General features: G+C 62.0%; 63 protein-coding genes, 1 tRNA gene and 1 pseudogene (2 of these 65 only partly in view). 42 read left to right on the top strand and 23 right to left on the bottom strand.

The features are described 5' to 3' along the window. From BDK61_RS13535 to BDK61_RS13525, 3 genes are all read left to right on the top strand, one after another. Positions 1-83, top strand: the 3' portion of a protein-coding gene (locus tag BDK61_RS13535) for a cold-shock protein (protein WP_004517065.1). 112 nt of this gene lie to the left of the window's left edge; only the last 83 of its 195 coding nucleotides appear in the window; its start codon lies beyond the left edge, outside the window; it ends in the stop codon at positions 81-83. A gap of 2 nt (positions 84-85) precedes the next feature. Next, a complete protein-coding gene (locus BDK61_RS13530; protein WP_004957702.1) occupies positions 86-280 on the top strand; it encodes a cold-shock protein in 195 nt (64 codons plus the stop codon). A 173-nt stretch (positions 281-453) separates the two neighbouring features. Continuing rightward, entirely contained in the window at positions 454-864 is a 411-nt protein-coding gene (locus tag BDK61_RS13525; protein ID WP_121303485.1) for a DUF5778 family protein, read from the top strand. Between the two features lie 5 nt (positions 865-869). Here BDK61_RS13525 and BDK61_RS13520 read toward each other — a convergent pair whose 3' ends face one another. Then, positions 870-1,160 carry a DUF7577 domain-containing protein gene (locus BDK61_RS13520; protein WP_121303484.1) on the bottom strand — a complete coding sequence of 97 codons (291 nt, stop codon included), beginning with the start codon at positions 1,158-1,160 and terminating at the stop codon, positions 870-872. Between the two features lie 111 nt (positions 1,161-1,271). Between BDK61_RS13520 and ahbB the strand changes: the two genes are divergently transcribed. The 6 genes and pseudogenes from ahbB to BDK61_RS13490 all read left to right on the top strand — a co-directional run bounded on the left by ahbB (position 1,272) and on the right by BDK61_RS13490 (position 5,869). Continuing rightward, entirely contained in the window at positions 1,272-2,327 is a 1,056-nt protein-coding gene (gene ahbB, locus BDK61_RS13515) for a siroheme decarboxylase subunit beta (RefSeq protein WP_011223801.1), read from the top strand. A 46-nt stretch (positions 2,328-2,373) separates the two neighbouring features. Continuing rightward, a complete protein-coding gene (locus BDK61_RS13510) occupies positions 2,374-3,021 on the top strand; it encodes a precorrin-2 dehydrogenase/sirohydrochlorin ferrochelatase family protein (RefSeq protein WP_011223800.1) in 648 nt (215 codons plus the stop codon). Continuing rightward, positions 3,018-4,364 (top strand): glutamyl-tRNA reductase, encoded by a 1,347-nt coding sequence (gene hemA, locus BDK61_RS13505; RefSeq protein ID WP_004957688.1) that lies wholly within the window; start codon positions 3,018-3,020, stop codon positions 4,362-4,364. Before BDK61_RS13510 ends, hemA begins: the two co-directional genes overlap by 4 nt. Positions 4,365-4,405: 41 nt before the next feature. After that, positions 4,406-4,684, top strand: coding sequence for a 4a-hydroxytetrahydrobiopterin dehydratase (locus BDK61_RS13500; RefSeq protein ID WP_121303483.1), 279 nt, complete (start codon positions 4,406-4,408; stop codon positions 4,682-4,684). A gap of 10 nt (positions 4,685-4,694) precedes the next feature. Further along, positions 4,695-5,114: pseudogene (gene lwrS / locus BDK61_RS13495) on the top strand (LWR-salt protein). Positions 5,115-5,221: 107 nt separating this feature from the next. Next, entirely contained in the window at positions 5,222-5,869 is a 648-nt protein-coding gene (locus BDK61_RS13490) for an HAD family hydrolase (protein ID WP_004957679.1), read from the top strand. Here the strand turns inward: BDK61_RS13490 and BDK61_RS13485 are convergent. Continuing rightward, complete coding sequence (locus BDK61_RS13485) at positions 5,857-6,786, bottom strand: molybdopterin-binding protein (RefSeq protein ID WP_004957676.1); 930 nt, start codon at positions 6,784-6,786, stop codon at positions 5,857-5,859. The two genes, BDK61_RS13490 and BDK61_RS13485, sit on opposite strands and share 13 nt — an antisense overlap. 200 nt (positions 6,787-6,986) lie before the next feature. Here BDK61_RS13485 and BDK61_RS13480 point away from each other — a divergent pair, with 200 nt between their 5' ends. From BDK61_RS13480 to BDK61_RS13470, 3 genes are read left to right on the top strand one after another with little or no spacing between them, the layout of a single operon-like run. Continuing rightward, positions 6,987-7,763 carry a GIDE domain-containing protein gene (locus tag BDK61_RS13480; protein WP_121303482.1) on the top strand — a complete coding sequence of 259 codons (777 nt, stop codon included), beginning with the start codon at positions 6,987-6,989 and terminating at the stop codon, positions 7,761-7,763. Between the two features lie 47 nt (positions 7,764-7,810). Next, complete coding sequence (locus tag BDK61_RS13475) at positions 7,811-8,167, top strand: Hsp20/alpha crystallin family protein (RefSeq protein WP_004957670.1); 357 nt, start codon at positions 7,811-7,813, stop codon at positions 8,165-8,167. Positions 8,168-8,185: 18 nt separating this feature from the next. Next, positions 8,186-9,904, top strand: a complete 1,719-nt coding sequence (locus BDK61_RS13470) for an ABC1 kinase family protein (protein ID WP_121303481.1) — start codon at positions 8,186-8,188, stop codon at positions 9,902-9,904. Between the two features lie 21 nt (positions 9,905-9,925). Here BDK61_RS13470 and BDK61_RS13465 read toward each other — a convergent pair whose 3' ends face one another. After that, complete coding sequence (locus BDK61_RS13465; protein WP_007187704.1) at positions 9,926-10,453, bottom strand: GNAT family N-acetyltransferase; 528 nt, start codon at positions 10,451-10,453, stop codon at positions 9,926-9,928. Between the two features lie 220 nt (positions 10,454-10,673). Between BDK61_RS13465 and BDK61_RS13460 the strand changes: the two genes are divergently transcribed. Both BDK61_RS13460 and BDK61_RS13455 read left to right on the top strand, forming a co-directional pair. Beyond that, positions 10,674-12,092 (top strand): sulfatase-like hydrolase/transferase, encoded by a 1,419-nt coding sequence (locus tag BDK61_RS13460; protein WP_121303480.1) that lies wholly within the window; start codon positions 10,674-10,676, stop codon positions 12,090-12,092. Between the two features lie 6 nt (positions 12,093-12,098). After that, positions 12,099-12,509 (top strand): GtrA family protein, encoded by a 411-nt coding sequence (locus BDK61_RS13455; protein WP_007187702.1) that lies wholly within the window; start codon positions 12,099-12,101, stop codon positions 12,507-12,509. On the opposite strand, the gene BDK61_RS13450 is transcribed toward BDK61_RS13455, so the two are convergent. Next, a complete protein-coding gene (locus BDK61_RS13450; protein WP_004957659.1) occupies positions 12,506-13,453 on the bottom strand; it encodes an AAA family ATPase in 948 nt (315 codons plus the stop codon). The two genes, BDK61_RS13455 and BDK61_RS13450, sit on opposite strands and share 4 nt — an antisense overlap. An 85-nt stretch (positions 13,454-13,538) precedes the next feature. Between BDK61_RS13450 and BDK61_RS13445 the strand changes: the two genes are divergently transcribed. Continuing rightward, positions 13,539-13,623, top strand: a tRNA-Ser gene (locus tag BDK61_RS13445). A 70-nt stretch (positions 13,624-13,693) separates the two neighbouring features. Here BDK61_RS13445 and BDK61_RS13440 read toward each other — a convergent pair. The 4 genes from BDK61_RS13440 to BDK61_RS13425 form a co-directional block, all read right to left on the bottom strand. Continuing rightward, positions 13,694-15,550 (bottom strand): DUF2070 family protein, encoded by a 1,857-nt coding sequence (locus BDK61_RS13440; RefSeq protein WP_121303479.1) that lies wholly within the window; start codon positions 15,548-15,550, stop codon positions 13,694-13,696. A 55-nt stretch (positions 15,551-15,605) separates the two neighbouring features. Next, complete coding sequence (locus tag BDK61_RS13435; RefSeq protein WP_004957654.1) at positions 15,606-16,175, bottom strand: GMP synthase subunit A; 570 nt, start codon at positions 16,173-16,175, stop codon at positions 15,606-15,608. A gap of 69 nt (positions 16,176-16,244) precedes the next feature. Then, complete coding sequence (locus tag BDK61_RS13430) at positions 16,245-17,342, bottom strand: ATP-binding protein (RefSeq protein WP_121303478.1); 1,098 nt, start codon at positions 17,340-17,342, stop codon at positions 16,245-16,247. Positions 17,343-17,409: 67 nt separating this feature from the next. Beyond that, positions 17,410-17,961, bottom strand: coding sequence for a DUF7097 family protein (locus tag BDK61_RS13425; protein ID WP_007187699.1), 552 nt, complete (start codon positions 17,959-17,961; stop codon positions 17,410-17,412). Positions 17,962-18,043: 82 nt separating this feature from the next. On the opposite strand from BDK61_RS13425, the gene BDK61_RS13420 reads away from it, so the two are divergent. Together BDK61_RS13420 and BDK61_RS13415 are read left to right on the top strand one after the other, a co-directional pair. Further along, positions 18,044-18,391, top strand: coding sequence for a DUF192 domain-containing protein (locus BDK61_RS13420; RefSeq protein WP_121303477.1), 348 nt, complete (start codon positions 18,044-18,046; stop codon positions 18,389-18,391). Between the two features lie 193 nt (positions 18,392-18,584). Continuing rightward, positions 18,585-20,093 carry a (R)-citramalate synthase gene (locus BDK61_RS13415; protein ID WP_011223790.1) on the top strand — a complete coding sequence of 503 codons (1,509 nt, stop codon included), beginning with the start codon at positions 18,585-18,587 and terminating at the stop codon, positions 20,091-20,093. Positions 20,094-20,165: 72 nt separating this feature from the next. Here the strand turns inward: BDK61_RS13415 and BDK61_RS13410 are convergent, their stop codons facing one another. The 5 genes from BDK61_RS13410 to BDK61_RS13390 all read right to left on the bottom strand — a co-directional run bounded on the left by BDK61_RS13410 (position 20,166) and on the right by BDK61_RS13390 (position 25,684). Then, positions 20,166-21,134: a terpene synthase family protein gene (locus BDK61_RS13410; protein WP_011223789.1), complete on the bottom strand. Its 969-nt coding sequence runs from the start codon at positions 21,132-21,134 to the stop codon at positions 20,166-20,168. A gap of 427 nt (positions 21,135-21,561) precedes the next feature. Further along, the gene (locus tag BDK61_RS13405; protein WP_011223788.1) at positions 21,562-21,861 is read right to left on the bottom strand and encodes a HalOD1 output domain-containing protein; all 300 of its coding nucleotides are present in this window, start codon (positions 21,859-21,861) and stop codon (positions 21,562-21,564) included. Positions 21,862-21,960: 99 nt separating this feature from the next. Next, positions 21,961-24,414, bottom strand: a complete 2,454-nt coding sequence (locus tag BDK61_RS13400) for a PAS domain S-box protein (RefSeq protein ID WP_121303476.1) — start codon at positions 24,412-24,414, stop codon at positions 21,961-21,963. A gap of 90 nt (positions 24,415-24,504) precedes the next feature. After that, entirely contained in the window at positions 24,505-25,179 is a 675-nt protein-coding gene (locus BDK61_RS13395; protein ID WP_007187695.1) for an HAD family hydrolase, read from the bottom strand. Between the two features lie 43 nt (positions 25,180-25,222). Continuing rightward, positions 25,223-25,684: a bifunctional nuclease family protein gene (locus tag BDK61_RS13390; protein WP_007187694.1), complete on the bottom strand. Its 462-nt coding sequence runs from the start codon at positions 25,682-25,684 to the stop codon at positions 25,223-25,225. A 317-nt stretch (positions 25,685-26,001) separates the two neighbouring features. Here BDK61_RS13390 and BDK61_RS13385 point away from each other — a divergent pair, with 317 nt between their 5' ends. Together BDK61_RS13385 and BDK61_RS13380 are read left to right on the top strand one after the other, a co-directional pair. Further along, positions 26,002-26,565, top strand: a complete 564-nt coding sequence (locus tag BDK61_RS13385; protein WP_007187693.1) for a hypothetical protein — start codon at positions 26,002-26,004, stop codon at positions 26,563-26,565. Between the two features lie 78 nt (positions 26,566-26,643). After that, positions 26,644-26,970, top strand: a complete 327-nt coding sequence (locus BDK61_RS13380; RefSeq protein ID WP_049944509.1) for a hypothetical protein — start codon at positions 26,644-26,646, stop codon at positions 26,968-26,970. A gap of 53 nt (positions 26,971-27,023) precedes the next feature. On the opposite strand, the gene BDK61_RS13375 is transcribed toward BDK61_RS13380, so the two are convergent. Both BDK61_RS13375 and BDK61_RS13370 read right to left on the bottom strand, forming a co-directional pair. Next, entirely contained in the window at positions 27,024-27,260 is a 237-nt protein-coding gene (locus BDK61_RS13375; RefSeq protein ID WP_004957622.1) for a hypothetical protein, read from the bottom strand. A 4-nt stretch (positions 27,261-27,264) separates the two neighbouring features. Then, on the bottom strand, positions 27,265-27,654 hold the full coding sequence (locus BDK61_RS13370) for a prefoldin subunit beta (protein WP_004591484.1): 390 nt from the start codon (positions 27,652-27,654) through the stop codon (positions 27,265-27,267). Positions 27,655-27,858: 204 nt separating this feature from the next. On the opposite strand from BDK61_RS13370, the gene BDK61_RS13365 reads away from it, so the two are divergent. Further along, positions 27,859-28,161: a hypothetical protein gene (locus BDK61_RS13365; protein ID WP_004957619.1), complete on the top strand. Its 303-nt coding sequence runs from the start codon at positions 27,859-27,861 to the stop codon at positions 28,159-28,161. Positions 28,162-28,174: 13 nt separating this feature from the next. Here the strand turns inward: BDK61_RS13365 and BDK61_RS13360 are convergent, their stop codons facing one another. Further along, on the bottom strand, positions 28,175-28,492 hold the full coding sequence (locus BDK61_RS13360; protein ID WP_049938908.1) for a hypothetical protein: 318 nt from the start codon (positions 28,490-28,492) through the stop codon (positions 28,175-28,177). Between the two features lie 437 nt (positions 28,493-28,929). Between BDK61_RS13360 and BDK61_RS13355 the strand changes: the two genes are divergently transcribed. Continuing rightward, positions 28,930-30,279, top strand: coding sequence for an RNA-guided endonuclease InsQ/TnpB family protein (locus tag BDK61_RS13355; RefSeq protein ID WP_121303475.1), 1,350 nt, complete (start codon positions 28,930-28,932; stop codon positions 30,277-30,279). 47 nt (positions 30,280-30,326) lie between these two features. On the opposite strand, the gene BDK61_RS13350 is transcribed toward BDK61_RS13355, so the two are convergent. Next, on the bottom strand, positions 30,327-30,836 hold the full coding sequence (locus BDK61_RS13350) for a hypothetical protein (protein WP_121303474.1): 510 nt from the start codon (positions 30,834-30,836) through the stop codon (positions 30,327-30,329). Then, positions 30,833-31,135, bottom strand: coding sequence for a UPF0175 family protein (locus BDK61_RS13345; protein ID WP_004957605.1), 303 nt, complete (start codon positions 31,133-31,135; stop codon positions 30,833-30,835). Before BDK61_RS13345 ends, BDK61_RS13350 begins: the two co-directional genes overlap by 4 nt. A 158-nt stretch (positions 31,136-31,293) precedes the next feature. Between BDK61_RS13345 and BDK61_RS13340 the strand changes: the two genes are divergently transcribed. Together BDK61_RS13340 and BDK61_RS13335 are read left to right on the top strand one after the other, a co-directional pair. Beyond that, positions 31,294-32,130, top strand: coding sequence for a pantoate kinase (locus BDK61_RS13340; protein ID WP_011223780.1), 837 nt, complete (start codon positions 31,294-31,296; stop codon positions 32,128-32,130). A gap of 61 nt (positions 32,131-32,191) precedes the next feature. Further along, positions 32,192-32,920, top strand: a complete 729-nt coding sequence (locus BDK61_RS13335; RefSeq protein WP_007187688.1) for a DUF2103 domain-containing protein — start codon at positions 32,192-32,194, stop codon at positions 32,918-32,920. A 21-nt stretch (positions 32,921-32,941) separates the two neighbouring features. Here BDK61_RS13335 and BDK61_RS13330 read toward each other — a convergent pair whose 3' ends face one another. Continuing rightward, positions 32,942-33,586, bottom strand: coding sequence for a hypothetical protein (locus tag BDK61_RS13330; RefSeq protein ID WP_011223778.1), 645 nt, complete (start codon positions 33,584-33,586; stop codon positions 32,942-32,944). Between the two features lie 75 nt (positions 33,587-33,661). Here BDK61_RS13330 and BDK61_RS13325 point away from each other — a divergent pair, with 75 nt between their 5' ends. The 3 genes from BDK61_RS13325 (at position 33,662) to BDK61_RS13315 (ending at position 34,490) form a co-directional block, all read left to right on the top strand. Further along, on the top strand, positions 33,662-33,970 hold the full coding sequence (locus BDK61_RS13325) for a 50S ribosomal protein L37ae (protein ID WP_004591489.1): 309 nt from the start codon (positions 33,662-33,664) through the stop codon (positions 33,968-33,970). Between the two features lie 26 nt (positions 33,971-33,996). After that, positions 33,997-34,131: a DNA-directed RNA polymerase subunit P gene (locus BDK61_RS13320; RefSeq protein ID WP_004517024.1), complete on the top strand. Its 135-nt coding sequence runs from the start codon at positions 33,997-33,999 to the stop codon at positions 34,129-34,131. A gap of 107 nt (positions 34,132-34,238) precedes the next feature. Further along, positions 34,239-34,490, top strand: a complete 252-nt coding sequence (locus BDK61_RS13315) for a KEOPS complex subunit Pcc1 (RefSeq protein WP_004957592.1) — start codon at positions 34,239-34,241, stop codon at positions 34,488-34,490. Positions 34,491-34,534: 44 nt separating this feature from the next. Here the strand turns inward: BDK61_RS13315 and BDK61_RS13310 are convergent, their stop codons facing one another. Next, positions 34,535-35,137: a metal-dependent hydrolase gene (locus BDK61_RS13310; RefSeq protein ID WP_004957591.1), complete on the bottom strand. Its 603-nt coding sequence runs from the start codon at positions 35,135-35,137 to the stop codon at positions 34,535-34,537. A gap of 75 nt (positions 35,138-35,212) precedes the next feature. Between BDK61_RS13310 and BDK61_RS13305 the strand changes: the two genes are divergently transcribed. From BDK61_RS13305 to BDK61_RS13275, 7 genes are all read left to right on the top strand, one after another. Next, positions 35,213-35,854, top strand: coding sequence for a hypothetical protein (locus BDK61_RS13305; RefSeq protein WP_007187685.1), 642 nt, complete (start codon positions 35,213-35,215; stop codon positions 35,852-35,854). A gap of 17 nt (positions 35,855-35,871) precedes the next feature. Continuing rightward, positions 35,872-36,477 (top strand): hypothetical protein, encoded by a 606-nt coding sequence (locus tag BDK61_RS13300; protein WP_007187684.1) that lies wholly within the window; start codon positions 35,872-35,874, stop codon positions 36,475-36,477. Positions 36,478-36,650: 173 nt separating this feature from the next. Beyond that, positions 36,651-39,413: a PAS domain S-box protein gene (locus tag BDK61_RS13295; RefSeq protein ID WP_121303473.1), complete on the top strand. Its 2,763-nt coding sequence runs from the start codon at positions 36,651-36,653 to the stop codon at positions 39,411-39,413. A 158-nt stretch (positions 39,414-39,571) separates the two neighbouring features. After that, the gene (locus tag BDK61_RS13290) at positions 39,572-39,931 is read left to right on the top strand and encodes a DUF7344 domain-containing protein (protein WP_049919056.1); all 360 of its coding nucleotides are present in this window, start codon (positions 39,572-39,574) and stop codon (positions 39,929-39,931) included. 79 nt (positions 39,932-40,010) lie between these two features. Then, positions 40,011-40,772 (top strand): aldo/keto reductase, encoded by a 762-nt coding sequence (locus tag BDK61_RS13285; protein WP_121303472.1) that lies wholly within the window; start codon positions 40,011-40,013, stop codon positions 40,770-40,772. A 168-nt stretch (positions 40,773-40,940) separates the two neighbouring features. After that, positions 40,941-41,771, top strand: a complete 831-nt coding sequence (hop, locus tag BDK61_RS13280) for a halorhodopsin (protein WP_121303471.1) — start codon at positions 40,941-40,943, stop codon at positions 41,769-41,771. A 132-nt stretch (positions 41,772-41,903) separates the two neighbouring features. Further along, entirely contained in the window at positions 41,904-42,086 is a 183-nt protein-coding gene (locus tag BDK61_RS13275) for a hypothetical protein (RefSeq protein WP_004957574.1), read from the top strand. A 473-nt stretch (positions 42,087-42,559) separates the two neighbouring features. On the opposite strand, the gene aspS is transcribed toward BDK61_RS13275, so the two are convergent. Further along, entirely contained in the window at positions 42,560-43,864 is a 1,305-nt protein-coding gene (gene aspS / locus BDK61_RS13270) for an aspartate--tRNA(Asn) ligase (protein ID WP_121303470.1), read from the bottom strand. Between the two features lie 192 nt (positions 43,865-44,056). Here aspS and BDK61_RS13265 point away from each other — a divergent pair, with 192 nt between their 5' ends. The 6 genes from BDK61_RS13265 to BDK61_RS13240 all read left to right on the top strand — a co-directional run bounded on the left by BDK61_RS13265 (position 44,057) and on the right by BDK61_RS13240 (position 49,711). Further along, positions 44,057-44,956 carry an ABC transporter permease gene (locus tag BDK61_RS13265; RefSeq protein ID WP_004957568.1) on the top strand — a complete coding sequence of 300 codons (900 nt, stop codon included), beginning with the start codon at positions 44,057-44,059 and terminating at the stop codon, positions 44,954-44,956. After that, positions 44,953-45,702 (top strand): ABC transporter ATP-binding protein, encoded by a 750-nt coding sequence (locus tag BDK61_RS13260; protein ID WP_121303469.1) that lies wholly within the window; start codon positions 44,953-44,955, stop codon positions 45,700-45,702. Before BDK61_RS13265 ends, BDK61_RS13260 begins: the two co-directional genes overlap by 4 nt. Further along, positions 45,699-46,271, top strand: a complete 573-nt coding sequence (locus tag BDK61_RS13255; protein ID WP_121303468.1) for a hypothetical protein — start codon at positions 45,699-45,701, stop codon at positions 46,269-46,271. Before BDK61_RS13260 ends, BDK61_RS13255 begins: the two co-directional genes overlap by 4 nt. 149 nt (positions 46,272-46,420) lie before the next feature. Further along, positions 46,421-46,912, top strand: a complete 492-nt coding sequence (locus BDK61_RS13250; protein ID WP_004957559.1) for an Lrp/AsnC family transcriptional regulator — start codon at positions 46,421-46,423, stop codon at positions 46,910-46,912. Between the two features lie 127 nt (positions 46,913-47,039). Further along, the gene (locus BDK61_RS13245) at positions 47,040-47,504 is read left to right on the top strand and encodes an NAD-binding protein (RefSeq protein ID WP_004957556.1); all 465 of its coding nucleotides are present in this window, start codon (positions 47,040-47,042) and stop codon (positions 47,502-47,504) included. A 2-nt stretch (positions 47,505-47,506) separates the two neighbouring features. Then, positions 47,507-49,711, top strand: a complete 2,205-nt coding sequence (locus BDK61_RS13240) for an APC family permease (RefSeq protein WP_121303467.1) — start codon at positions 47,507-47,509, stop codon at positions 49,709-49,711. Here BDK61_RS13240 and BDK61_RS13235 read toward each other — a convergent pair whose 3' ends face one another. After that, positions 49,712-50,425 (bottom strand): phosphoglycerol geranylgeranyltransferase, encoded by a 714-nt coding sequence (locus BDK61_RS13235; protein WP_121303466.1) that lies wholly within the window; start codon positions 50,423-50,425, stop codon positions 49,712-49,714. 145 nt (positions 50,426-50,570) lie between these two features. Here BDK61_RS13235 and BDK61_RS13230 point away from each other — a divergent pair, with 145 nt between their 5' ends. From BDK61_RS13230 to BDK61_RS13220, 3 genes are read left to right on the top strand one after another with little or no spacing between them, the layout of a single operon-like run. Beyond that, positions 50,571-51,047, top strand: a complete 477-nt coding sequence (locus tag BDK61_RS13230; RefSeq protein WP_004957546.1) for a hypothetical protein — start codon at positions 50,571-50,573, stop codon at positions 51,045-51,047. Between the two features lie 58 nt (positions 51,048-51,105). Next, positions 51,106-51,507, top strand: coding sequence for a Rieske (2Fe-2S) protein (locus BDK61_RS13225; RefSeq protein ID WP_121303465.1), 402 nt, complete (start codon positions 51,106-51,108; stop codon positions 51,505-51,507). After that, positions 51,504-51,695 carry a hypothetical protein gene (locus tag BDK61_RS13220; protein WP_121303464.1) on the top strand — a complete coding sequence of 64 codons (192 nt, stop codon included), beginning with the start codon at positions 51,504-51,506 and terminating at the stop codon, positions 51,693-51,695. The genes BDK61_RS13225 and BDK61_RS13220 overlap by 4 nt, the downstream gene beginning before the upstream one ends. 12 nt (positions 51,696-51,707) lie before the next feature. Here the strand turns inward: BDK61_RS13220 and BDK61_RS13215 are convergent, their stop codons facing one another. Further along, positions 51,708-54,099 carry the 3' portion of a DNA topoisomerase I gene (locus BDK61_RS13215; protein WP_121303463.1) on the bottom strand. It continues 1,703 nt past the right edge of the window, so only the last 2,392 of its 4,095 coding nucleotides appear in the window; its start codon lies beyond the right edge, outside the window — the gene reads right to left on this strand; its stop codon occupies positions 51,708-51,710.

Raw genomic sequence — 54,099 nt, 5'->3', positions numbered from 1 at the left:
ACCTCGAGGAGGGGCAAGAAGTGGAATTCGAGATTGAGCAGGCCGACAAAGGCCCGCGCGCGAAAAACCTCACGCGGCTGTAACCATGGCGACAGGCACTGTAGACTTCTTCAACGATACGGGTGGCTACGGTTTCATCGAAACCGACGATGCCGACGAAGACGTGTTCTTCCACATGGAAGACGTCGGCGGCCCGGACTTAGAAGAAGGGCAAGAAGTCGAATTCGACATCGAACAGGCAGACAAAGGCCCGCGGGCGAAGAACCTCGAGCGACTGTAAGCGAGGGCGGCTCGCTTTTCAACGGGTTCGGGACCGACTGAGCGGTGCGACTCGACAGCGTGTGGGTTCCCACCACTGTCGCTGCACCGCCTCTCGAACCGAATATCTTCGGGTAGACCTATCAGCACTCTGAATCCGAAGTGCCTTAGGGACAGCAACACCGACCGCATGGTATGAGCGAGGCCGACACACTCGACGATGACCTTTACCGCCGGACCAAACAACTACTTGAGCCGGGCGAGATTCAGCTCAACGGCGCTGTCGTCCACACGGAGTACGACGGTAGCGACGAGATAGAGATGATGCAGGCCACCATCGAGGTCGGTGAGTTCATTGCCGAGGGCGCCGGTCTGGACCCGACGGATACGTTCGTCTACTCCGGCAGCGACGACCCCGAGTTCGCGTCGAACCAGCATCAGGGCCTCACGCTGGACGACGAGGAGTTCGTCTGGGAGTGTCAGCAGCTCCTTCGCAACGGTTCCTTCGATCTAGTGTTCTACTACGAGGCGAGCGCCGACCACGACGGGATTCTCGAAGCGGTCGAGAACGCTGGCTACGCAGTCACCGGCGTCGAAGGTGAGTAAGCCCGTCAATCGCCGGTCGACAGCCGCTCTTGGCAATTGTGACAGTACGTGTAGTCGGGGCCGTTCGCTGCGCCACAGATACGACAGCTCCTTGCGTCGACTGCAGCCTGTTCGAAGTAGGCGTTGAGCTGGCCGGTGTCGCGACCGTTGCGTTGGCCGCTGAACTGCTCGACCAGCGTATCATGTGCGGCGTAATCCATGAGCCGGAACATGAGGACAAACCACAGCGGCACCCCTATCAGGACGAACAGGTAGACCAGCAGCCGGACTGTCAGTTCGGCTGTCGAGATTGCCACACGTGAACTAGGGGCGCAAAGGGGTAAAACGCTCCGGCAACCCGGATATGCGGGCCGCGTTCGCTCGCCTGTCCCGGGCTATTTTTATTCGCAGAACTCCCAGCTTTCGGTATGAGCGAAGACCTCGGGACGGTAGACCGGGCGGTGTTGAACGCCTTCCAGGGCGGCTTCCCGGTCGTCGAACGGCCGTTCGAACCGGCCGCGGCGGCCCTCGCCGACCACGGCGTCGACATCGACGCGGACGAGCTGCTAGCGCGCGTACAGGACCTCGACGACGCGGGCGTGCTCACGCGGTTCGGGGCACTCATCAATGCTGAAGCGATCGGTGGCACCGCCACGCTTGTCGCAACTCACGCCCCCGAGGACAGCTACGACGAGCACGCCGAGATAATAAACGCGTACCCGGAGGTCGCGCACAATTACGAGCGCGAACATCCCCATCTAAATATGTGGTTCGTGGTCTCGGTGGCCGAGGAAAGTCGAGTCAAGGAGGTACTAGCCGAAATCGAGGCCGAAACCGGTGAGGAGACGTACAACCTCCCGAAACAGCAGGAGTTCCACGTCGGCGCGAAGTTCCCCGTCGAGGGGCCACAGACCCAGGACATCGACTGTTCGGCTCTGGGGCCGGACGTGACCCCGACCGACAGCCAGTCTCTGACCGCCGACGAACTGGACCTCGTGCTGGAAATTCAGGACGGGCTCCCGGTCACTGCCACGCCGTACGCTGACGTGGCTGCTGAAATTGACGCCGACGTTGATTGGGTACTGGAGACAATACAGCGGTTCAACATGGAAGGAAAGGTCCGCCGGGTCGGCGTTATCCCGAACCACTACGCGCTTGGCTACAGCGAGAACGGGATGACTGTCTGGGACGTGCCCGACGAGGTCATCGACGAGGTTGGCCCGGCTATCGCCGAGTTCGACTTCGTGACACACTGCTACGAGCGGCCTCGCCACGACGGCGTCTGGCCGTACAACTTCTTCGCGATGACTCACGGGCGAAGCGAGGCGGAGAGTCAGGAGCGCATCCAGCAGGTCCGCGACCGGATGGCTGAACACTGGGACGTGTCCGAGGACGACTGGGACACGCTGTTCTCGACGCGCATTCTGAAAAAGACGGGTATCAGGCTGGACGAACGAGCGCGACAGAACACAGAAACGGCGTGACCGTGCGTATGCAGGACCGTAGTGCTGAATCAGGGTGTTCCAACCGATGATTCCACTCATGCACGACTTCGAGGGCGAGACGGTGCTCGTCGTCGGCGGCGGTTCAGTCGGCGCGCGCAAGGCTCGCACATTCGCTACGGAGGCGAGCGTCGTCGTCCTCAGCCCTGAGTTCGGCGACCGGACGTTCGCTGACGCCGAAAAAGTCCGAGCCGCACCGACCCCAGAGGACGCCACAGACTGGGTCGAGCGGACCGACCCGGCGCTGGTCGTTGCCGCGACAGACGACTCGGACCTGAACGGCGCTTTTAGCACAGCTGCCGCGGAACACGGCGCGCTTGTCAACCGCACCGACGACCATGGCGACCAGTCGTTCGGCAACATTGTCGTGCCTGCCACGGTACGAGACGACCCCGTGACGCTGGCGATTGCGACCGGCGGACGCGCGCCAGCGCTGTCGAAGCACCTTCGCGAGCGGTTCGAAGACGAGTTCGGAAACGCTGGCCTGATGGCGGACCTTGTTGGCGACCTCCGTGAGGACCTGCGCGACCGGGGGGTCCCGCCGGCCAAACGGCGTGACGCCGTTAGGTTCGTTGTCAGGTCACGGGAAGTTTGGAAGGCTTTAGATAGTGGCAGGTCCAAGGGAGAGCAAGTAGCTAGAGACGTGATCGGAGAGTTACCTGGTGATCAAACGTGAGAGGGGACACTGGTGCAATTGTTGGGGTCTGTATCTCCCATGAGCGCGCAAGCGTCGACCAATTAGAAACCGCTGCGGCGGACAGCGAGCGCCACGCCGTCGAATCCTTGCTCGCGAACCCCGCGGTCGAAGAAGCGATTGCACTGCAGACGTGTAACCGTACAGAGGGGTACGTTGTCGTCTCTGATCACGAGGACGGGCTCGAGGCCCTCGAACTGTTTACCCGAGCCGTGCCCGACGATGTCGTCGTCGAGATGGGTCACGAGGAGAGCCTCCGTCACTTGCTCCGGGTGGCCGCCGGCCTCGAATCGATTGTGCTGGGCGAAGACCAGATCCTCGGCCAGCTTCGGACCGCCTACGAGACCGCCCGCGGCGTTGGCGGCATCGGGCCAATGCTTGAAGACGGCGTCACGAAAGCGATCCACGTCGGCGAGCGCGCCCGCACGGAGACGAAAATCAACGAAGGAGTCGTCTCGATTGCCTCCGCCGCGGTTCGCTTGCTCAAACAGGAGAGTTCGCTGACTGACGGGACAGCGCTCGTTGTTGGGGCTGGCGAGATGGGCCAACTCGCTGCGGAGGCGCTTAGCGAGGAGGTAGACCGACTGCTCGTGGCTAACCGGACGGTCCCACACGCGGAACACATCGCTGAATCGGTCGATATCGACGCCAGCGCGCTCGCGCTCGACGGTATCGAAGCGGCTGTCTCCGAGGCCAGTGCCGTCATTTCGGCAACGGGAAGCGGCGATCAGGTGTTCGATATCGGGACCTTCAGCGATTCCGGCGACGTATCCATTGTCGATATTGCCCAGCCGCGTGATGTCCCGGCGGGTGCGGACCGCCTCCCGTCGGTGACAGTGTATGACCTTGACGCGCTGGAGTCGGTGACTGCCGAAACACGGAACAAGCGGCAGCGAGCCGCCGAAGCGGTCGAGCGTATCGTCGACGAGGAGTTCGACCGCCTGCTCACGCAGTACAAGCGCAAACGCGCCGACAGGGTCATCTCGACGATGTACGAAAGCGCCGAACAGGTCAAGGCAGCAGAAATAAACAGTGCGCTTTCGGCGGCTGACTTCGATGATGAACAGGCTGAAGTCGTTGAAGCAATGGCCGACGCTATCGTCTCGCAGATCCTCGCCGCACCGACCAAGAGCCTGCGCGACGCCGCGGAGGAGGATGACTGGTCGACGATTCATACGGCGCTCCAGCTGTTCGACCCGGACTTCGGCGGCCCCGACCAGGCTACCCCGCCCGAGTTCACCAAGGGCATGTCGGTCGAGGACATCCCTGACGGTATGCGCGACGAGATCCCGAACGCGATGCTTGACCGACTCTCCGACGACTGACCACGCCCACCTTTTTGCCTACGCCGTCCGACGTATCCGATATGGCAGACCTGCTCTCTGATGCAGAGATTAGCGACCGGCTACCCGAGGAATGGACCCGCGAAGGCGACGAAATCGTTCGTGTCTTTGAGTTCGACGGCTATCTGGACGCGTCGGGGTTTCTGAGCGCCGCGGCCGGCCTCGCCGAGGACGCGTGGCATCACCCGGAGATGACCATCCGCTGGGGTGAGGTCGAAGTCCGACTCACGACCCACGACGCCGGCGGCATCACGGAAAACGACATTGACCTTGCCGAGCGGCTGAACGGCATCCACGACTGACGGTGTGACAGTGGATACGACAGGCGGACTCACGTCGCTCCAGCCGACTGATCCAGACGGCGCGACCGCCCGGTACGTGTTCCGTGTGGAAATCGAGCTTGAACCGGCCGCTGATGGGCTATGGACCGACCCCGACCGGTTCGAGACGACGCTGTATCGGGCAGCTGACGACCCGGGGGAACGCGGTTAGCTGTTCTTCCGGGACACGCTCTGGCGGGGCAAACTCGCTGACGAACCGCATTTCCGTCGGCTCGTCGAAGACGAACTCGGCTGTCCAGTTGTTTCGGGGTCGTTCAGTGAACTCAGGACCGACGAGGCGTATTTCGACGCGCTGAAGAGCGAAATCGCGGACGACCTATCCCTGTTCAATGCCGGGTCGGTCAGCGAAGTCGTCACCAAGTACCTCGGTAGCTCGATTCGGGTGGGGTGAAACGAGACGCGACTGTGTAGTCAGTGGCTACAGAGAGGTTATACACAGCAAAACCGGTCGTAGGGCCCGAAAGACTTTATCAGAGAATCGCTAAATAATCTATCCCCATGACCACCGACTACGACTTCTGGCTGTTTGATCTCGACGGGACGCTCGTCGATATCGAGCCAGCGTACCCCCGGAAAGTGATGGGTGCCGTCGGCGACCGCCTCGGCGTCGAGTTCACGGACCGGGAGCGGGATGCACTCTGGTACGGCTTCGGTGGGACACGGTCACGGACGCTTGCGGAGCGCAACGTCGACCAGCAGGAGTTCTGGCGGCTGTTCCACGAGGAGGAAGACCCTATTGCGCGGGCCGAGGCGACGTATCTCTACGACGATGCCGAGCAGTTCCTCGCGACCCTCGATACACCGGTCGGACTGGTCACGCACTGCCAGCAGTACCTCACCGAACCAGTGCTTGACCATCTGGACATCACCGACTGGTTCGAAACGGTCGTCTGCTGTGACGATGACATCGGCTGGAAGCCCGACCCGAAGCCGGTGGAACTGGCGATGCGGGAGATGGATGTCTGGTACAACGGCCACCACGGTGTGCTGGCTGGAGACAATCCGTCAGACATCGGTGCGGCGTGGAACGCGGGCCTCGACGGCGTTCACGTTGGTCGTCGGTCCCCCACGGAGACGGGCCGGTGCGTGCGCGGCGATAGACGGGTCGCCTCGCTGCTGGACCTGTCGTCGTCTCAGGGAAGATAGTCCCAGTTTTCAACAGTGACGGTCGTTCCGGTATCGATACCAGCCTCGGCGGCGGGCACGGACACCCAGCCATCGGCCCGGGTCGCCGTCGCGAGGTCAACGCCGGGCAACGGCGTCGCTGTGCCGTCGCTCACAGCGACCGGAGTAAACGTCCTGACACCGTTTTGACTGTCGACGTGCGCTGTCAGCGTCGCTCGTGTCTCTGGATGGGCGGGCAGTGGGGCGTGGGCGAACGTCTTCAGGAGTGGACGAACGAGCTGGACAGCGCCGACGCGGGCCGCGCCTGTCGACTCCGGCAGGAGCACTACCGGCCGGTTCTGGACGATTGCGAGCCCGGTCTGTCGGCCGGGGTCGATAGCCACGGTGTCTGTGAGTATCTCGCCGAGGTCCGCCACCACGTCCCGGAGCGCGTCACCCGGTTCCGTCCCGGTAATGACGATCAGTTCCCGGGTGAGGTCACGCTGGACCGCCATCCGGAGTGCCGGCGCGTCGTCGGCGACTGGGTCCCGGTACGTTACCTTGCCGCCCCAGCGGTCGACGTACTGTGCCAGCGTGAACCCCGCCGTCTCGACCTGCTGGCTCTCGCCCGCGTCCCGCTGGGCCAGTTCATCGCCAGTCGGTAGAATACCCACCTGCGGTCGCTGGCGGACGAGGAGTTCGGAAACTCCAGCGGCTCTCAGCAGTCCCACGTCGCCGGGTCGTATCTGATGGCCTTGCTCGAAAACGGCGTCCCCGACGCTGATTTCGGCTCCCTCGATAGGGTCATTCGCCGTCGCAGGTGTCGCCAGAACACGTCCGACGGCGACGGAGAGCGGAATCCTGTCTGTTCGGTCGATGGGCGCAGCGACGCTGCCGATTCGTCGGCGTGCGGTTTCCAGCGGGAGCGACTCAGCGTCCGACGGCGAGGGGCCAGCCATACCCGTACTAGCGGCCGCTGTAGCAAAAGTACCCTGCGTGGCGGCAGTGTCTCCGCGTATCGCTGTCTTCAGCCATCCGGTGACGTTGCTTTCAGCCATCTGCCGCGTGCGGGGACGCTGCTCTGATCCACCCGCCGCGTCCCGGCTGTGGAACGGCGTAACTGGGAATATTTTTTCTCGGTCGGGTCCGGCATCGACGTATGGTCCTCCCGCAACTGGTCGGCATCGTGTTCCTGACTATCGGCGGTTTCGTCCTCCTCCGCGGCGGCCGGGAACTCAAAACGGTGTTCCACATCCTCCGGAACGATCCGGTTCCGGTGCGCTCACTCGACGGGCACACTGGTCCTGTCGAAATCACTGGCACAGCTGTCGCCAACGAGGGTGCCGGGACCGTCACGGCCCCCTTTACCGGTAGCGAGTGTCTGGTATACTCCTACGAAGTCGAGGAGTACCGCTCGTCAGGCAAACACTCAAACTGGGAGACGCTAGACGAGGGGCAGGACGGCGTCGACTTCATCGTGGACGACGGCAACGCGCGCGTTCGCGTAAACCCAGACGGAGCGGACGTACGGTTCGAATCCCAGTCGGTGACAGTCTCTCCCGGAACTGAACTCCCTGAGCGCTTGGCTGCGTACGTCGAGCGAACGGAGGGCGTCGAGGCACAGGATGGGTCCGTGAACCTGCTCGTGACAGAAATCAGCATGGGGAACAAACAGCGCTTTACCGAGCGTCGGCTGGACGTTGGCGAGGATGTGTACGTCTACGGCCAGGCGATGCGCGGCCCCGCAACAGCGTGGGGCAGCAATCTGGTCGATGCTATTGTCGGGGACGGCAACGCGACGCCGGTGTTCGTCATTTCCGACACCAGCGAGCGTGGCACCGCACGACGGATTGTTCGGGGCGCTATCGCTGAAACTGTGTTCGGTTTCGTCGCTGTTATCGTCGGCAGCGTCGCCCTTTTCTCCACACTCCTGTAGTAGCGGAGACCGTCGGGTTTACCACAGCGTACCACCTAGACGGGCGTATGTCTGCCCTGCGTGAAGCGCTTCGGGACCTTCCCGACGCCGTGTTCGCGGACGTGCTCGAATCCGAGGACGAATATCTGCTCGTGCTCGACCTGCCGGGCGTGACCGCGGAGACAATCGACGTGACCGTTGAAGGGGGCCGCCTTCGTATCGACGGGCAACGGACCAAGGACGTGCCCGGGGAGTTTACGTTCGTCCGCGAGGACCGTTCCGTGTTCCTTGACGCTGAGCTTCCGCTCCCGCCGGACACGACCGGGCAGGGCGGGGAGGGGACCGTGGAAAACGGCGTCCTCGAACTCCGACTGCCGAAGGCGACAGCCGCACCGAGCACCACAATCCCGATCGACGGGGACTGATTCAGAGGTGGCAAGCCGGTGAATCTTCGCGCGTACTGGCGGTTCCTCGTCGTTGCACGCCACTTCCTGCCCCTGTTGGTCGCGTACGCACGAGACCGAAAGCGGTTCTTCGTGATCGGCTCATCGCGCCGCGTCACGCCTGAACAGCGTCGCAAACGTGCACAGCAGCTGCTCGACTCGTTGCTAACGCTCGGCCCGACGTTCATCAAACTCGGACAGATCCTCTCGACGCGACCGGACGTCCTGCCGCCGGAGTACATCGAGGAGTTCTCCAAGCTCCAGGACCGCGTGCCACCGGCGGACTGGGACGAGGCACGGGTTGTCATCGAGGACGAACTGGGGTCTGTCGATGACCGCTTCGATGAATTCGAGAGAGAGGCGATAAGCGGCGCGTCGCTCGGTCAGGTGTATCTGGCGGAGGTCGACGGTGAAAAGGTCGCCGTCAAGATCCGCCGGCCCGGTATCGAGACGCTCGTCGAGGCCGACCTGCGGGTCGTCCGCTGGTCGCTCCCGCTGTTGATGTATTTCATCGACGACTCTCGGTCGTTCTCGCTGGAGACACTCGCCGACGAGTTCTCGAAGACCATCCGCGAGGAGATGGACTACCAGCGAGAGGGGCGGATGCTCACCGAAATTCGGGAGAACTTCAGGGACAACGACCGCATCTGCATCCCCGAAGTCAAGGAGTCTCACTCCACCCGGCGCGTCCTGACGATGGAGTACGTCCCCGGCACGAAGATCAACGACATCGACAGCCTCGACGCGGGCGGTATCAACCGGACGGAGCTGGCCGAGACGCTCCAGCGGGCGTACCTGCAGATGATTATCGACGATGGCGTGTTCCACGCCGACCCACATCCCGGGAACCTCGCCGTGCAAGACGACGGGACGCTCGTCTTCTACGACTTCGGGATGTCCGGTCGAGTCGACCCGTTCGTGCAGGACAAGATCATCGACTTCTACGCCGCCGTCGCCGATCAGGACATCGGCGCCATCCTCGATGCCCTCATCGAGATGGGGACGCTCTCGCCGGAGGCCGACCGGCAGGTGATGGGCGACGTGATGGAACTGGCCATCGCCGACGCCCGTGGCGAGGACATCGAGCAGTACCGCGTCCAGCAGATCATCCAGCAAGTCGAAGACACCATCTACGAGTTCCCGCTTCGCCTGCCGGCGAATCTGGCGCTCGTGTTGCGTGTCGCCACGGTCGTCGAAGGCGTCTGTGTCACCCTCGACGAGGACTTCGACTTCATCGGCGTCGCGACAGACTATCTCCGCGAGGAGGGGTATCTCGCCGAGGGCGTTCGGAACTTCGTCGAGGACCGAGCGACCGAAGTGTCCGACGCCGCTCGGTCGGCCGTCCGTATCCCGCCGAAACTGGAGTCCGCCCTCGACAGAGTCGAGCGGGAGGACTTCCGCGTACAGGCCGACATTGAGGACTCCGATGGCTTGCTCGCGACGATGACCAAGCGGCTCATCCTCGGGATGTTGCTCGCGAGCACGCTGTTTTCGACAGCGTTCCTGTACACGCAGGCGTCGCTGCCGGCCACTGGTGTCGGTATCGCTGGAACTGTCGGCCTGTCACTGGCGCTGTGGTGGTCGTTCCGCTCGAAAAAGGCCGTCCGCGCCAAGCCGCAGTTCACGCGACAGAGTATGCGTGAGCAAGACAGGGAGAGCCCGGGCGGGCTCAACACCTCCTTCGGCGAGGACACCGACGACGCCTACAGCGGTGACTGAACGCCGCGTCCGATTGTTGGGTCAGAGCCGTTTCTCGAAGTGGACGAGTTCGTACTCGCCCTGTGTTGACTGGTCTACCTCCTGGTATCCTTCGTCGCGGTAGAACGCGACCGCGGCGGGCTGGCTCTGTGATGTCGTCGCAAGCAGGACCTCGTATCCCTGCTCGACCACTTGCTGTTCGAGTTTGTGGAGGAGGCTCCGACCGTAGCCACGTCGTTGCCGGGACGGAGCCACCCGCATCCGGTGGAGTTCGGCCGCGCCGGGGACGGTTCGCTCGTCCGCGTGCCCGACTTCATTCGGGAGGAACCCGCCCATCGCGGCCAGGCCACCGTCGAACGTCTCCGGGAGTTCGTCGTCGACGGCGGGCACGACGCCGACGAGAAACGCGCCGCCGGTGTCGAAATACCGGGTCTCGATGTTTTTCAGGTCCGACGTTCCGGGGATGTCGCTGGGGTCGTTGCCGGTCGCTCGCATCGCCCACTCGTGGAGGCGCCAGACGGCGTCGGCATCCCGGCTGTCGTAGGCTCGAAACTGAATCCGGTCGGTCATCGAATATGTTCTGAAGCGCACATTATCGCAGAAGGGGTTTAATTCTACCTTATTAGCGTATGGTTCTATTATACTGCTCTGAATTTATCCGGAACGTTCAGTATTCAGTGTCTGGTATAGGGGGTATGAGAAAATACGGTGGCACGCATTGGGTGCAACCCCCGGTCTGTGGACGCGATACGTCGGTAACATTGCGAGTGAGGGGGAAGGTGGGTCGGTTATGACGGCTTCAGAACCCCAGAACGTGGTGCTAGTCACGGTTGACTCGCTGCGGGCCGACGCACTGGGTGGTACTGACAGCGTCTCCCCAGTCATGGATTCCCTCGCCGACTCGGGCGTCGTCTTCGAAAACGCCGTGGCACAGGGGAACTGGACGCCGTTTTCGTTCCCTAGCATTCACGGGTCGCGACCGGTGTTCACCGAAAGCGAAGACATCGGTCTGGCGTCAACACCGACGCTGGCCGAGCAGGTGTCCGATGCCGGTGTCGAGACGGCAGGGTTCAACGCCGCCAACGGCTTTCTCACCGACCACTGGGGGTACGACCGCGGATTCGACGAGTTCGAGCCGTTCGTCGACAGCGGCGGCTACAGCAAGTATCTGGCGGCCCATCCGACGATTCAGGCATGGGTCCAGCTGGGAACCTCGCCGTTCCGGCGCGCCGCAACCGTTCTCAGCGGCGGGTCCGACGAACGCCCCTTCGCCGACGTGTCCCGGATGGGTGACCTCGAAGACCACGCTACTGAGTTCTTGGAGACGACCGACGGACCGTTCTTCCTGTGGGTCCACTACATGGATACGCACACGCCGTACGTCCCGGCACCACGGCACATCCGTGAAGTGTCGGACAACCACTTCGGCGTCCTCCGGATGCTCACGTCCCACCTCCGAACCGGGCTGGGCTGGGAAGTCGACGACCGGACGCTGGAGACGCTCCGGACGCTGTACGAGGCGACGGTCCGGCAGGTTGACGCCAGCGTCGGTCGGCTCCTCGACACTCTCGAAACTGAAGGCCACCGCGACGACACTACCATCATCGTCGCCGGCGACCACGGCGAAGAGTTCCTTGAACACGGCCATCTCGCTCATTACCCCAAGCTCTACCGAGAACTCATCGACGTTCCATACATCGTCTCGACGCCGGACAGCGAGCACCAGTCGGTCGAGACGCCGGTCGGCCTCGACACAATTGCGCCGACAGTGTGCGACCTGCTGTCGCTCACGCCGGCGGCGGAGTGGGACGGGGCGTCTGTCGCTCCAGCGGTCCACGGCGGGGCCATCGAGGACCGCGGTCCCATCGTCTCCGCAGCGGTCCGGGGCGAGAGCGTGACCAGTCAGCCGATTCCGCGGAACCGTGCGGATGGGGAACTCCTCCTCAGCGCACGCGACGAGCGCTACACGTACATCGAATTCACAGAATCGGGCCACCAGGAACTGTACGACCGGACGAACGACCCCGAGGAACAGGTCGATCTGTGTTCGGGCTCGACGGATGCCGACCCGCCTGCAACCGTCCTCGACCGCCTGTCGGATGCCGTCGCCGACCACCTCGCCACACTCGACAGCGACGGGACGGGGGCTGGAAACACCGAGGCATCCGACGAGATAACAGCACGATTAAAGGCACTCGGTTATCAGTAAGGCTGTATGGCGTCCGCTGTCGTCACACCGGCCCGGCGACAGCAACTCGTCCGGTTTTTCCTCGTCGGTGTGTTTGCTGCATCGGTCCAGCAGGCGCTCCTATGGCTGTTTACTGATATCGGTGGCCTGAATTACATTTTCGCAGCCGCTATCGCCATCGAATGTACGATCCTGCTACAGTACGCTCTGAACAACGCCTGGACGTTCCACCGGTCGCAGCATTCGAGCCTGCGGGAGTACGTACTCGGGCTAGGGAAGACGAACCTCGTCCGTGGGACAGCTATCCCACTTCAGTTAGGCCTTCTCTACGCCTTTGTCACCTGGGGCGGCGTCGTGCCGTTGGTCGGGAATGCCGGGGCCATCGTCATCACAGGTGTGTATCGCTACGCGCTTGATGCCCACTGGACGTGGGGTTAGACGGTCGGGACGGGGACCTCGTCGAGCACGCTCTGGATAACGGTTCCCTTGTCGACTTGCTCGACGCGGGCATCGGGCGTTAACACGAGCCTATGGGCCAGCACCGGCTGTGCGACCCGCTTGATGTCGTCCGGTGCAACGTACTCCCGGCCGGCGATTGTCGCCATCGCCCGCGTTGCCTCGAACAATCGCTGGGTCCCGCGCGGTGAGACCCCCACATCTACGCGGTAGTCGTCTCTGGTCGCCCGGACGAGGTCAGCCATGTACTGCAGCAGGTCGTCGTCGACCGTAACTGTCTCCGGAACGCTCCGGAGTTCTTTGACTGACTCCGCGTCAAGCACCGGTTCCACGGTCGGACTCTGTGTCGTTCGACCGGCACGCCGCCGGAGGAGTTCGACCTCGCCCTCGCCGTCAGGATAGCCGAGTGATGTCTTGGCCAGAAACCGGTCGACCTGTGCTTCGGGGAGTTCGAAGGTCCCCTCCATATCGACGGGGTTCTGCGTGGCGATGACAAAGAACGGTTCCGGCAGCTCGTACGTGTCCCCGTCGACGGTGACCTGTCCTTCTTCCATCGCTTCGAGCAGCGCGGACTGGGTCTTTGGCGGTGCGCGGTTGATCTCGTCGGCCAACAGGACGTTGGCGAACACCGGTCCTTCGGTGAATTCGAAGCTCCGGGACTCCTCGTTGAAGATGTGTGTCCCCGTGATATCGGCCGGCAGGAGGTCCGGCGTGAACTGGATGCGGGAGAAGGACAGTCCCAGCGCGGTCGCGACGCTGCGGGCGGTCAGCGTCTTCCCTGTGCCGGGAACGTCCTCAAGCAGGACGTGGCCCTTCGCGACGACCCCCAGCAGCACCGTCTCGAAGAAGCCGCGGTCAGCGATGACGGCACTCCCGATCTCATCGAGGATCTGACTCGACACCTCGCTTGCCTCGGTAGCGTCCATAGTCTGTCATGTTACGGGTCCGATAAAGGGGTGTCGAGTCCGAAATCGAAACCCCTAAAGAGCAAACGGCGGTACTGATTGATGAGCCGAGGTAGCCTAGCCTGGCCAAGGCGGTTGCTTCGAGAGCAACTGTCCTCACGGACTCAGGAGTTCAAATCTCCTCCTCGGCGCTTTCTGACGGAACAGTTCGCTGAGCGACAGCGCTGTATCTCTGACGGAGCATATCCGGTCGACCGCCCGTCAGGTCAGCAGGAAAATCAGCACGCTGACCGTCATGACGATGAGAATAAACGCTGCGGCCAGCGCACCGCCCATCGACACCATCGCGTTGGCAGTCGAGGCCAGCGTCTCGGTCCGGTCGTTTCCGAACACCGTTACCGTCGCCTGTTCGCTCGCCATCCCGGCCTCGACGGGTTCAAGATCGGCGATGGCCCTGTCGACGAGGTCCCCGATGAGCGCAACGATCTCCTTCTCAGAGATAACCTGTCCGACCTGATTCTCGGCTTCGACTGTGTTGACGATGTGGGTGTCGCTTGTCATCACCTCCATCGTATCCACGCCTTCAGCGGCGTCGATGATGCGCTGGCGGAGGCCCGGCTCCATGTTGTTGCCGTCGATGAGTACGTACGCCGTCCGCTGGTCGTTGACCTCGAAGACACAGACCCGGATTCCGAGCGGGCCGATACCCTCCTCGGGCTCCCAGGGGGTTTCATCCCAGGCGACGCCACAGCGGAGTTGGCCAGTTTCGGCGTCCGTGAGCAGGCTTCCAAGCTGTCCAGCGCCGTGAAGCATATCGAAGGACCGCTGACTGCCGGGAACGACGTGGCCGAGGTCGTCGCCTTCGAGCCCGTCGTTGCAGTTGTGTGCGTCGACTAGAAGCACGTCGTCGAGCCCGTCGGCCCGCGCTTCCGACATCGCTGAGAGTCCCACGGCGTACTCCACGTCGTCGGCACAGCCCGGCGCGTACGTGTTCACGACGAGCGCGTCGGAGCCAAACGCCTGTCCCGTCAGCGTGGCCTCTCCCTCGGTGACCCGGTGTCCTGCCGTCGCTTGGCTGTCGTATTCGATGTTCTGGTACGCAGTCTCGGCCGTCGACAGGATCTTGTCGACTTCCCGTTCGGTGACGAGGTTGAAGTCGTGGCCGGCGGTCGCGTGTGGCGGGAAAGCAAGGCCGTCAGCCGACTCGGCGACGCGTCTGGGGAGGTTGCCACCACCGATTTCACCCATCGGACCAGGGTGAATCATCGGCAGGACGAACCGGGCTTTCTCCTCGCCGTCCGGCCGGCGGACCGACAGCAAGGTGACTGGGACGACGGCTTCTTCGCCGATCTCCTCGAAGAACTCCTCCAGTTCGCGCGTGCCCTCGGCAATGTGGCCGATGAAGCCCCGGAGGAAATCGAGTGCGGAAACACCCAGCGAGGAGCGCCACGGTTGGTCGATAACGACGAGGAATAGCCAGACTGCCAGCGCATAGATGACACAGATAACCGCGAGAATGATGAAATCCTCCGGGATGAACCCCTGTACCTGCGGGGGGACCTCTTCCGGGCGGGAGAGGTACTCCCGGAGCATCGGGTCTTCGAGGATGAACGCGGTTGCGCCGCTGTATATCGCCAGCAACACGGCGGCAGTGACTGTCTGGACGCTCGCCGGAATCGTCGCTTTCAGCAGCGAGTGCCGCGAGACGGCCATCAGTATCAGCAGCCGGAAGGCGAATATCGATGCCAGCGCGACCAGCAATACGTCGAAGACGAAGTTCTGGCCGAGGCGGACAGTAAAGACGGCGATAACGCCGGCGATGGTCAGCATCGCAATCGTGATGAGCTCACAGATGACCGCAAGCAGGGTGGCCCGGTTCGGGGTTAATTGTCCGCCCAGCTGCCGGTCGACCCACGGCGTCACGGCACTGGCGATTGAGGTCGGCAGGCCGATGAGAAACACGCCCTGCCAGGCGTCGTCGAGGATGAACCGCGAATCGAACGCAACGATACCAGTCATCGCCGCGATGACCAGTGCAAAGGCCAGGCTCGTATACCAGGTCGGAGCCCTGAAAATAAACCGCGAAAGACTAGCGAGATTTCCCTGAGTCGCCGTCATTTATGTATCACATCCTACGCGTGAATATAAAACCAGTTACATCACGCTGCAGCGATTACTGGCGAGCGACAGACTGCTGGTCACAGACCGACAGGAAGTTCTCGAACACTTCCTCGCCCTCTTCGGTGTGAGCGACCTCTGGATGCCACTGGACGCCGTATATCGCTTCGTCTGTGTTGCTCATCGCCTCGACGCCACAGACATCGGAGGTCGCGGTCCGCTCGAATCCGGGCGGGACTTCCTTCACTTCGTCAGCGTGGCTGGCCCACACACGCGTTTCGGGATACAGCGAGCCGAGCAGCGGGTCGTCATCATCGAGGATGTCCACCGTCACGTCCGCGTAGCCGCCGTACTCGCCGCCGCCGACCCGACCGCCGAGTTCGTCAGCGATGAGTTGCATCCCCAGACAGATGCCGAGCACGGGCACGTCGAGATCGAGATACTCGGGGCAGTTTCCGATATCGTCCATGTCGGGGCCGCCGGAGAGAACAATGCCGTCGGCGTCGATCTCCTCTGGCGGAGTCGTGTTGTCCCTGAGCGAGACATCGACACCCATGTCACGGAGCGCGCGCTGCTCCAGATGTGTGAACTGTCCGTGATTGTCGATAACGTCGATTCGGGTCATTACTGACGCGAAGGCTGCGAAGGCGTATATATCTCCTGATGCGGTCGACGGTTCCCTTTGCGACTGGCTTCAGGGCCACTCTCGAAGTGTTTGGCGGATCTCGTCGAGAACTGTCGGGCCACACAGTTCCAGCGTCACGGTGTTGCCGTCGTCCGAGGTCGTGAGGTGCACTGCCCCGCCGTAACTCTCGACGATCCACGTCGTCAGCCACAGTCCGACTCCTTTTGAGTGGCACAGTTGCGTCTCCACGCCGCTATTGAGGACATCCCGTTCGTGCTGTGGAATCGACGGACAGTTATCCCCGATGTGGACGAATACGGTTCGACCGTGCTCTTCGACTGAGATATACAGTGTCGGGGTCTCTTCGCAGTGGACGACTGCGTTCTCGATAACGTTCCGGAGCACGGTGTCGAGCATCCAGTCGGCGTACACCCGCGACTGTTCAGGGAGGTCGAGTTCAACAGTTGCCTCCGGAGTCGACTGCGTGATCTTTTTTGCCTGTTCTCTGACGCATGGCACGAGGTCAATCGGCTCCTGCGCACGGCGGTCCGCATCGAACGCGAACTCTATCTGTCTCGCCTTCTCTGTGGTAGCGATGATGCCATCGATAGTTCCGTTCAACTGCTCGACATGTGCGCGTGACTCGGGCCTGCCGCGCTCTGCCGTCTCCCGCTGCAATTCACCGAGGTGTCCGAGTGCGACATTGAGGTCGTTCCGCAGGTCATGCCTGAGGACTCGAAACAACACTTCGTTGCTCTGGGCGAGGCGGCGTCGAGACCGCCGGAGTTCCAGCAGCCACCCGAACAAAATCCCGCCGAACCCGCCGACTGCGACCCCGCTTGCAAGTATCGACGGGATCATCGAGGACTGCGGTACCGGGGCGAGCAATACGACGATTTTGATAACGGTAAACAGCGCGACACCCAGCCCGCACCACTCCGCGGCAGTCCATATCTGGTCGCCAGACAGTCCACTCACCGGTAGCCAGTAGTTCGCTGCTACCAGGGCTAGCGCCGGTGTCAGCCCCACGCCGAGGATGACCACGTCTACCGGGGACGGCCGGACGATAGACATGCCGTGGGCGAGTAATGCGCCGGAAATCACGACGCCCGTTGCGACGACATATCCCGTCCCCAGCGACTGTTTCGTGAGCGCTGGAGAGGTCACTTTAGTAACTGGTTACTACGTGACTACTTATCTGTGCGGCAGTAATTATCAAATAAGATATTTAGAATTACTCCGAGTCGTCATAGCGGTCGGCCGCCGATTCGAAGCCCAGTTCGGATTGCTCCTTAGAACGGCGCTGTTCACGCTGTGCGATGGCTTCGGGGTCTGGATTTGCGTCATCGTTGATTCGCGCCCACGACTGATGAATCTTCGCGTGACACCACCGGCAGAGAAATACCGTTATTTCGTGAGATAGCTCGTCGCCGCCGTCACGGTACGAGAGATGGTGTTCCTCCAGCAGCGGTCGGTCCGCAGAGTGGGCCATCCGTCGCTCTTCAAGTCCGCAACGAACACACTCCCGGTCGTGGTTTCGGGAGCGGAAATGCGGGCAGTCGGCCCAGTCCCATTCCGGCTCCGTGTCCGTGTCCGCGTCATCTGGCGCAATTGCTGCCGGACAGCGAAAGTCATCGGCACTCCGGGCATTGGCGAATTCGGGGTCGTGACGGCCGTGTTCGCGCGCCCAGCGACACTTCCCCTCGCTGGTGACGAAGTCACACCGCTTTACGTGGTCGTACGGGTCGTCAACGCCGACGGATGTCCCCCCAGGAGCCTTTTCCATGCGAGGTAATGAGTGTCCGTGCCCCCTCAAATCCACCGTTCCGACAGAAGACTTTTTGCCTGCCTACGACTTCGGCGGTGGTATGCGGCTCGTTCACGACCCCGACGGCGCGGCACACCCCCTTGCAACGGAGGTGGAGTACGCCGAGTCGATACTTGAACAGGGACGGGGGCTGATGTTCCGGTCATCAATTCCCGACGACTACGCGCTCGTCTTTCCCTTCGACCACGCGAGCCGACAGTTCATCCACATGCTGTTCGTCCGGTTTCCGCTTGATGTGCTCTGGCTCGTTGACGAGGAGGTCCAGACTGTCGACACCCTGCAACCCTGGCGCTCAATTGGCTACGCGACCGCAGACACTGTCATCGAACTACCCGGTGGCGCGGCGTCGGACGTTTCCGAAGGTGACACGGTCCGTCTGGAATCCTGAACGCGATAGGCGTGTGGCGTGGTAGTCAGTTCCGTCACCTTTTAGACCGTGAGGATTAGAGTAGACACCACTATGTCGGAACACCCGACGGAGGATAGAGGAAGTCGCCGCGAGGCGGCTGGCCGCGAAATTCGTGGCGCGTGATGGAGCATCTTCTGTGAGTCAGAACACATTGTTCGAGGGGCACCCAGCGATGCGTGCGCTCTCAGATGTCGGTGAGGTACAGTTTCTCGACACGACGCTGCGTGATGGCGAGCAAGCCCCCGGCGTGTCGCTGACGCCGGACGACAAGGCTGATATCGCCCGCTCGCTCGATGCGGCGCGTATCGACGTCATCGAAGCCGGGAGCGCCTGTACCGGCCCCGGCGAGCGCGAGACGATTTCCCGCGTCGCGGGGCTTGACCTCGACAGCACTGTCACCAGCTTCTGTCGTGGTATCCAGAACGATATCGACCTCGCGCTTGACTGTGGTGTCGACGGCATCAACCTCGTCGTCCCGGCCAGTGACAAGCACGTAGAGCAGAAGGTCGGGACCTCCAAGAGCGAAAACGTCGACAACACCGTCGAACTGGTGGAGTACGCCGTCGACCACGGGCTCTGGGTCGAGGTCATCGGCGAGGACGGCTCCCGAGCCGATCTGGACTACCTCGAAGAATTACTCGGAGCCGCCGTCGAGGCCGGCGCAGACCGCATCTGCTGGGCCGACACCGTCGGCCACGCGACGCCGGACCGCGCGCTCGAATGCGTCTCCCGGCTCTCGGACCTGGGTCCGGTGAGCACACACACCCACGATGATCTGGGGCTCGCAGTGACGAACGCTCTGGTCTCCATCGCAGCGGGTGCGGACCTCGTCCACGGGACGATAAACGGCATTGGCGAGCGCGCCGGCAATGTCGCCCTTGAAGAGGTCGCCATTGCGCTCGACCATGGCTACGGCGTCGAATCGATGGCCCTCACCGAGGTGTACGACCTCGCTCAGCTCATCGCCAACCGGACCGGCATCCCGCTGGCTCCCAACAAGGCGGTTGTCGGGGAGAACGCCTTCACGCACGAGTCCGGCATCCACACCGACGGGACGCTCAAAGACGACTCGATGTATGAGCCGTACCCGCCGGAGAAGGTGGGCCGCGAACGCCGACTCGCGCTCGGTAAACACGCGGGCCGAGCCGGTGTCGAGGCGGCACTCGACGAGCATGATGTCGAGGTCACCGATGACCAGCTCTCGGAGATCGTCAGTCGCGTCAAGGAGATCGGCGACCGCGGCAAGCGCGTCACCGACGCCGACCTGCTGACCATCGCCGACGAGGTAACCGACGATGCGCGCGCCCGCCGGGTCGAGCTGCTCGGCCTAACTGCCGTTTCCGGCTCCGATACGCCGACGGCGAGCGTCCGACTCTCGGTCGATGGCGAGGAACGAAAAGAGGCAGCAGTCGGCTCCGGGCCGGTCGATGCCGCGATGAACGCTGCCGAGGTGGCACTGTCCCACACCGCCGATGCGACACTCGAAGACTACCACGTGGACGCCATCACCGGCGGGACGGACGCGCTCGTTACGGTCGAAATCGAGATGTCACGCGGCGATGACCACGTCGTTGTCTCCGCCAGCGACTCAGACATCACGCGGGCGTCTGTGCGCGCAATGGTCGATGCGATGGACCGCCTTGTCGCCGACGACGAGGAACCGCTCGTCGCCGACGACTGACGGTACGACAGTTCTGTTTTAAATACGTAGAATCAGTTCGCACCTGTCCGCGGACCACGGAACGTCGCTTTGTTACTTGTGTCCGCGGCTGGCTTCGTGGTACTGGAACACTGTTTCCATGCCCTGCACCAGCGCGTCAAGGTCGACACTATCCGTATCGAACTCGCGGTCACGCACGGACTGATAGATGTCGGCCCACCGGTCCCGGAACCGTGCCTCGAGCTGCTCGGTTTTGATTTTGTCGATGAGTTCGGCTTTCCGGTCAGGGTTTTCGAGTTCTTCAGGTGTAACGAACCCTTCTTGAAGGGCCAACACGACGATTCCCGCAGTGTAGTCTCCTTCCTTGACCTCTCGCTCCCAGGTCGTGAGCCAGTTGCCGATTCGGGCCATCTCCTGCAGGTCCCAGATGAGGTCCCGGACCGTGCCGTAGTCCGCGAGATCGAATTCCGGCGAGTACATCAGGTCAACGGCCGCGTAGGGGAACATTACCATGTTATGTGCCCCATAGGTTTCGGCCCCGCTGAGGTTCGCAATCCGTGGGTTCTCGTTGACGACGGCGCTGTAATCCATCGCGTTTAGCGTCTGTCGCATATCGTAGGTGAACACGTCGTAGAACTCCTCAACACGCGGTGCGTCAGTCAGGCCCCCCTCAAACTCCCGCCATACACGCTCGATAAAGGAGAAATATTCCTCGCTTACCGCTGCACGACTCGGGTCCACGGCTGACGGGTCCTGAACGAGGCGTCGGGCCTCTTCGAAGGTGTCTCGGTCCCCGTCGTTCTCGACGATGTCGTCCAGAATCGTGACGTACATCGTGAGTATCGTCTTTTGTGTCCGGACGTGGTCGGCGTGATCCGGGTGGACAGAGGAGAGCGTAAACTCAGGGAACAGCGAGTAGATCCACTGCCAGAGGAACCGATCACGCTCGCCACAGATCCGTTCGTACTCGTCTGCCAGTTCTGCAACCTGGTCCGGGAGACTGGTTGTCCGAACCTCTTCAAGAAGGTCCTGTGCATCAACCGCCGGTGACTCAACACTCATTGTGACTGCCTCCCGATAGTTGCACCCTGAATATCGACACAGGCGGTAGAATAATGTCCAATTAACTGGTGTTTGGGTGCTTCTACTTCTTCAGATTGAACGGTCACTGCCTTGGCGCTCTTGCCCGACTGCGAGTCGGTTCCGATCAGTTGGTGTCCACGGTCCATACATTTGAGAGGCAAAGTTGCGCTTATAGTGGTACTGACGTGTATGCTGCTAGTAGTATATTATTAACAAAGTAGTTGGTCAGCTTTACTCCGAGTTACGTACCAGTTTTTCAATTGCTACCACAAAAGAAATATCTACTTACTGAAATATAGCAGCGATCTGTGGGTGATATGTAAAAATAAGGTGACAATAATACGTTTGCTGGCGGCAATATCTCTCTAAATAAGGTCACACAGCGCCAGCAGAACAGTCGCGCGAGTTATGCCTCGAGTTCAGTTGCCACCGAGCCGCCGCGGGACGGTGTCACCAGCACCGAACGGTTCCCTTCGACTTCGATACGACAGCCAGCCATACTGAACACGACCAGCCCGTCAGGACTCGTGGTGCCGTCCGTCTCGGGACGGAACAGTCGGTCCAGCGCATCAGGGTCGATACAGTCACTGATTCGGTCATCGAGGTCGACAGGGTCGATACCCAGCGTGTCGGCTACGGCGTGGACGATGGTTTCGCTCAGCGGTTCATTGGGTGTCGGTCTGTAGACCAGTTTTGCCTGGGACATGATTCGTCGCTGTTTGTCTCTTGATCAGTGGTTCAAAAGGTGATTGTGGCTATACAGATACCGCCCGCCGGACTGGTCACTAGTAGTATAGCGCCGCTATCAGCTATCGCCGAACACGAGTTCGAGCAACTTTCGCTCGCTGACGCGGAGGTGCCGATTGACCGTCGGCTGTGACACGTCTAAACTGGCCGCGATTTCCTGACCAGTCGTCTCCCGGGGCCAGTCGAAAAAGCCACTCAGATACGCCGTCTGAAGGACTTCGAACTGTCTGTCGGTGAGTTGCTCCTCCAGTGCCGACCGGACCGTCTCGTCTCGTTGACCGTCGGACTGTGCGCCGTCACGGCGCGCGATCAGTGTGACGTTCGCGTAGCGCTCGCCGAGCTGCTCGACGAACCGCCGGACATCGGTTTCGCCCGAGACGACAACTGTCACAGTGAGTCCATCCGTTGACGTTCGGATCGATTTCAACCGCCCGCCCTGCTCCAGTACCGTCTCTGCAACGGTCTGACCAGTCACGACGACCTCGTAAAACCCGTCCAACTGGTCGGTCGAGATCGACCGCGCAGTGTCGACACGAGCCATCGAGACTATCTGCTCCTCAACGACAGCGGGGTCACAGTCCGAGATAGCGAGGAAGAGACGGGTCGCACCGTCGCTGCGCTGTACGGCCCCTTCACAGATGACCGGGGCGCCGACCTGATCTGAGAGGTGGGTCAAGAAGGACTGTGGGGCCGACAGCGATAGTTCGAGCTCGACGGTCCCGTCGCCGGCCCGCCGCTGTCGGGACTCAACCTCCTGTATCGCATTCGCGATGGTCTCGCCGAGTTCGGCAAACACCTCCTGAAGCATCTCGTCGAACCCGTCTTCCTGCTGGGCGTACACAGTCAAGACACCGTAGACGAAATCGTCGTATTCGAGCGGAATGCTGAGTGCTGACTGGAATTCTCGGGAAAGTGCCTCCGTCCGCCAGTGGTCTCCTCGAAGGTTATCCGCCACTGATGGGACGATAGTCATCGCTTCGGACTGTGCAGTCTGGATGGCCGGCGGCCCGCCCTCGCGTTCCAGCGACAGCGAAATAGCGTCCAGATAACTGGCGGTGTCACCCGCCCACGCTCTGGGGACGAGTTCCGTCGCGTCCTGTCGGCCGATCCAGGCGAAGGAGAACCACTGTGAGTCGGCCAACTGGTCACACACAGCCTGCTCAATCTCCTCGGTAGTCTCCGCTTCGACGAGCACCTGGTCGATCCGGCGGATGATTGCGTTGACCTGCTTGAGCCGTCGCAGTTCACGGTTCTGTTCGCGGCGCTCGGCCTCGCGTTCGCGGAGCGTCGTCTCGCGGTCGACACGAGCGAGCGCGGCTTCGGCGCTGGCGGCGAGCAGGTCCACCATCTCCCGGGTCCTGGCGTCTATGTGTTGCTCGCCCAGTTCGGTGCAGAACACGCCGTGGTCTTCGAGCGGGAGGCAGAGCCGCGTTGCGTCTGCCGTGACCGGCCCCGCACCGAGGTCGATGCTCTCACCGGGGGGAACTTCGACAGCGCTGTCCTGCACGAACACATCCCACGCTGTACTCTCGCCCGGGCCGATCGACGCGCTTCGGTCCGCGTCGACGTCGCCGACGCTGCGAAGGGTGTTGTCGCTTCGGTCGAACAGGTAGATCGCCACGTCGTGGAGTTCCAGTACGTCGACGGCCGTGTCGAGTATCTGCTCGGCCACGGCCGTCTTGGTTTCCGTGTGTAGCAGTTTTCTGGTTGACTCGTGCAACGCCGCGAGCGTCTCCTCGAACCGCTTCCGGTCAGAGATATCTCGAACGACGCCGACCTGCCGGTAGCTCCCGTCCTTGCGGTCGTACGTCGTGAATTTGGTTTCGATCGGCAGCGTGTCCCCGTCAGCGGTTCTGAGGTCCGTCGTCAGCGTGCCCACATCGCGCTCGCCCTCGATGAACTGTCGCGACATCTCTGCGGCCTCCTCGATGACGGATTCATCTGCCAGCAGCGTCGCGTTCGACCCGACCAGCGTGTCCTTATCATAGCCGGTCATCGACTCGACGGCACTGTTGACCGTCTGCATCGTGAACGCCTCGTCAAGTGTGTAGATGCCGTCCTCAATGGTCTCGACGATCCGTTCGTACTGTTCGAGCATCTCCGTCCGCTCGTGGCGCTCGGTGATATCGTGGACGATTCCCAGATACAATTCTTCGCCGTCCCACTGCTGGGGCTCGAAGGCGATTTCGACCCACCGCTCCGTGCCACCAGCAGAGCACGACGACGTTAGCGGTGTTCCCGGTGACTGACTACAGTGGGCTCTAAGGTCAACGTCATCCAGACCTGGGAAGAACGTCCCTATCTGGCTTCCAAACACGTCCGATGGGTCCGAGTCGAGGAGGTCACAGAGGTGGTCGTTCCCGGTCCGTATCTCCCCGTCAGCGGCAGAAACGACCACTGGCTCGGGCATTCGCGCGGCGAGCGTCTCCAACAGCACAGGAGGGGACTGCTGTGCCGGTGTGTCGCGTGCCGCTTGTTCGTTCTCATCCGTTCCACCGACCGGCTTCTCCATACCGTTTCACGGCACTTGCCATGGGAAAGGTTGCTTTCAGTATACGTACCAGAACACGAAGAGTGCGTGTCCGTTAGGTCCGGATACGTCTCAGTCGCTCCCGCTGCGTCGACTGGCGAGGTGAACCACGTCTTCGAGGCCAGACACATCGTGGTCCGGTGTCACGTCGAGTTGCGTGTCGACCCGATGTGGGCGACGAATAAACGCCGAGTCGATCCCGGCCCGATGTGCTGCCTCGATGTCGGATTCGTTGTCGCCGACGAACAGGGCATTACTGACGTTGAGGTCGTCCATCGCCCGCTCGATGTAGTACGGCCGCGGTTTCTTCCGGCGGAGGCTCTCGACTGTCGGCTCGCGTGCCCAGACGGTGTCGAAGTAGTGGCCGATATCGAAGTGCTCAAAGGCGAACGCGACGGTGTCGCGCTGATTCGAGGAAACCACACCCAGCGGGCAGTCTAGCCGGTCGAGCACAGATACATCGGCGTATGGCTGTTTCTCTCCGGCCCGGATAAGCGCCCGCTGGACCGCGGTCAGGGCCTCGTCACGAGCCCGGAAGAACCGCTCGGGGTCGATATCGTACTGCGTACAGATGTCGGTGAGCTCGGGCACTGTCACACCGATGCTCATCGCCTCGACGTGGGCTGTCGACGGCGAGACCACGCCCAGTTCCTCGAATGCCTGGCGCGCGCCGACGTAGTGTGCATCCATGTCCGTCAGCGTCAGCAACACGCCGTCGTTGTCGAAGATGACCGATTCGTACCCCATCACGTACTTTCAGGGCGGACAGATGCAGAAAGGTTTCGCGTCCTCACAGCCCGAGATCCTCACTGCCACTCCCGCTCTGGTCGAACTGCTCCGGCGATCGCCCGGCCTCGTCGATAACATCGTCTGTCACGACGACCGGACAGTCTACCCGGAGGGCAATCGCGATGGCATCCGAGGGGCGAGCGTCAAATACCATGTCCTTGCGCCGGTCGTCGGTGTACTGTTCCGCGTCGATCTTCCCGTAGAAGGTCCCGTCGGCGAGGTCGTCGATACGGACCCGGTCGATAGCTCCCCCGAACTCCGTCACCATCTCGACCAACAGGTCGTGAGTGAGCGGGCGCTCAAAGGGTTCGCCGTCGATAGCCAGTTGCATCGACTGGGCCTGGTCCGTGCTGACAAAGATTGGGACGATCTCCTCACGTGCACGGAGTAGAACGACCGGCGTGCCGCTCCCTTCCTCGCTGACACCGACGCCGACCCCTTCGACCGTGGCATCGTGTTCCATGAACCAGTGTTGGGCTCGCTGGTATGAAAAGCTACCCCGGCGGCGGTTTCAGGGGCCTGTCCCGTGCGCTATCATCTGACCGACTCCAACTATGTCTTCGTCGGCCGGGCCGGCCCCGCGACGCGCACGCCAACCATCTCACCCAGCGGTCCGATCTCGGCGCGATGACGTGGTGAGTGGGCTTTGAAGCGGGATTAAATCGAATTAAAACAGACGATAGAACACTCAAATCGGGCAAATTCGACTTAATTCGCCTTTTCGGCTTGCCCCCTTCATATGCCATCCGACCAGAGAGCCAAGCGGAGGCAACGACCACAATGAAACTCACTACGATTGCCGGCGGCCTGCTTGCCGTGCTCGTCATCACGGGCTCGGCGGCGGCACTTCCCGGCGCAGCAGGCGCACAGGCTGATGACCACGCGGACAACGCACAGGCAGACAACGCTGCTGAGCAAGCAGCGAACGACACTGAACAGGCAGCGAACGAAACAGCGAGCGCTGACGAGAACACGTCGGACGGCGCCGCCTCGGCGTCTGACCGTCGCGGCCCACCTGCTGACGCCGGCCAGGCAGGCGACCAGCGTGGCCCGCCGTCGGACCTCCCCGAACAGGTCCCTGATTTCGTCAGCGAGATTCACACGCTCATCGGACAGAAGCAGGCCGGCGAACTCACGGGTGATCTGGGCGCACAGATCAGCGACCTGACCCCCGGTGACGAGAGCGACGCGGCCGAGAACGAAACCGAATCGCCGTCTGAGAGCGGTGGCGCGGACGACGCTGCTGCGGAGTCGACTGAGGACGCGGCTGGAGACGATGAGCAGTCCACTGACGAGACGGATTCGGATGAGGAACAGGCCACTGACGACGACAGCGACGCGTAATCCCCCTGACCTGACGGCTCTTCACCTGCCGAGTAATCAAGCGCGGTTTTTTTGCTTGCTGAACTCTGAATGATGGGTATGGATGACACCGCCGAGTCCAGCGTCCACGCTGGCGACGGAACCCGTGACCGCACGACGGCAGACCTGCTTGCGGGTGACGAGGACTCGTCGGCGTCGGAATCGTCGGGTGAGATGAACCGGAAGCGGGCTCTCCTGTTCGTCTCGCCGTTTCTCGCTATCGGGCTGTTTGATCTGGCCCTGCTACTTGGCTGGGGACTGGACCCGCTGTGGGGGTTCATGATTCTCCCGCCGATACTGTTCGTCTCAGTGCTTGGCTGGATCGCGTTCCGAACCGGGTTCGCAAGCGACCGGACCGGGGACCCAGCCGCCGATAGCCACGACTGACCGTTCGCGGTGTCGGTAGAACACCGAGTGACTGCCCGCTTGGTTGCGGGTGCCTATTCTTCGAACAGGTCGTCGACGGCGGCCCGTGCGGCAAGGGCAGCGTCGTCCGCGACCTGTGCCTCGTCCTGACGACTGTCGGGCGCGTTGACGTACACGTCGACGTCCAGTACGCCGTCTTCGAAGGTGACAGTCACGTCGAGGTCCTCGACCGCGCCGACGTCGTACCGAGAGAAGACAACGTCTTCGGCGGCGGCTGAGGCTGTCTCGACGACCTCATCGTCTGTCGGCATCGCCTTATGCGCCGCCAGCGCCGGGGCCGCCGGCCGGACCCGCGCCGCCTGCGCCGCCGAGCATCTGCTGGAGCTCGCTCTGGAGCTCTTCGAACTGCTCCTGAACGCGCTCTTCCTGCTTTTCGAGCGTCTCAACGCGGACTTCGAGGCTGTTGACCTTCTCTTCGAGGTCGTCCTGTGCCTCGTCGAACTCGGTCTTCACGAGGAGTTCGCCGACCTCGCGGTACATGGTCGAGTCCTCGTCGATGTCGTCGAGCTCGTCCAGAGCCGTCTGGGACTCCTGGAGCTCCGTCTCGGCCTGCTGTTTCTGTGCGGCGACCTGCTGTGCTGTCTGCTGAAGGTCCTGCAGTTCCTCGAGCTTCTCCTGTGCTTCAGGCGGAAGATTACCCTGCATACCTCCAGAGTTGGGAGCCGGAGTGTTAAACCCATGCATCTAGCTCCGAACGCGGGTGCTGGCACCCCGGCCCGTTCAGGGCCCAGAATGTCCGATATCGGCGTATACCGTCCAAATTGACGGGGAGGTCAGCTCCACGCACCGATAGTAGAATGACGGGACAGTCGGCGTAACACGTTTGCGTCTCACAGCCCTTACTACAGTATGTCCCACCCGTCACCGGAGACAGCCGCTGACCCGGAGGAGTTGGTCGCTGCGCTACCGGACCCGCCGGCACCGTGGCAGCGAAGCGACGCCAACGGCGGCATCGTCGAGTATCGGATTCCGGACGACGACGGCGTCTGTGCTGCAGCCAAACTTGTTGTTCGCCCTGAGCTCTTCGACGATAGCGCGGTCCGAATCGACAGAAAACAGGGCTGCAAGGATGTCGGAACAGGGAGACATCCAGACGTTGAGAGCGCTGTCGACGTTGTTTCCACAGAGCTCTCCGCTGCGGTCGGTGAATAGCTGCCGCGGCTGTCTACGCTGGCCCGTCGGCCAGCCCGGCGACCGTGACGTACAGTCCGAACGTCGAGACGACTGTTCCGGCGAGCTGTGTTCCTGCGGTCGCGAGAAAGCCGACATCAGTGTACAACAACGGGGCGAGCATGAACCAGCCGCCGAAAATTGTTGTCAGGACGGCCGGCGGTAAACTCGGCTCGCCGGTCACGCGGAGCAGTTGGAGGTTTCGCACGGTGAAGACGAGTCCGAGAAGCCCGCTTGAAGTCACGCTGCCGGTAAACGCGGCTGATGACCCGACGACAATCGGGAGCAGTGCTCCGACGAGACAGCCCAGCACGCAAACGGCGGCCGAGGCCACAAGAAACTGAGGCGCGGGTTGTTCTGACACGGCATGGAGTACGGACCGTGTTTATTAGTCCCTTACCCCAGTACAGATGGGGTTACTCCGGCGCCTTCTCAATCGGCGCTATCTTGATTCAGCGAGAGAATCCCGCCCTTCCTGCGAAAGACGAGCGTTCCGACGCTCAGTCGGAACCGAGGACTGAGCAGGGCGGGAGTGAATCGCGTAAGCTCTGGTGAGAAACTGCCGTGTTACTGCTGTTATTGAGTCTCCAGCGTGTCGAGTCCGGCTCCTAACACCTCTGTATAGGCTTCCGAGAGAGTCAAATCGTTTGCCTCTGCGTAGTCTTTGATACGTCCGTGGATTGCCCAGTCAATGTCGATGTTTGGCCTCATCAGTAGACTTATTAGACATTGAGACTGATTATACTTTGGATGAAGCGTGCCAACACGTTCGCCGTGCGACCGATTTCAGACGATGGTAAGCAGGTGCTACGGGACCTGTTGGACGCGTGTGCCGCTCTCTGGAACGAGATAAATTACGAACGCCTCATGCGCTACAACGACGAAGACGGCTTCGAGGGCGAAGACGTGTGGGACGCCGATACAGGCCGACTTGAGGGCAAATACAAAGCCGTTCTCGGCGCATCCACCGCTCAAACTGTCCGGCGAGCAAACAGCGAAGCGTGGCGCGGGTTCTTCGAGAGCAAGAAGGCGTATCACGACGAGTCAAACACGTCGGTTACGGAACACCCGGAACCGCCGGGCTTCCGTGGCAACGAAGACGACGGACGTGTTCTCAAAGGCGTTGTCCGAAAGGACGCCTACACCATCGAGTGGGGTGACCGTTCTCGGCTTGAAATGGTCGTCGGAAAAGAACTCCGTGACAGGCACAACAGCCCGAAAAGTCGTCTTCGGCTCGAAATCGTTGGCGACCCGAACTGGCCTGATTACGAGGACCAGAGCCGGTTGGAACTGTGGTACGACGAGACTGACAACACGTTCAGGGCTTCGCAACCCGTGACTGTTTCTGATGATGCACGGGACACTCCACTGGCCGACGAGAAGGCCGCTCTGGATATTGGTGCGAACAATCTCGTTGCCTGTACCACGACAACTGGCGAGCAATATCTGTACGAGGGCCGTGAGTTATTCCAGCGATTCCGTGAAACGACACGAGAAATCGCCCGGTTACAGTCGAAACTCGAAGAAGGCAGGTACAGTAGTGAGCGCATCCGGCGGCTGTACCGGAAACGCACTCGTCGCCGCGACCACGCACAAGAAGCACTGTGTCGTGACCTGCTCGAACGACTGTACGCCGAAGGTGTCGATACCGTGTATATCGGTGGCCTGACCGACGTACTCGAAACGCACTGGTCGGTCGAAACCAACGCCAAGACTCACAACTTCTGGGCGTTCAAGCAGTTCACCGAACGACTGGCGTGTACCGCCGAAGAATACGGTATCTCGGTGGAAGTCCGGTCGGAGGCGTGGACCAGCCAAGAGTGCCCGCAGTGTGGTTCGACGGGCCGAACGACACGGCACCAAGACACACTCACCTGTCAGTGCGGGTTCGAGGGCCACGCCGACCTTACGGCGTCAGAGACGTTCCTGAAGCGGCAGATAAAGCAGGCAGTTAGGCCGATGGCACGGCCCGTGCGGTTCGAGTGGGACGACCACGAGTGGTCGGAGCTACCACGCTCTCATGAAAGTCCCAAAGAACAGCGCACAGACCCAAGTACCGTCCACCGTGACGGGAATATTGCTTCCGGGGAATCGGCATAGCCGAGACTCCTACGGAGGAAACCGCGCCGTTCACGGCGCGGAGGATGTCATGCGACCTCGCCAACCGCCCGCTCGCGCAACTCCCCCGTCAGGTGCATCCCATGCTGGTCGATGCGCCTGACAATTCGCTTTGCCTGGGTCGGCTTGAGATACTTGTCCTCGATGGCGGCCCGGACCACGACACCGAAACTGCTCGTCACTTCTGCCCCCAGCCCCTGCGCCATCCGACGGACGGTGCGGTCCTCGGAGACGACAGCCACGGCTGAGCGGTCGTCGCTGTCGCGGTGAGCTAACACGCCAGCGAGTACCGTCACAGCAGCGCCAAGGTCGGCATCGCCCAGCAGGGACTTGGCCTGGTCGATGTGGTCTTCGTCGACGCCAGTGTCGATGCCGTTCTCGCGGTACTCGGTCAGGTTCGTCGCGGTCGGTTCGACCTGGACTTCGTCGATGACGGGCTCGGGAATGACGATGTCGCCGTCGAACGCGTCCAGCAGCGACAGCCCTCCCACCTGCCCCAGCGAGTACAGCGCCGTCGGCCCGACATAGATGCGGGTCATAGCTCCGCGGCTGTGTCAGCATCGAGCTCCAGATCAGAGAGTTCGAGCTGTGTCGTCAGGTTTCGCTCGCGGGCCACGTCGAGCCACTCGGCGATGGAGAGGTCCGCGAGCTGTGCGGCTTCGGCCGCCGACACGTCGCCAGACTGGTACTGCTCGACGGCGACGCGAAGTCGGAGCGTCTCCAGTCCCTCCCGGAGCGCCTTTCGAATCGTTGTCGACCGGTCCTCGGAGAGCAACTCGGCGACGTCGTCCAGTTCGGCTTTCTCTTCGCTCGGGAGCCGCGCGCTTATCGTCGGCATGTTTGCACAGTCATCCGCCGTAAACACACATCAAACTACGGGTCGGAGAACCGCCTGTCGGTTTTCTGAAACCCTGCGTGGAGCGAACGTCCGCCAGCCAGCGTGGCCGGAGCGGGCGACCACCAATCCTTAACGCCACCGGGTCCCACGGGGAGGCAATGAGCGACGAAGCACACGCGTTCGTTCCCGGCCACATCACGGGCTTTTTTACCGTCGACCGGGGCGATGACCCGATTGAGACCGGTTCTCGCGGGGGCGGACTGGCCCTGTCTGACGGCGTTTCTGTTACCGTCAGCCGCGGGGCTGAGACCAAGGTAACGCTGAACGGCGAGCCGATTGAGGTGGAGGCCGTCGAGCGAGTGCTGGACGCCCTTCGAACCACGGCGACCGTCACTGCCGAAACGCCACTCCCGCTCGGGTCCGGCTTCGGCGTCTCCGGCGGACTGGCGCTTGGTACTGCGCTGGCGGCCAACGCCGTCTTTGGCCACGGGCTCTCGTACAACGAACTCGTGACTATTGCCCACGGCGCGGAAGTCCAGTCCGGTTCGGGCCTTGGCGATGTCGTCGCGCAGGCTCGCGGCGGCGTGCCGCTCCGCCTCGAACCCGGCGGGCCGCAGTTCAACTACCTTGACGCCATCCCGGTCCGCAGCCGCATCGAGTACGTCACGCTCGGCGAGTTGTCGACAGCGGACGTGGTCGGCGGCGACACGGAAACGCTAACGGCCGCCGGCGAACGTGCACTCTCGACCGTCGTCAAAGAGCCGAAGCTCTCGACGTTTATGAAGGCCTCCCGGCAGTTCTCCCGCGAGGCTGACCTCCTGACGCCGGAGGTGAAAGGCGTCATCGACGACGTGGCCGAAGCCGGCGGAGACGCCGCGATGGCGATGCTCGGCGAGACGGTGTTCGCCCTCGGGACTGGCCTCTCCGACGCCGGCTACGACGCTGCTATCTGTGCCATCTACCCGCCCGGCGCGACCATCGAAGACGAGCGCTGAGCTTATGATTGCGTAAGATGTGAACCGTCTCCCTTATCCGCGCGGACCCATAGCCACAGCTATGGACTGTCGGCAGTGTGCCACGCCGCTTGACCGGCCGGGTGACTACTGCCTGGTCTGTCACACTGCCAATACGGACGCCGTCGTCCTCGAACTCGACCGCGAGCGGGCGACGGTGACCTCGCTTCTGGACGGGTCGGTCGTCGGCCAGCGGACGGTGACGACGACGCCGGAAGGCGAAGGGAGCGACGAAACGGTCGTCGTCGAACTGCGGAACTTCGCCGGCCTCGTCGCGGACGAGGTACGACGAAAACGGCCCGAGGAAGTGTACGTCACCGGCGACCGCGACGTTATCGCCGCCGTTCGCCCCCAACTGCACTACGAGTTCTTTCGCGTCGAGGGCGACGACCCCGTCCAGCGGGTCATCGACCGTCAGGGCGAGCCCGCACTCGAAGTTGTCGACGCCGCGCCGGCGGAGAAACTGGGCGGGAGCCACTCGACGCTCATCGGCGGTCGGTCGGGCCAGCGAGTCATCCAGACCGTCGCCGGCCACCCTCACGTCAAGAAGGTCATCCCCGGCCCCATCGACGCTGGCGGCGCGAGTTCGCCGACGGGCGTCCGGGCGAAGGCCACCCGCGCCGACGCCAACGGTAACGTCCGGGTGCTCATCCGCGACGGCTCCAGCGTGCAGGAGAACCGCGTCGTCACGACGGCCGGCGACCGCGAACTCGGCGAACACGTCCGGGCAGATCTGAACGAGGCACTCAAGGAAGCCGAACTGCAGGAGTAGCACCCGCGCCAGGACCGGTGGTCACGCCATGACAACACCAGCAACAAGCACGGCGGCCACCGCGACTCCGACGACACCGGTCCGATGAACGGCCGGTAACGACGTTCGAACGTCGAGGGCCATCGGGAGCGCATGGAGTGCGGCGAGCGCCAGATAACCGACTGGGGAGACAAGCGGAAACGCTACCGCCCCGACGGCCAGCAGACAGAGGCCGACGACGCCCGCACCCACATAACCACGTCCGCGCACAGGCTGTCCAGCCCCTTCGAGGACCCCACCGGTCCAGCAGTAGCCGATCGCCGTTGCGCCGACCCACGCGTGCCAGAACGCCGCTTGTGCGGGTATGACACCGAGGAGGCCACCGATAGTCACCGCTGTTGCAGTAGTATTGACCGTTCCCCAGGCGAACATCGCGTCCGAGAAGCGGACCGAATCCGGTGCGTGGAGGACTGTCAGGCCGACGAAGCCACTGATTAAGACAGCCCACAGCGCCGTGGCGAACAGCGCGCCGTTAGCGCGGCTCGACCACGTAATCGCCTGCGTGCCACCCCAGCCAAACAGACCCGCCGCCGCGCCCGACAGCAAGAACTCCGAGGCGGTAAGCCGCCCGCTCGTGGCCGGCGCGACCCGCTGGAGGCGATTGCGAACTCCGTCGAACGCTGCCATCGAGCGATGGTTTGCCCGCCTCCCCCTTGAGTTATGTCGCCGCGGGCTCGCCGGGAACCGAATCTCGAAGGCCTTATGTGGCCGCTCGGCGGACAACAGACCACTATGGCTAGCAAGAGCGGAAAGACCGGCAGCTCGGGCCGTTTCGGCGCTCGCTACGGTCGCGTGTCCCGACGCCGCGTTGCGGAGATCGAATCGGAGATGAACGAGGACCACGCCTGTCCGAACTGCGGCGAAGACCGCGTTGACCGTCAGGGCACGGGCATCTGGCAGTGCAGCTACTGTGACTACAAGTTCACCGGCGGCAGCTACAAGCCGGAAACGCCTGGCGGCAAGACTGTTCGACGCTCCATTCGGGCCGCACTGTCCGAAGACGAGGAGTAAAGGACCTTCATCCCTATCTCTCAGCTATGAGCTACAAGTGTTCACGCTGTAAGCGCGACGTGACGCTGGACGAGTACGGCGGCGTCCGCTGCCCGTACTGCGGACACCGCGTCCTGCTGAAGGAGCGGTCGCCCGACGTCAAAGAGATCAACGTCAACTGAGACTGTCGGTGACGCGGTTGATAGTCGACGGCCGGCTGCGCCACGTTGCGAACGGCTTTTCTGGGGCAGCCCTGTGACCGATACGAGGACGCCCCATCCCGAACAGTATGACTGCACCACATCAGACCCGCCTGACCGCCGAGTACAGCAGCGCCGACCGGGCTCGCGCCATTGAGCAGAGCATCCGTCCCGAAATCAACGATATCGAGGGCGACCGGACGACGGCGCGGCTCAGTCGGGACGGACAGCGGGTCGAACTCACTGTTGCGGCGTCTGACCTCGTTGCACTGCGGGCGGGTATCAACACGTGGCTGACGCTTCGCGGCGTTGCTGAGAACGCTCTGGTGGGACGGAAGTGACGAGAGCAGCAGTGAAATAGCGAAAGCGTCGCGGCAGCCAAGCGTTACTGCCGGTAGCGGTCCGGAACGTGGGCTGCAATCGAGTCGGGAACGTTCCCGAACACGACCGGGGCCAGGGCTGCCAGTCGACGACGCAGGAGCCCGTAGGTCGCGCCAGTGAGGAGGGCTGCGGCGACGACCCACCGGAACGGCCCGTCAAGCACGACGAATAGTGGTGCACCTGCAAGTACCATCAGTCCCACGTCGGCGGGCGCACCGTCGTACTGTATCCATCGCTTCGGCGGCCGCCACCGCCCACGAACGTGGTCGTACACGGCACGTTCGGATGTGGCCTCCCACGGACGGAGTTCGAGGCCGCCGCCGTACCGGTCCATCCGGCAGTGGAGTGCAGCGCCCATCAGAACGAAGGTGAGCGCAATGAGCAGCGGTGTCTGGAGGATGGCGGCGAACCCAGCAGCCGGGACAACCGCGAGTGTGTACCCGCTGGGGTAATGCAGCGTGCGCCGATGGCCCGAGTACAGGTCGAGGTCGGGAAGAACGCCACCGACGAGGCCGCCAGCGAGCGCTACAGCGGCGTGGTCTGGCGCAAGGACGAGCAGCGGTGTCGCAATGGCGAGCCCCGCTATCGCATGCGTCGGCAGCATCATATACCTGTAGAAGGGGCTGTAGCCGGTATAAACACGTCGCTGGGTTTATTCGCTGTCGTACCACAGTTCACTGCAATGAGCGATGGGTCCGGCCGTTCCGACAGTCGTCCCGGGACTATCGGCCTCGAGGACACGTTCAAGAAGCTCTTTCGTGACGGGCGAACCAACGCGGTCATCGCGTGGGCGCTTGTTGCGATTCTCACGGCCGTGTTCGTCGAAAGCGTCTTGGAAGCTGATTACCGGTGGATACTGTTCGTCAGTGTCGTCGGCTTTGTCGTCCTCGTCCCGCCGGTGGCGTTCCGCGAGTGGCGCGTGATGCTCCCCTGGGAGTTGCTCGTTCTCGCGTTGCTCCCAATCTTAGCCCGCGGGCTCGTCGGCGGCACTGTCGGAACCTTCGCCAGCTACCTCTCACTTGCTGCACTGGCCCTGCTCGTCATCGTTGAGCTTCACATGTTTACCGATCTCGCGCTCACGCACTGGTTCGCCATCGGGTTCGTCGTCCTGACGACGCTTGCTGCGGTGGCGGTCTGGACGGTCTTCCGGTGGAATGCCGACCGGTTTCTCGGGACGTCGTATCTCACGACCAACGAGGCGCTGATGACCGAGTGGCTGTACGTCACCCTTGCCGGACTCGCCGCGGGTGTGCTGTTCGATGGCTACTTCAGACGGCGGGACCGCCGTCTCTGGCGTGGTATCCGACGGATGGTGCAGCGATGAGGCTACCCCGACCGTCGATGCGGAACCAGCGACGGACCACCCGCGCGATGCAACTCGTCTTGCTTGGACTGGTCGGCTACGGCATCGTCGCCGGTCAGCCAAAGCCGATCACGAACGGCGGTATCGGTCTGCTCGTCACGTTCCTCCCCGCGGTGATGCGGCGAAACTACAATCTCGCGCTTGACCCGTGGCTCGCCCTCTGGATCACGACCGCGGTGTTCCTCCATACGCTCGGTTCAGCCGGGCTCTACGGGCAGATCGGTTGGTGGGACCACCTCACCCACGCGATGTCAGCCTCACTCATTGCCGCGTTCGGATATACGACAGCCCGGACCATCGACCTCCACAACGACGCGATTCACATCCCCAGACGCGTCTTTTTCGTGTACATCTTCGTCGTGGTGCTCTCCTTTGGCGTGATCTGGGAACTGTTCGAGTTCGCGCTCGATATCGTTGCCACCGAAACGGGTGTCACGATGCCGCTGGCGCAACACGGCCTTGATGACACGGTCCGGGATACGATGTTCAATTCGCTCGGGGCGCTTCTGGTCGCGGCGTTCGGACAGGCCCACCTCACTGATGTTGCCGAGACTCTTCGGGAGCGGCTGTTCGTTGTCGACTGACGCCGGGTGTGTCACCGGATTCGATGGCCAGGAGGCTCCGAGAGAAGCCGTGTGCCATCCGCAACGTTTCGCCACTGTGGTCGTTGAACGTGTGCGTTCGTTGTCTGGCAACCACTGTCGCCGCAGAACAGTTATTACGCCGCAGTAACGTGATTGAACAGCATACCAGGGTGATGATTAGAAACGACCTCGACGACATCGCGTTTGCGGGAGCGAGACAGACCGGCGCTGCCAGCCGGGAAATCGAAGTCGTGTATCTCGATTCCGACGCGACGGCACGAAAGCAGATACACGAGAGGCTGACGGACCACCACACCGAAATAACGGTGACGAGCGTGGCAACGACAGATGCCGCGCTCGAAGCCGCCGCATCGACGGATGTCTCCTGTCTCGTCCTCGACCCGACTGGGCTGGGTGATATCCCGGCTGCACTGGTGTCGAACGACCGCTACCCGGTCGTCCTCTACACCGACGCCACTGCGCCGGACAGCGTTGCGCCTGTCTTCGACGACGCGGAGACGGTCGTCACGAAACAGGCGGACGGACAGCCGCTGCTGCTGGCGGAGAAGATCGTTAGCGTCGTCTCAGCCCCAGTCGACCGGACCGAGTCCGCGCTGCGGGATGCAGTGTCCGGAATTGAATCGCGTGCTGAAGCGAACGAAATCGCTGTTCTGCTGGCGGATGATGGGACAGTACAGTGGTCAAGCGAAGCGGTGTCGGCATTTGTCTCCGGCCTCGACGAGACCTGCCGGGTCGAGGACTTCTACGACGCCATGGATAGGGCACTGCCCGACACGCCCAGCGGCCGTCGGCAGCTACAGCGGCTCCGGGATTCCCCGACCGAGCCGGTTGCCCTCGGGGTCTCCGGCACGGACCACGACCAGTATCTCCTCCGGCACGGGTACGAACTGCCGGACGCCACGGGTGGGCTCACGCTCGTTCTGCTACGAGACATCACCGAGACCGCTCGGCGTGACGCTCGCACGGCGCTCCTTGATATCCTCGTCGAACGGGCACAGGACGGGCTCTACACGATCGATGAACGTGGTGTCATCGACTTCTGTAACGATTCGTTCGCGGCGACTCTCGGGTACGAGCCGGGCAAACTGTGCGGGACACACATTTTGGAAGTCCTCGCACCCGGTGAATTCCCGAAGGGACAGGCGGCCGTCGAAGAGTTACTCGAAGCACCTGACCAGGAGAGCACGACCGTCGACCTGACATTTCGACGAAAGGATGGCACCGAGCGAGAACTCTCGTTCAACCACACGTTGACTCACGACGAAGCCGGCAACTACAACGGAGTCATCGGCGTCGCCCGAGACGTTACGGAGCGAAAGCGCCGTGAGCGAGAGTATCAGGAGATGATGGAGCGATTTAACTTTGCGCTCAAGGGTGCCGAACTCGGCGTCTGGGACTGGAACCCGAAAACGAACGACGTCACCTTCGATGAGCACTGGACCGGAATGCTCGGCTACAGCAAGGATGAACTGGAGCCACACTACGAGTCGTGGGCCGATCTCGTCCATCCAGACGACCTCGACCGAGCGGAACAGGCGCTCGGGAAGCTGAAGACTGGCGAAACCGAGCTGTACCAGTGTGAATTCAGAATGCGGACGAAAGACGGGGACTGGCGATGGATTCGTGACCTCGGCAAGGTATTTGAGTGGAACGACGACGGCGAGGCGATCCGGGCTGTCGGAATTCACCAAGATATCACCCAAGAGCGGAAACGTCAGAACGCAATCGAACGACAGCGTGACGAGCTGGTAACGCTTGACCGAGTTAACGTTCTGGTTCAGGATCTCATCCGTGCGCTGGGAACGACAACGACTCAGGACGAACTCGCCGAGACAGTGTGTGACCGGATTGTCGAGTCTGAGCTGTGGGATCTGGCCTGGATCGGCGAGCGATCTGGAGGCAACGGCAATCTCACTCCACAGGCGGTCGCCGGCGACGACGAGGAGTGTCTCGATAGCATTACCAGTGCCGATCAGACCGACCCTGGTCCGGGTGAAACGGCGCTTCGGACGGGAACGATTCAGACGACGACCGTCGAAAGCGGGACCGAATCCACGTCGTGGGAAGATACCGAGAGTGACCGGGGAACCCGCTCTATTGCGGCGATTCCAATCGTTCATGGCGACATCGTCCACGGAGTCCTGTGCGTGTGTACCGACCAGCAGGATGGATTCACGGCACGTGTCGCAGAGAGTTTCGCCGTCCTCGGCGAGATGCTCGGCTTCGCGTTTATGGCTGTTCAGAACCGGCGGCTGCTCTCCCGCGACAGGATCCTCGAACTGACATTCGAATCGCGAAACGCTGATACGCCCCTCATCTCGGTAGCGAACGCATACGGGTGCCGAATCGAGGCTGTCGGGTCCGTCGATATCGACCCGACCCACCTCCTGTACCTTTCTGTCGATGGAGGGCCGGCTGATGCAGTCTCAGAGCAACTTCGCTCTCACGAGGACATTCTCGACTCGCGGGTTGTTCGCACAGATGACGACGGTGGTATTCTCGAACTGCAGGTGACGAAAACCATCCAGTCGCTCCTGCTTGATGTCGGCGCTCGCCGCCGAACGCTGGTCGCAGAGGGTGGGACGCTTTCGATAACTGTCGAGGCACCACTGGGCGCTGATTCTCGCACGATACAGGAGGCACTCGCTGTCTGTACACCTGATTTTGCGCTGACGGCAAAACAAGAGTGTAAACAGCCAAACGACATACTCGACGCTGAATCGGACCCGCGTGACCACTTGACTGATCGCCAGCAAGAAGTCCTTCGCACGGCATTTCTGGCCGGGTACTACGCCTGGCCACGAGACACGAACGCTGAGCAACTTGCGGCCACGCTCGATATCGCTTCATCGACACTCCTCCAGCATCTCCGGCGAGCAGAACGGAACCTCATTGACGCTATTTTTGATAGCTAGTAGTGAGTACAATTATACTGGTAAGTAATTCACATACGCTTCTTGATCATTACCTAGTAATCTAGGCGTGTGGTTGATGATTCTGGCAGTAGTTAATTCAGTGCGCACAAATGAGCAACCAAAGGAATGCTGGGCCACGAAGTGACCAGTGGAGTGGGATGACGCCGTCGGACAGGTCGCTGTCTACAGTGGATGTAGATGATGTGTTTGAGGTCTTGGCTGACTGGCGGCGCCGTGCCGTCTGTCACTACTTCGCGAGCGGTGACCAGACGACCGCTAACGTTGCGGTGCTAGCATCGGCAATATCGGAGCAGGAGGGCACGAGCACGGTCGATGCAACAGACACGTCGCCCTCGACTATCCGAACACAGCTCGAAGAGGAGCACTTGCCAGTGCTTCACCGGATTGGACTCATCGACTACGACGAGCGAAGCGGCGCAGTGAAGTACTGGGGGTCGCCCACCGTCGAAAAGTGGGCTGATCACGCTCAGGCAGTCACACAGCGGACCGACTTCTAACGGGACAAGAGGCCGTATCTGGGGGGATACGGACTAGTGGAGACGGGCTATTTTTTACCACAGCGTTCAACTGGAATGCATGGACCTTCCACCGGTCGGACTCGGTACGATGGGTATCGAGGACGAAGCCGTTGTTCGGACAGCCATTGACTGTGGCTACCGCCACCTCGATACCGCTCAAATCTACGACAACGAGAGCACTGTGGGCGCGGGCATCGCCGCCGCCGACACCGACCGGGCCGATCTGACTGTCGCGACGAAGCTCTGGATCGACGCGCTTGAAGCAACTGCTGTCCGCCCAGCGACGGAAGCGAGCCTCGACCGGCTCGGCCTCGACGCCGTCGACCTGCTGTACGTCCACCGTCCACGTGGCGACTACGACCCCGAAACGACCCTGCCCGCTGTCGAGGCTGTGCGCGAGGCGGGACTGACAGCGCACGTTGGGCTCTCGAACTTCGACCCGGACCAGTTGGTTGACGCGCGCGAGTTCCTCGATAAGATTGCTGCACATCAGGTCGAGTTCCATCCGCTGTTCTGGCGCGAATCACTGTTCACTGACGCACAGAAACACGACTACCCACTGGTCGCGTACGCACCACTGGCCGGCGGTCGCGTGTTCGAGGAGCCGACCATCCTCAACATCGCTGCCCAGCACGAGACGACGCCGGCCGCCGTCAGCATCGCCTGGGTGACCAGCTACGAGAACGTCGTCACGATTCCAAAGGCGTCCTCACGGTCCCACCTCGAAGCCAACCTCGCCGCTGCCGACCTGGAACTGACCGACGCCGAAATTGCGCGCATCGAAGCCATCGAGCGTGAAGAAGAGCTGTTCCCGGAGTGACCTGCCCGCCGCTGACGCGAGTGGATAGGCATAGTATGGGACAGTTTAACACAGTAATTCCACCTCGTGTCCGGGACTGGTCTTGTCCTTCCGAAACCCGAATCTAACAGCGGATACCGATACCGTTTGGGTACGCGTCTTTAAGTGTTCTCTTCGTAATTAGTGTACATGACAGCTGCCAGTACCACTGCAACGACAGTGCTTCAGGCGACACAGTCAGACGTGTTACAGGAGATACAGTCGAATTTCCTCCTGAATTCATCGATCTGGGTGAACATCGCGCTGGCGGGCGTCGTCATCCTCCTGTTCGTCGCGATGGGTCGAGACCTCGAGTCGCCCCGTGCGAAACTCATCTGGGTCGCGACGATGCTGGTGCCGCTGGTCTCGATTTCCAGCTATGCCGGTCTAGCCTCCGGGCTGACAGTCGGGTTTCTGCAGATGCCGCCGGGCCACGCCCTCGCCGGACAGGAGGTCCTATCACCGTGGGGCCGCTACCTGACGTGGACGTTCTCGACACCGATGATTCTCCTGGCGCTGGGCCTGCTGGCTGACACTGACATTGCGTCGCTGTTCACCGCAATCACGATGGACATCGGAATGTGTGTGACCGGCCTCGCCGCCGCGCTCATCACCTCTTCGCACCTGCTGCGCTGGGTGTTCTACGGCATCAGCTGTGCGTTCTTCGTCGCAGTGCTGTACGTCCTGCTCGTCCAGTGGCCGGCCGACGCAGAGGCCGCCGGAACTAGCGAGATATTCGGGACGCTCAAGATTCTCACTGTGGTGCTCTGGCTCGGCTACCCGATTCTGTGGGCGCTGGGCTCCGAGGGCGTTGCCCTCCTGAGCGTCGGCGTCACCTCGTGGGGCTACTCCGGGCTGGACATCCTCGCAAAGTACGTCTTCGCCTTCCTACTCCTGCGCTGGGTCGCCGCCAACGAAGGCACCGTCTCAGGGTCCGGGATGGGCATTGGCTCCGGCGGCGCTGCGCCCGCAGACGACTGAGTAGCGCATCGAGACGTGGGCAGTATCCTCCTGCTCGCGTATCCTTGGCCGTATTCTGGCCGTTCTCTATCCCTGACCGTACAGTAGCAGATGCAGAAAAGATAAGTTATGCTGCCCAAGTGACTAGTCTGTATGCCCTCCCCATTCGAAAATCCAGCCATTCGCTACGGTATCCCATTGGTCAGCGCCACGGTCGTCGCGGCTGTCGCGTTCCTCCTCCTTGAAGGAACGATACGGTATGTTGCACTCGGTATCGCTGTCCTCGAAGTTGTGGTCGCTCCTCAGATTCTGAAGCAGGCGGCGGCAAACGCATAGTCAGGGGCAGGTCGGCCCCCGCCCTCGTGCTAACTCGGTGTGCAGCCCTGCGGCTGTCCACGTTTAACACCCTACGCTTGGCAAAGTTGAATCACTGCGAGACAGGGCGAGGGTCTTCCTCGGGGTCAGACCCTCGATTTCTACGGCGAGAGTTGCTGTCGGTCCTGCGGGACTCACTACGCTCGTCCCGCTGGCTCTCAGGTCTTCGCCGCTCGCGGGTCGTTTCTCCCCGTCGTCGGGCGGTGGTACCGCCCGACTGCCTGCGGGACCTTCGGTCCCGCTCTGCTCGCGTTACCGGGGTTCTTCCCTGCGGTCAAAACCTCGCTTCCTACGGGCTCAGACGCTGCCGGTCTCGCGGGAACGGGGCGATTCCTACGGAATCGCCTGCAGTCGGCTCGCCACGGCGAGCCGACGACACTGTGAGACTCGCTCCGCTCGCCTCACAAGCTCCCGCTCGGCAGTCGCGTCGTCGCCTACGGCGACAGACGCTGCCGGTCTCGCGGGAACAGCACCGCTTCCCGGATGTTCTCCAGCCCGAGCATCGTCATGATGAGGCGCTCGCCGCCGAGGCCCCAGCCGGCGTGTGGCGGCATCCCGTACTTGAACATCTTGGTGTAGTACTCGAAGGCTTCCGGGTCCAGCCCTTGCTGTTCGAATCCTTCGACGAGGTGGTCGAAGCGGTGCTCACGCTGGCCGCCTGAGACCAGTTCCATCGACGGGTGCATCATGTCGAAGCCGGTCGAGACCGCTTCATCGTCGTCGTGGTCCTTGATGTAGAACGGCTTGATCTCGCTGGGCCAGTCCGTGATGAAGTAGTGCTCGCCGACTTCCTGCCCGAGGACGTGCTCGGCCTCCGTCGAGAGGTCGTCGCCCCACACCAGCGGCTCATCGAGTTCGCCGGTGGCGTTGATTTTGTCGAGCGCCTCTTCGTAGGTGAGCCGTGGGAAGTCGCCCTCGGGGGCCTCGAACTCCTCTTCGAGACCGAGGGCTTCCAGTTCGTCCTGACAGTTCTCGGCGACGCCCTCGTAGGCGGACTTGACGACGTGTTCGCAGGCGTCCATCGCCTCGGTGTGGTCGTAGAAGGCCGACTCGAAGTCGATGGAGGTCGCCTCGTTGAGGTGCCGTGGCGTGTTGTGCTCCTCGGCGCGGAAGATCGGGCCGATTTCGAAGACGCGTTCGAGGCCGGAGCCGACCATCAGCTGCTTGAACAGCTGCGGGCTCTGGTTCATGAACGCTTCCTGGCCGAAGTACGTGATCGGGAACAGCTCGGTACCGCCCTCGGTCCCCGTGGCGACGATCTTCGGCGTGTTGATCTCCGTGCAGTTGAGCTCTCGGAACGCCTCGCGGACCGACCGGAGGACCTCAGCGCGGATCTCGAAGATGGCCTTCACCTCGTCCTTGCGGAGGTCGAGCGTGCGGTTGTCGAGGCGGGTCGGCAGTTCGGCGTCGACCTTCCCTGACGGGTCGAGCGGCAGTTCGGGGTCGGCTTCCGAAATCACGTCGACGGACTCCGGTGTGACCTCGACACCGGTCGGCGCGCGTGGCTCCTCTTCGACAGCACCGGTCACCGAAATGACCGATTCACGCTGGACGTTCAGCCCCGTCTCCACGAGGTCGTCGTCCATCTCGTCTTTCTCGAATTTGACCTGTATCTTTCCGGTGGTGTCTCGAAGGATAAGGAAGGCAATACCACCGAGGTCTCGGATCTCGTGGACCCAGCCGGCGACGGTGACCGTGTCACCCGGCGTTGCGTCCGCCGTGTAAGTTCGGTTTTCCATGGCTGTTCATTCTTGTGGCCACAACTTAAGAACAGTCTTTCGAGGCGAGGGTAGGGCACTCTCAGAACACGGTTGGTCTTAAGCAGGGACGCCAGTGCCTTTCAGGCCCAACCGGAGCGATAGCTCGTTTTCGTTTAAACATAGCAGCAGTTGACAGTGTGTTTTATATACTACACTTTCAAACCCGACCACATGGCCCTCCCCCGATGGTTTCCCCTTGCACGGAAAGAGGCAGTTGCGTTGCTCAAATCGAAAGGAACCTGGATACTTGCACCCCTGCTCGTCGTCTGGGGATACGGTCCCACCTACATCAGTTGGGATCTGCTTGGCCCGGACGTTACGGTTGGGTTCGTGCAGGTAGCCGGGTCGATCCTCCTTCCGCTCTGTGTGCTGTTACTGACGTATCGGTCGATTATTCAGGAGCGCACATCGGGCAGTCTGAAATTCCTGCTTGGATTGCCCCTCACACGGACTGATATCCTCATCGGCAAAGTCGTCGGTCGGAGCGTCGGCGCTGTGCTGCCATTTGCCCTTTCAGCAGTTGTTCTTGGGGTTATTGGTGGTGTGAAGTTTGGTCTGTTCTCCCCGTTACGTTTCATCGGCGTGTTTCTGGTGACGGTGCTGTACATCGCTGTGCTCGTGTCGATCGCAACAGCGGCATCGGCAGTGACGACCAGCACAGTCCGTGTAACCGCCGTGCTCTTTGGCGGGTTCTTTCTGCTGCTGACACTGGGGTGGAAAATCGTTGGTGTCCGTCTCTACTCGGCTGTGACCGGGAACGCAGTGAATCCGCTCAGCCCGCCGGCTGACGGCCTGTTGTTCGCTATCCTTCGGTTTTCGCCGGGTCGAGCGTACCGAACTGTCACGAACTGGATACTCGGGCTGGCGAACTCCGGTGGCCAGTACACGTCAGTCGCCACGGTACTGTATCCCGGGCACTCGGTCAACGAGTACGTCGTCGACGCAGCGTTCAGTGGACAGCCAGTCCCGGCCTATCTCCATGAATCAATAGCCCTCGTCGTATTGCTTCTCTGGGGAGTTGTCCCGCTGGCACTGGCCCGGTATCGATTCAACCGAGGTGACCTCGCGTGACGCCACCGGCAATCGAGACCGATGGGCTTTCGAAACAGTACGGCGAGACTGTTGCGCTTGATGCGCTGAACATGACTGTTGCACAGGGCGAGGTGTACGGTTTCCTCGGCCCGAACGGCGCTGGCAAGTCGACCACGATCAATCTGCTGATGGACTACATCAAACCAACGTCGGGGACAGCGCGCGTTCTCGGCCACGACCCGTGGAACGATGTCGTCGCCTGTCATCAGCGCGTTGGTATCTGTCCCGACCGTTTCGAGACCTACGAGTCGCTATCCGCGCGGCGGCATCTCGAACTGGTGATTGATACGAAGCGTGCGGACGACGACCCGCGAGCACTGCTTGAGCGCGTCGGACTGGTGGATGCTATTGAAAGACCCGCTGGCGAGTTCTCACAGGGGATGGAACAGCGGTTGGCACTCGCGATGAGTCTTGTCGGGCAGCCGGATCTGTTGATTCTTGATGAGCCGTTCACCGGGCCTGACCCCCACGGTGTCGCGCTGGTGCGGGATGTCGTCGAAGCCGAGTCTGAACGTGGTGCAACAGTATTCTTCTCCAGCCACGTCCTCGGTCAGGTCGATCTGGTCTGTGACCGCGTCGGGATTCTCTACGAGGGGGACCTCATTGTGGAAGGAACCCTGCCGGCGCTCCGAGACACCTGTGACCTGTCCTCAGACGCGACAGTTGAGGACATCTTCATGACACTGACCGATGGCTCCGCCCGCGCTACGGAGGTGGACGCATGAACCGCCGCCGGTATCTGACCGTGTCGACAGCGGCGCTGTCCGGACTCGCCGGCTGCCTGGGCGATCCTGAGTACACTATCTCCAGCGTGGAAACCGAGGATGATTCGCACCCGCTGGGACTCGATGTGACACCGGTCGACCGAGAAATAACAATCGAGAGTCCCGGGCAGCTGAACATAGCGCTCCGAAACACTGGGACACAGGACGTTATCATCAAGAACACCGGCGTCTGGCCACTCGGGGTGTTAGGACTGGCTCTAGCGGGAGAGTCGGTGTCTGCTGACATTCTACTGCTGGCTGACGAGTATACGGAGGCAGATACCGTCGAGGTACGGCCAAGCGGGGCGAGTAAAGACGGCGCCCCACTCACTGGAACGCTAGCGGCTGCTGAATCGATTGAGCGGCAGTACGAACTCATCGGGCGGCGGGTTTCAGGGGCCGGCACGTACACGCTGCAGGGCTACTTTGACGAAGTTCCCCTCTCCTACCGCACAGGCGAGGATGCCGACTGGGTCGCATACCACCCATCGGTAACCGTGGCACTCACCGAACAGTCGGTGCTTCCCTGAGACACAGCGGCGTCTGCCTCGAACCCGCGTAGCGACTCCCTCCGCGCTGCTGGCGAGGCACAGATGAGTGTCGAAAACAGCCGGACGAGACCACAGCGTCCGGTCCAATATCCTGAACCTTTGTACTGGTAGCCGCCGAAACAATCGACATGGCCGACGCGGAGTACCCTATCGACGACTTGGACCGGAACATCATCTACGCGCTCCAGCAGGATGCGAGACACACGTCAGCGAGTGAGATAGCCGAATCGCTTGACGTCTCCGCACGAACTGTTCGGAACCGCATCACGAAGCTCGAAGACGCTGGCGTCATCGCCGGCTACGATGTCGATGTCGATTACGAGGCCGCGGGGTATCAACTCCATACGCTCATTGTCTGTACGGCTCCAATCCACGAGCGTGAGGAGGTCGCACAGCGGGCACTCGACGTGTCCGGTGTCGTCGCCATCAGGGAAGTCATGACTGGGGCCGACAACGTCCACGTCGAGGTTGTCGGAACTGATGGAAACGACCTGAGCCGCATCGGAAGGGACCTCAACGATATCGGACTGGAAGTCGTCGACGAGGACCTCATTCGGAACGAGTACACCCGGCCGTTCCACCAGTTCGGGCACGACGATGCCGATGCAGACACTAGCTAATATAACCTTCCGAATATTGATTATATAATCATAATAGTCCGGAATCGGAATTTCATCCTAGATATTTATCGGCTATCGGAACCAATGGGTGCGTGTCGGCCGGGTCGCTCCGGCCGCTACGAACCCAATGATATCTCTTACCGCACTCCGCGAGCGAGTGGACGACGACATCGACCCTCCGTCGGTACTGGTCATCAGCGACCGGCACGTCGGGTCTGAGGTAGTAACGACGTTAGACCGAAGCACCAATGTCTGTCTCGTCACCGACCACGACGGCGTTGCCGGGCAAACGCCCGACGACACCCGCGTGGTAGTCGGTGACGGGCGGGAGCGCGCTGTTCTCCGGGACGCTGGGGCCCAGACGACCGATGTCGCCCTGATATCGATGCAGACGGACCACGGGGCGTTCCTTGTGACACAACTGCTTCGGACGCAGTTCGATGTCGAAACCGTGGTCGTCGTGCTCAACGACCCGCAGCATCGACCAGCGTTCGAGTCGGTCGCTTCCGAAGTGGTCTGTAGCTCGCAGGTCTTGGCGACCGAACTGGAACGCGCTGTTGCAACGACACTTCAGACGCCTGAAACCGCGTAACAATGGCCAAGGACCTGGAACGCGACCTCGGACTGCTGTCAGTAGTAGCGATATCTATCGGCGCGATGGTCGGCAGTGGCATCTTCATTTTGCCGGCGCTGGCGGTGAAAGACGCCGGAGCCGGCATCATTGCCGCCTACCTGCTCGCGGGCGTGCTTGTGCTTCCTGCCGCACTCAGCAAGGCCGAAATGGCGACAGCCATGCCGGAGGCCGGCGGCACATACGTCTATATCGAGCGGTCAATGGGGCCGCTGCTTGGCACCGTCTCCGGCCTCGGCACATGGTTCTCGCTCTCGTTTAAGGGCGCGCTCGCACTCGTCGGTGGCGTGCCGTACCTCGTTCTTCTCTTCGACCTGCCGATCCGCCCGGTTGCAATCACGCTCGCCGCCGTCCTCATCCTCGTCAACATCCTCGGCGCGGAACAGACCGGACGACTCCAGATCGGCATCGTCGCAGTCATGCTCGTGGCGATCGGCTGGTTCGTCGCCGGCGGCGGGCCGGCAGTCAACACCGCGACGTACGGCGGGATGTGGGAGTACGGCGTCGAAGGCATCTTCGCCGCGACCGGCCTCGTGTTTGTCTCCTTTGCTGGCGTGACGAAAATCGCCTCTATCGCCGAAGAGGTCGAGGACCCGGACCGCGTCATTCCGCTCGGGATGCTGGGCTCGCTCGCCTTCACCACGCTGCTGTACGTACTCGTTGTCGCCGTCGTCGTCGGCGTCATTCCGCTCGACCAGCTCGCCGGGAGCACGACGCCCATCGCTGATGCAGCCGAGGCAACGCTCGGTACCGCTGGCGTCGCGGCCGTCGTTCTGGCGGCGATTCTGGCGCTGGTCAGCACGGCCAACGCCGGTATCCTCTCCTCGTCGCGCTACCCGTTCGCCATGAGTCGTGACGGGCTCGCGCCCGACCTGCTCAGTACGGTCAGCGACCGCTTCGGCACGCCGGTGACTGCCATCACGCTGACCGGCGGCGTCATGTTGCTCCTCATCCTCTTCGTTCCGATTCTGGAAATCGCCAAGCTCGCGAGCGCGTTCAAGATCCTTGTGTTCGCGCTCATCAACGTCGCGCTCATCGGCTTCCGTGAGAGCGACGCCCCCGACTACGACCCCTCCTTTGAGGTTCCGCTGTACCCGTGGACGCCGATATTCGGCACCCTGACCGGTTTCGCCCTGCTAACGCAGATGGGCCTTATCGCGATTGTCGGGGCCGTCGGCATTGTCATCGCCAGTGTCGTCTGGTATCTGGGCTACGTCCGACCGCGAGTCACCAGAGAGGGCGCGATCAAGGAATCCGTCCGCCGGAGTATCGGCGACCGCGCGCTCGACCGGACCGAGGAGACGCTCGATGAGACAGCAGAGACCTCCGTCCTTGTCGCACTCCCCGAGGGCGCTTCGCGGCAGAGCGAAGCCACACTGCTTGAAGTCGGGGCCGCGCTTTCGCCCACTGACAGCAGCCTCTCTGTCGTCCAGTTCGACGAAGTGCCTGACCAGCAGCCCCTCGATTATGCCTCCGGCGTGCAGTCCCCAGACGACCTCGAATTCGAGTGTCGGACCGATACGCTGGCGGCTACCCTCGATACCCCTGTCGAGTACGGCGAACTCGTCAGCCACCATCCTGAGCGGGCCGTCGCCAACGCTGTCGAAGAGCGCGGCGTCGATGTGCTTCTGGTGGAACGTGGCGCGTCGTTCGAGGACTCGCTGCTGGGCGACAGTATCGACCGCATTCGGAAACAGACCGACTGCGACACCATCGCCGTCGACGCACAGCCGCTTGACGCGCTGGAAACGATCACGCTGGTCACGACCCATGGCCCGTACGACCCACTGAAAGTCCGCGTCGGGAACGCTGTCGCGACAGCGACCGGGGCCGACCTCCAGTTCCTCTACCCGCTCGACGAGCGCCAGTCGGCCGAGGAACGCCAGCAACTCGAAGCGTACCACGACGACCTGCTCGACCTCTGTGACATCCCGACAGATCGAAGCTTCGTCGACCGAGGCGACCTTCCAGCGGCGATAGACGCGGCTGACAGTGACAGAACGCTCCTGATCCACGCAAGCAACGGTGGGCTTTCGGCCCGTACGTCAAACGGCACCGGGACCACGCAGTCAGCAATTCAGGACAGCGACCACGCGTCGATGGAAGTAGACACAAAACGCCACCCCGGCGGCGTCGTCGGTCGGCTGCTCGAACGGCTGGCGTTCTAGCTACCGGACTGTCGCCGTCGCGTCTTTCGCGCCCTTCACCGTCTCTCGCACCGCATCGACGCCTTCATCGTGGACGAGGTCACCGACGACGATGGTATCCGCGTGCTGTGCCATCGTGCGGGCGGATTCGTAGTCGTGGATGCCACCGCCATAGAACAGCGTCGCGTCGTCAAGGATGTCCGCGGCGGCGGCGACGATATCGGGGTCGCCGAGCATCCCCGAGTACTCCACGTAGACGATTTCCTGTCCCAGCAAGTGTTCTGCGGCTTCGGCGTAGGCGGCCACGTCGTCCGCGTTGAGGTCGCAGTTGGCCTGCGTGTAGGATGCCACCGACGCCTCCGGGTTCATGACGATGTAGGCCTCGGTGAATGTTCGTGACCAGTCAATCCCGTCGTCGATACGTATCCACTCCTTGTGCGCGCCGGTGATCCAGGTTACGTCGCCAGCGTTCATCACGACCGGCACGAGATAGCCGTCGTGACGGTCGCTGTGGACGACAGACGCGGGGTTGGACGGCTCGATATACACGGGAATGTCGTGTTTCCCGCAGGCGTCGACGACCCGCTTCATCTTCTCCTCTGTCATCCCGGTGGTCCCGCCGACTTCGATGGCGTCAGTCCCCGTCGCCGCGACGTCTTCGAACGTCTCTCCATCGACCAGCGTCTTGTCGGGGTCTATCTTCACGATGTGGTCCCAGTCCGCCCAGTCGCTCATACCAGCCAGACTTGCGCGTGGCCGTATAACCGCTTCGGATACACCCATCACAGTGGGTCGCGCTGACAGTCCTGCCCGGCCGGTATTGGCTCCGGATATATACGTCTCCGAAGATTTATGATGGCTATGTTACAATCGTCAGACAATGACCGCGGACAAACGCCGGTACGTCGTCACTGCCATCCGGGGTGTGCTCGTTCTTACGGGTGCTGTCGTGACGGTGGCAGTGCTGTACTCGTTTTCGACGATGCCGACAGCGTCGGCGTCCGACGACGGCTTCGTCCGCGGACTCTCGTATCTGTTCGGCAGCGTCTTCTTCATCCTCGCGCTGGGCGGTGCCGGGCTCGGTCTCGCCTTACCATCGCTGTTGGGGGCTGATGACGCGCTGGCGTTTGACCGCTGGCAACGCCGCTGTCTTCAGGCTTCCGGCGGCCTCTTCGTCGGCGGGTTCGTCGCCGGACTGGTGGCGGGACTGCTCACTGCGTTGCAGTACGGCCTTCTCCTCTGGCTGGTCGCCATCGTCCTTGCCGTGCTCGTCGTCAGCTGTGTGCTGGTCTGGCGACTGTTCGAGGTATTCGTCACTGCGCTGGTGCGTCTCATCGCTGCGGAGACCGGCGAGTGAACCCATAGCTCTACTCCCACGGTAACGCTGATACTGGCGGCAACCTAACGCGCCAGTCGTGCAGCGATTAACGACAGTCGAGACGGTCCACGAGGACGGGTCGTGGCTGTTCACCGCCGAAGACCCCTACGGCGACCTCGAAGAAGTCGTTCTCGTTCCCTGCGAGGACGGCGTCGAGGCGTGGGTGAACCGATGTACGCACGAGGCACAGCGGTTCGACACCGGGCGGGGCGTCCCGATGCGGGACGACCAGCTCATCTGTCCCCGACACGGGTCACTGTTCGACGCCTGTGACGGCGGCTGCGACAACGGCGACGCCGCAGGGACGACGCTCTCAGGTATCGAAGTCTCGGAAACCCACGGTGACGTGTTCCTCACGGACGACGACTATACGTTCGCCCACGAGGGCGGTATTGATGACGACGACGGCCCGAGTTCCACGTCCCACCTTCAGTTATGACTCCTGGCCACAGCATCGAACGAGACCGACTGCGAGCCGGCGTCGTTGAGTGCCCGCTCTGCGAGCGCCAGATACCCGAGCCGCTAACGCACGCAGTCGTCTACGGTGCTGTCGACACAGTCACAGCCGATAACGCGGACGCCGTCGAGTGTCCGGTCTGTGACGGCGTGACGTTCGTCGCTGACTGACCGGCGGCCCTCTCAGGCTTCCAGTTCGTCCTGCCAGTCCCGGACCTGTGTGGCGCTGACGCCCTGTACCTCGGTCGCGACGATGTCGGGGTCGGCCTCCCGCAGCGCCGCCAGCGAGTCGACGCCGGCGTCGCCGAGCTTTTCGGCGGTCGCCGAGCCGATACCGTTCAGGTCTTCCAGATCTTCGATGGCGGTGCGGGCCTGATACTCCTCGTAGTTACAGATGGGACAGCCAAGCTCCCAGGGGTCGTCACTGTCGGCGTCGATGACCAGCTCCGGCAGGTCGTGTTCCTCGCAGAACGCCTCGGTTACCGAGATGTCGCCGTTGCGTGGCAGCGGCAGCGAGTAGTCACAGTCGGGGTAGCGCGTACAACCGACCAGCCGGGAGCCCGAGCGGAGGTGTTTGATTGCGAGGTCGCCGTCGTGTTCCGAGCCACACTCCGGGCATGGCCCGATGACCTCGTCCTCGCTCTCGTCGGCCTTCTCGGCCTCACAGCGGGGACAGCCGTGGACAAACGTGTCCCGGCCGGCGAGCATCTTGACGTGGTGCATGTCGTGTTCCTCGCAGTGGTCTTCGAGCACCTGCGGCTCGCCCGTCGACGGGAGCGGGAGCGTGTTACGGCACTCGGGGAAGCCGTCACAGCCGACGAAGTACGACCCCTGGCGCGAGCGCCGGACCAGCATGTCCTCACCGCATTTCGGACAGGGGCCGAGCGTCTTGTCGGCTTTCAGCGACTCTTGGAGGTGCTCGCCGATCTCCTCGCGGGAGTCCCGCAGCTCCTCGAAGACGCGCTTGAGCATCTCGCGGGACTCATCGGCCACGTCGTCGAGCGTGGCCTCGCCGTTGGCGATGGCGGTCATGTTGGCCTCTAGCTGGGCGGTCATCTCGTCGCTGACGACGTGGTCGGCGAACTCCTCGGCGGCTTCGACGACGGCCATCGCCAGCGTCGTCGGTCGGGGCGGATCGCCCTCGATGTAGCCGCGGTCGTACAGCTTCTCGATTGAATTGTGACGGGTTGAGTTGTGAACTACTGCACCGCCATTGACGGCGAAGTTTGGCGCGTTCTCGCTGACAGTGAGGTCGTACACCGGACCGTCGTACTCGCTGCGCTCGACATCTTCAACGGTGACCGACGACGGTTCGCCGCGGAGTGTCGCGTATACGGACCCTTCGAAATCGGCTGCAACATACTGAACAGTTCTGTTCTCGTCTAGACTTCGATTGCTCCCCTGAATTTGTTTTTCGATGTGACCGCTCTCGCGCAGTTCGCGGAGATACTTGTTTACGCTGCCCCGGGTGACGCCGAGAGTCTGGGCGAGCGCGGCACTCGTCTTCGGCTCCTGCCGAATCGCTTCCAGTAGCTCCGCTTTCCTCGTAGTTACGTCGTACGCGTCGAGCGCGTCGAGTCCTCGATAGAACTTCTCGTCAGACGCAATGGGTATTCTATCGAGGAACTGCTCGAGGTTCCGCCGCCCCCGAATGTGGAGCTTGTGCTGGTCGGGGGCCAGTTTCGTTTCAATACCCATCTCCGCGAGCATTTCTCCAACGCCTGTCAGAAGCGTGTGGTCCGTGTTTGAAATAAAGGCCCTCCCTTCTCGGGAAATGTGACCCTCATCGTCGAACAGTGCACCAACGAACGCTGGCCGAACTGCGTCCGGAAGCACCGGCGTTCCGTTCTCAGTTACGGCCTCCAACACGCACACGAGGACACGCCCGACCGCTGATGGAACATCGACCTGATACTTTCGCTTGTGATGTGACTCTCGTCCCGGACGGTCGGTGACGGTCGGCTCGATATCGAATAGTCGTTCAATATCCCGAGCGAATCGCTCTATCAATGCCTCATCCGTGTTGTGATACCGCACGTCAACGACGTTCTCATCGTCGTTGCGGTGTATCGAGCCGTCACCCAAGAGGCAGCCAATGACCTGCGCCAGTTCCGGTGACCACTCCAAGGGGAATGGATTCTCGAAGCTCGTCTCGTAATTCAGCCCGTGAATTCTGTCTGGCCTGATATCCAACTCGCCAAGCAACCAGACGGGGACATCCTTTTCACCGCGTTCGTATTTGCCAACCGCAGAGCCGTAGGAACCGTATCGCTCGGCAAACGCAGTCTGGCTCTCGTCACGCGCCGCTCGTTGTGCCGCGAGTTCTGTTCCGCAATCGACGCCGTAGAGCTTCGAGTGCTTGTCGCAGTCCGCAGCGAACGTTTCCCACGAAAGCACCGTTTCGTCGGATGGTTCGACCATCGTGTCCGGCGGTCTACGAGCCGCGACGAGGTCGGTTCCCGCCTCGATATCCGACGCTGGACGGACTGTGACTTCGCCGTCCTGCCGGATGTACATCGGGTGGTCGTCGGTAACTGTAACCGCTCCGCGACTGGTTTCGATTGTTCGAACGCTC

This window comes from Haloarcula quadrata (assembly GCF_003634715.1).
In the GTDB taxonomy this organism is placed as follows: domain Archaea; phylum Halobacteriota; class Halobacteria; order Halobacteriales; family Haloarculaceae; genus Haloarcula; species Haloarcula marismortui.
The sequence above is the reverse complement of the archived record's forward strand: the minus strand, read 5'-3'. Positions and strand labels throughout refer to the sequence as shown.

Bases quoted from the DNA above. Each gene is read 5' to 3' on its own strand.
- BDK61_RS13530 (WP_004957702.1), top strand. From the start codon at position 86: ATGGCGACAGGCACTGTAGACTTCTTCAACGATACGGGTGGCTACGGT.
- BDK61_RS13525 (WP_121303485.1), top strand. From the start codon at position 454: ATGAGCGAGGCCGACACACTCGACGATGACCTTTACCGCCGGACCAAA.
- ahbB (WP_011223801.1), top strand. From the start codon at position 1,272: ATGAGCGAAGACCTCGGGACGGTAGACCGGGCGGTGTTGAACGCCTTC.
- BDK61_RS13510 (WP_011223800.1), top strand. From the start codon at position 2,374: ATGATTCCACTCATGCACGACTTCGAGGGCGAGACGGTGCTCGTCGTC.
- BDK61_RS13500 (WP_121303483.1), top strand. From the start codon at position 4,406: ATGGCAGACCTGCTCTCTGATGCAGAGATTAGCGACCGGCTACCCGAG.
- BDK61_RS13490 (WP_004957679.1), top strand. From the start codon at position 5,222: ATGACCACCGACTACGACTTCTGGCTGTTTGATCTCGACGGGACGCTC.
- BDK61_RS13485 (WP_004957676.1), bottom strand. From the start codon at position 6,786: ATGGCTGGCCCCTCGCCGTCGGACGCTGAGTCGCTCCCGCTGGAAACC.
- BDK61_RS13480 (WP_121303482.1), top strand. From the start codon at position 6,987: ATGGTCCTCCCGCAACTGGTCGGCATCGTGTTCCTGACTATCGGCGGT.
- BDK61_RS13475 (WP_004957670.1), top strand. From the start codon at position 7,811: ATGTCTGCCCTGCGTGAAGCGCTTCGGGACCTTCCCGACGCCGTGTTC.
- BDK61_RS13465 (WP_007187704.1), bottom strand. From the start codon at position 10,453: ATGACCGACCGGATTCAGTTTCGAGCCTACGACAGCCGGGATGCCGAC.
- BDK61_RS13460 (WP_121303480.1), top strand. From the start codon at position 10,674: ATGACGGCTTCAGAACCCCAGAACGTGGTGCTAGTCACGGTTGACTCG.
- BDK61_RS13455 (WP_007187702.1), top strand. From the start codon at position 12,099: ATGGCGTCCGCTGTCGTCACACCGGCCCGGCGACAGCAACTCGTCCGG.
- BDK61_RS13450 (WP_004957659.1), bottom strand. From the start codon at position 13,453: ATGGACGCTACCGAGGCAAGCGAGGTGTCGAGTCAGATCCTCGATGAG.
- BDK61_RS13440 (WP_121303479.1), bottom strand. From the start codon at position 15,550: ATGACGGCGACTCAGGGAAATCTCGCTAGTCTTTCGCGGTTTATTTTC.
- BDK61_RS13435 (WP_004957654.1), bottom strand. From the start codon at position 16,175: ATGACCCGAATCGACGTTATCGACAATCACGGACAGTTCACACATCTG.
- BDK61_RS13425 (WP_007187699.1), bottom strand. From the start codon at position 17,961: ATGGAAAAGGCTCCTGGGGGGACATCCGTCGGCGTTGACGACCCGTAC.
- BDK61_RS13420 (WP_121303477.1), top strand. From the start codon at position 18,044: ATGCGGCTCGTTCACGACCCCGACGGCGCGGCACACCCCCTTGCAACG.
- BDK61_RS13415 (WP_011223790.1), top strand. From the start codon at position 18,585: ATGCGTGCGCTCTCAGATGTCGGTGAGGTACAGTTTCTCGACACGACG.
- BDK61_RS13410 (WP_011223789.1), bottom strand. From the start codon at position 21,134: ATGAGTGTTGAGTCACCGGCGGTTGATGCACAGGACCTTCTTGAAGAG.
- BDK61_RS13405 (WP_011223788.1), bottom strand. From the start codon at position 21,861: ATGTCCCAGGCAAAACTGGTCTACAGACCGACACCCAATGAACCGCTG.
- BDK61_RS13400 (WP_121303476.1), bottom strand. From the start codon at position 24,414: ATGGAGAAGCCGGTCGGTGGAACGGATGAGAACGAACAAGCGGCACGC.
- BDK61_RS13395 (WP_007187695.1), bottom strand. From the start codon at position 25,179: ATGGGGTACGAATCGGTCATCTTCGACAACGACGGCGTGTTGCTGACG.
- BDK61_RS13390 (WP_007187694.1), bottom strand. From the start codon at position 25,684: ATGGAACACGATGCCACGGTCGAAGGGGTCGGCGTCGGTGTCAGCGAG.
- BDK61_RS13385 (WP_007187693.1), top strand. From the start codon at position 26,002: ATGAAACTCACTACGATTGCCGGCGGCCTGCTTGCCGTGCTCGTCATC.
- BDK61_RS13380 (WP_049944509.1), top strand. From the start codon at position 26,644: ATGGATGACACCGCCGAGTCCAGCGTCCACGCTGGCGACGGAACCCGT.
- BDK61_RS13375 (WP_004957622.1), bottom strand. From the start codon at position 27,260: ATGCCGACAGACGATGAGGTCGTCGAGACAGCCTCAGCCGCCGCCGAA.
- BDK61_RS13370 (WP_004591484.1), bottom strand. From the start codon at position 27,654: ATGCAGGGTAATCTTCCGCCTGAAGCACAGGAGAAGCTCGAGGAACTG.
- BDK61_RS13365 (WP_004957619.1), top strand. From the start codon at position 27,859: ATGTCCCACCCGTCACCGGAGACAGCCGCTGACCCGGAGGAGTTGGTC.
- BDK61_RS13355 (WP_121303475.1), top strand. From the start codon at position 28,930: ATGAAGCGTGCCAACACGTTCGCCGTGCGACCGATTTCAGACGATGGT.
- BDK61_RS13350 (WP_121303474.1), bottom strand. From the start codon at position 30,836: ATGACCCGCATCTATGTCGGGCCGACGGCGCTGTACTCGCTGGGGCAG.
- BDK61_RS13345 (WP_004957605.1), bottom strand. From the start codon at position 31,135: ATGCCGACGATAAGCGCGCGGCTCCCGAGCGAAGAGAAAGCCGAACTG.
- BDK61_RS13340 (WP_011223780.1), top strand. From the start codon at position 31,294: ATGAGCGACGAAGCACACGCGTTCGTTCCCGGCCACATCACGGGCTTT.
- BDK61_RS13335 (WP_007187688.1), top strand. From the start codon at position 32,192: ATGGACTGTCGGCAGTGTGCCACGCCGCTTGACCGGCCGGGTGACTAC.
- BDK61_RS13330 (WP_011223778.1), bottom strand. From the start codon at position 33,586: ATGGCAGCGTTCGACGGAGTTCGCAATCGCCTCCAGCGGGTCGCGCCG.
- BDK61_RS13325 (WP_004591489.1), top strand. From the start codon at position 33,662: ATGTGGCCGCTCGGCGGACAACAGACCACTATGGCTAGCAAGAGCGGA.
- BDK61_RS13320 (WP_004517024.1), top strand. From the start codon at position 33,997: ATGAGCTACAAGTGTTCACGCTGTAAGCGCGACGTGACGCTGGACGAG.
- BDK61_RS13315 (WP_004957592.1), top strand. From the start codon at position 34,239: ATGACTGCACCACATCAGACCCGCCTGACCGCCGAGTACAGCAGCGCC.
- BDK61_RS13310 (WP_004957591.1), bottom strand. From the start codon at position 35,137: ATGATGCTGCCGACGCATGCGATAGCGGGGCTCGCCATTGCGACACCG.
- BDK61_RS13305 (WP_007187685.1), top strand. From the start codon at position 35,213: ATGAGCGATGGGTCCGGCCGTTCCGACAGTCGTCCCGGGACTATCGGC.
- BDK61_RS13300 (WP_007187684.1), top strand. From the start codon at position 35,872: ATGCGGAACCAGCGACGGACCACCCGCGCGATGCAACTCGTCTTGCTT.
- BDK61_RS13295 (WP_121303473.1), top strand. From the start codon at position 36,651: ATGATTAGAAACGACCTCGACGACATCGCGTTTGCGGGAGCGAGACAG.
- BDK61_RS13290 (WP_049919056.1), top strand. From the start codon at position 39,572: ATGACGCCGTCGGACAGGTCGCTGTCTACAGTGGATGTAGATGATGTG.
- BDK61_RS13285 (WP_121303472.1), top strand. From the start codon at position 40,011: ATGGACCTTCCACCGGTCGGACTCGGTACGATGGGTATCGAGGACGAA.
- hop (WP_121303471.1), top strand. From the start codon at position 40,941: ATGACAGCTGCCAGTACCACTGCAACGACAGTGCTTCAGGCGACACAG.
- BDK61_RS13275 (WP_004957574.1), top strand. From the start codon at position 41,904: ATGCCCTCCCCATTCGAAAATCCAGCCATTCGCTACGGTATCCCATTG.
- aspS (WP_121303470.1), bottom strand. From the start codon at position 43,864: ATGGAAAACCGAACTTACACGGCGGACGCAACGCCGGGTGACACGGTC.
- BDK61_RS13265 (WP_004957568.1), top strand. From the start codon at position 44,057: ATGGCCCTCCCCCGATGGTTTCCCCTTGCACGGAAAGAGGCAGTTGCG.
- BDK61_RS13255 (WP_121303468.1), top strand. From the start codon at position 45,699: ATGAACCGCCGCCGGTATCTGACCGTGTCGACAGCGGCGCTGTCCGGA.
- BDK61_RS13250 (WP_004957559.1), top strand. From the start codon at position 46,421: ATGGCCGACGCGGAGTACCCTATCGACGACTTGGACCGGAACATCATC.
- BDK61_RS13245 (WP_004957556.1), top strand. From the start codon at position 47,040: ATGATATCTCTTACCGCACTCCGCGAGCGAGTGGACGACGACATCGAC.
- BDK61_RS13240 (WP_121303467.1), top strand. From the start codon at position 47,507: ATGGCCAAGGACCTGGAACGCGACCTCGGACTGCTGTCAGTAGTAGCG.
- BDK61_RS13235 (WP_121303466.1), bottom strand. From the start codon at position 50,425: ATGAGCGACTGGGCGGACTGGGACCACATCGTGAAGATAGACCCCGAC.
- BDK61_RS13230 (WP_004957546.1), top strand. From the start codon at position 50,571: ATGACCGCGGACAAACGCCGGTACGTCGTCACTGCCATCCGGGGTGTG.
- BDK61_RS13220 (WP_121303464.1), top strand. From the start codon at position 51,504: ATGACTCCTGGCCACAGCATCGAACGAGACCGACTGCGAGCCGGCGTC.